Genomic DNA, 56,111 nt, shown 5'->3' on the forward strand with positions numbered 1-56,111 from the left:
CTGCGACGGGTCAACGACCTCGCCGTCGACGAGGAGTACCTGTCCGCACTCGTCGACACCATCGTCATCCCAGCCCTGAAGGCATCGTCCGGGCGGGCCCCCCTGCCCGCCGGGATCTTCTCCGGCCACCCGGCCCCCGCCGCCCATGAGACGGCTGCCCATGAGACCGCCGCGCCTGACGCGAAGGAGAACGCATGACCACCCGACTGACGATCAACGGCTTCGACTACCAGGCCATCCCCGGCACCGACGGCGTCAACCTCAACGTCGCCGTCGGCGGGAGCGGGCCGGCCGTGGTCCTCCTGCATGGGTTCCCGCAGACCCACTACATGTGGCGCCACGTCGCGGCGAGGCTCGCCGACGACCACACGGTTATCGTCCCCGACCTGCGCGGATACGGCGCCAGCGACAAGCCGGACGGGAGTGACCCCGCCACGTACTCCAAGCGCACGATGGCTCAGGACATCGTGACGGTCGCGTCCGCCCTGGGCGTGGACCACTTCGGGCTCGTCGGGCACGACCGCGGTGCGCTGGTCGCCGTCCGCGCAGGCTTGGACCACCCCGCCGTCGTGGACTACCTGGGGATCCTCGACGTCCTGCCCACCCTCGACACGTGGGCCGTTCTGCAGGGAGTCGACGCCAAGGTCGCCTGGCACCTGTACCTGATGGCTCAGCCCGTCGGGCTTCCCGAGAAGATGATCCGCGCAGTCGCTCCGGAGTTCTTCGGCTCCTTCCTGGACGCATGGGACCCCAGCGGCACGACTTTCACCCATGAGGAGCGCGCCTACTACATCGACAGCTCGGTCGCCGCGATCGACTCCATCGTGGCCGACTACCGGGCCACCGCGAGCATCGATCTCGAGATGGATCGAGCCGACCGTGAGCGTGGCGCGCAGCTCGCGATGCCGGTTGGCGTCATCTCACAGGACTGGGGCTCCCAGCTTGGCTTCGACGCCGCATCGCTGTGGCGGGCCTGGGCGCCGGACCTGACCTACCAGCCGACCGCGTCCGGGCACTTCATGGCCGAAGAGAACCCCGACGAGATCGCCACCTTCATCACCACCCTTGCGAGGCGCCCGAGCGCACGGAAGCACTGATCGCCCTTCTCACGGTTGATCAAGTCCCGATCAGTACAGCTAGAGTGCTCCATCCGTGGGGCATCGGGCCCGGCGGGCCGACGAAGGCGAGTGACCGTATGACCGATCCTCCTGTGGCTCCGACGCGGTTCCGGCTCGACGTGCGCCTGCCGCAGGACGTGCCGGCTCACGACTTCCGGCATCCGGGAGAGGCCGACATACCGGCCTTGGGGCGGCTGATGTGGGACGCGTACCGGGGGACGCCCGACGAGGAGGACGCCGGGGGCAGCGTCGCCGCGGCGACCCAGGAGATCCGTCTGACTCTCGGCGGCGAGCACGGGATCTTCCTGCCCACGGCGTCCTTCGTCGCCGACGACGGGGCCCGGCCGGTGGCCGCCGCGCTGGTGACGGAGTGGGAGGCGGTGCCGCTGCTGGCGTACGTCTTCACCGCGCCGTCACACACCGGCGAGGGGCTGGGACGGCGGCTGGTCGAAGCGGTGATGCGCGCGCTCGGCGAACAGGGCTATCCGCTGTTGTCACTGGCGGTGACGGAGGCCAACGTCAGGGCCCGGCGCCTCTACGCGTCCATGGGTTTCACCCCTCACCCGAGGTCGTGAGGGCGGACGCCGCGCGGACGTTGTCGAAGTCGACGGCCGCGCGGCCCGTCACGAGCTGGAGGGCGAGCGTGAGGACGTTCTCCATGACGCGCGCGTCGTCCGGTCCCTGGCCGGCGCGGCGGTGACGGCCACGGCGGTGACGCGCCGCGCGCCACGGGCCCCTGGGCCGTCGCCATCTCGTGTCGATTTCATGATCGTGCCTCCGGGAAGGGCATTCTCGCTCGGTGGCCGGTTCTCGTGAATCGATTCACGGCGAGGTGTGCGGGCGAGCGCAGTGGCGAGATCTCGACCATGTCAACGCCCCTCACGCGCGCTCGGCGAGCGGGGGGAGGCACGCCCGCGGACGCCCCGAGGGCCTGGACGGCGGGGAGCGCGGGAAGCGGGCGGGCCGTGCGGGCGGATTGTGCGGGCGGATTGTGCGGGGGCGGGTTATGCGGGGGCGGAGCTCGCGGCGGGCAGGGAGGTCGAGCGGATCACGAGTTCCGGCTCGAAACGCCCCTGCATGTCCTGCTCGTCCTCGATCCCGAGCAGGATGCGGACAGCGCTCGCGCCGAGCGCCGCCGACGGGTGCCGGACGCTGGTGAGCGGCACGATCGCGAAATCGGCGAACTCTATGTCGTCGTACCCCACGAGCGACACGTCCTGCGGCACCCGGACCCCGGCCACGATCAGCCCGTGCAGGAGCCCGAGCGCGAGCAGGTCGTTGCCCGCGACGATCCCGTCGGGGAAGCCGGTCTCCGGGCGTTCGAGCAGCGTCCGCGAGACCTCCTCCCCGACCTGCGCGGTCTGCACCCGCACGCGGACGATCTCCAGCGAGGCCGGCTCGGCGGACGCGGCGATCGCCCGCCTCACCCCGGCCAGCCGCAGGTCGATGTGGGGATGGGCGCCCCCCGCGAACAGCAGCCTCCTCCTGCCCTGGGCGAGCAGGTGGGAGGCGGCGAGGTAGCCGCCCCGCTCGTTGTCGCCGGAGATCGCCGGGTAGCTGTGCGGGCCCGGCGCGACGCCGACGAGGACGAACGGCGTCCCCCGCCTCCTCAGCCCGAGCAGCTCGGCGGGCACGTCCGCGACCGGCGCGGCGACGATGCCGCTCACCTGCTGGGACTCGAAGAAGTTGATGTAGGCGCGCTCGCGTTCGAGGCTCTCGTCGCTGTTGGCGACGAGGACGAAGCGGCCGTGCGCGGCGGCCTCGGCCTCGGCGCCCGCCGCGATCTCCGCGTAGACGGGGTTGCCCGCGCTGGAGACCAGCAGCCCGAGCGCCAGGCTGTGGCCGACGCGCAGCCGCCGCGCCGCGTCGTTGCCGACGTAGCCGAGCTCGTCGGCGGCGGCGAGCACGCGGCGCCGCAGATCCGGTGAGACCCGGTCAGGCTGGGTGAAGGTGTAGGAGACCGTGGCCCGGGAGACGCCCGCGCGGGCCGCCACGTCGCCCACGGTGGGGGCGGAGCTCACGACCTTCGATCGCCGTGGCGCCGATGGGGAGGTCATCGGGCTCCTCACTGTCGTGCGGGGTCGGGGTCGCCGTCAGCCTAGCGCATCGGTGAATGGATTCACGAAGTTCGGCGGCCGGGCCGTTGACATGGTTCGAGGACGGCGCGTAATCTGCCCGAAACGCTCGTGAATCGATTCACGACTCGTTCACGCGAGCCGGTTCCTCCCAACCCCGGCCGCCCAGGCGTCGCGAGGCGCGCCCGCCATGATCCATCCCCCGTGGCTCATCGAGCCCGGGCACCCATCTGCGAGAGGAGTCACACGTGGCCGTGCCGCATGCGACGACGTCACCGCCCGGAGCACGGGAGCCCGGAGCACAGGAGCCCGGAGCACGCGAACCCGCCGCGCAGGCGCCTCCCGGAAGGGCCCGTCGCAGGGTGGGCGTGCGCGCCCCGTGGTGGTTCGTGGTCCCGGCCATCTCGGTCTACCTTTTCATCGTCGTCGTGCCCAGCGCCGACGGGGCCCTGTTCTCCTTCACCGACTGGAACGGGCTGCGCCCCGACTGGTCGTTCGTCGGCCTGGGCAACTACGCCGAGGTGTTCGCGGACCGGACCGCCCGCGACGCCCTGGTCAACACCCTCCTGCTCGCCGCAGCGGCGACCGTGGCGCAGAACGTCGCCGGGCTGCTGCTGGCGCTCGGCGTGAACAGCATGGTCAAGAGCCGCTACGTGCTGCGCGTCGTCTTCTTCGCGCCCGTGGTGCTCACGCCACTGGTCGCCGGCTACGTGTGGAGCTTTCTGCTCTCGCCCAACGGCGCGGTCAACGACGCGCTGGAGGCCGTCGGCCTGGGCTCACTGACGCATGACTGGCTGGGCGATCCGGACACGGCGCTGTACGCGGTCGTCGCCGAGATCGTCTGGCAGTTCACCGGGTACTCGATGGTCATCTACCTGGCGGGCTTGCAGGCGATCCCGGCGGAGGTGCTGGAGGCCGCCACGATCGACGGGGCGGGCGCGTGGAGCAAGTTCCGCCGCGTGGTGCTGCCCCTGCTCAACGGCGCCGTCGTCATCAACGTGATGCTGTGCCTGATCGGCGGGCTCAAGCAGTTCGACCAGGTGATGGCCATGACCGGCGGCGGCCCCGGCACCGCCACCGAGACGATCTCCACGGCGATCTACAAGAGCGCCTTCTCCCTGGGCGACTTCCCGTTCTCGATCGCGCTGGCCGTCGTCATGACCGTGGTCATCGCGGTGCTGACCGGCGTCCAGTTCCGCCTGACGCAGAGGAAGAGCTCCTGATGCACGCCCGCTACACCTGGCGGACCCTCACCCGCGAGGCGACGCTGATCCTGCTCGCGCTGCTGTTCCTCGTCCCGCTGGCCGGGCTGCTCAACGTCTCGCTGAAGCCGCAGGACAGCCAGACCAGCGCGCTGGCCTTCGCCTGGCCGCCCACCCTCGACAACTACGCGCGGGCGTGGAACGAGGCAAGCATGGGCGCGGCGCTGGGCAACAGCTTCGTCATCACGATCGTCAGCGTGGTGCTGATCATCGCCTTCGCGGCGGCGGCCGCCTACCCGCTGGCCCGGGTGACCCGTGGCTGGTCGCGCTACACCTTCTCCTTCGTCATCGGCGGCCTGCTCGTCCCCGGCCAGCTCGCCCTGCTCCCGCTGTACGCGACCATGCGCGACATGGGCCTGCTCGGCACACTGTGGGCGGTCATCCTGATCAGCGTCGGGCAGCAGATGCCGTTCTCGGTCTTCCTCTACACGATGTTCCTGCGCGAACTGCCGCTCGACTACGAGGAGGCGGCGCTGCTCGACGGCTGCGGCCCGGTGCGCTCGTTCGTCACCGTCGTCTTCCCGCTGCTGCGGCCGGTCACCGGCACCGTGGTGATCCTCAACGCCGTGGGCATCTGGAACGAGTTCTTCACGCCGCTGCTCTATCTGGGCGGCAGCGACAACACCACGGCCCCGGTGGCGATCTACGGCTTCGTCAGCCAGTACGTCTCCCAGTGGCCCCTCATCTTCGCCGGCCTGGTGATCAGTGTCATCCCGATCCTGGTCGTCTACTTCGCGCTGCAGAAGCACATCATCAAGGGCTTCGCCGGCGGCCTCAAAGGCTAGCGCGCCACCCCCCGTCACCGATTCCGGAGTCTGTCATGAAGTCGTTCACCACCATCACGGCCGCCTGCTGCCTCGCGCTCGCGGCCGCCGCCTGCTCCACCTCGGGCGGCGGCTCCACCACCGCCGCCTCGCCCGGCCGGGTGCTGACGCTCGCCGCCGCGGGCCAGGGCCCGGCCAAGGCCGCGATCGCGGCGTTCGAGAAGGCCAACCCCGGCGTCACCGTGAAGGCCACCTTCACCGAGGACGACGCCTCCTACCAGCAGCAGGTCCGCACCCAGCTCGCCTCGGGGACCGCGCCCGACGTCTTCCGCATGTGGCCCGGCGGCGGCAACACCATGGCCGTGCGCGACCTCGGCAAGGACGGCATGCTGATGGACCTGTCCGGCGAGGGCTGGGCGGGCGGCCTGAGCACCGACCTCAAGGCCGTCACCACCGACCCGGCCGGCAAGGTGGTCGCCGCCCCGGTGACGATCGGCGCCATCGGCGCGGTCTGGAACGACCAGGCGCTCCAGGCCACCGGGCTGGCCAAGCCGACCACGTGGCCGGAGGTCCTGACGTTCTGCAAGGACGCCAAGGCCAAGGGCGTCGTGCCGTTCGCGCTGGGCCTGAAGTCCGCGTGGGTGACCCAGCTCGTGCCGTACGCGCTGACCGCCTCGCTCGTCTACGGCCCGAACCCCTCCTTCACCCAGCAGCAGAAGGAGGGCAAGGCCACCTTCGCCGCCTCGGAGTGGAAGCAGGCGCTGGAGAAGTACCTCAGGATGCGCGACGAGGGCTGCTTCAACGACAGCCCCAACGGCGTCGGCTACGACGAGCAGATGCAGATGTTCGGCCAGGGCAAGGCCCTCGGCGTGGTCCACGTGCTCTCGGCCGTGCAGTCGGCGCTCGAGTACGCGCCCAAGGGCACGACGTTCTCGATGACGCCGTTCCCCGCCACCGACAGCGCCGACGGCACGTACGTGCCGGTGTCGGTCGGCATCGTGTACGGCGTCAACGCCAAGGCGAAGAACCCGGAGCTGGCCCGGAAGTTCGTGCGGTTCCTCGCCTCCCCGGAGGGCCAGGCCGTCTACGCGACCGCCTCCGGCAGCAGCCCCGCCCTGGCGGCCCCCGGCTTCAAGGCCGACGCGCTGCAGCAGCCGGTGCTGGACGCCGTCGCGGCGAAGAAGTCCACGCTCTACCCCGACCAGGCGTGGCCGGGCCCGAAGGTTCAGCAGGAGCACCTGACCTCGATCCAGGAGCTGTTCAACGGGACGGTGGACGTGCCGGGCGTGCTCGGCCGCATGGACAAGGCGTTCACGGCCGCCCAGTGACGTCAGGTTTGTCTCCATCCCCCGACGACGCGACGAAGGAAAGCATGACGCTCAAGGAGGCGTGCCTGTGGATCACGCCCAAGATCTTCGACGATCTGCGCGACCCCGCCCCCGGCGTGGCGGCGTTCTTCGACCACCACGCCGGCTGGCTCGGCGACCGGCCCGTCACGATCGTGTTCTGCGCCGGCAACGGCGACCACGTCCTGAACTACGCCGGACGCGGCTCGTGGGCCGACGGCTTCGACTGGGCCCGCTACAACTGCTTCGCGCCGGGTCCCGGCGGGCCCGCCGCGATGGCCAGGAAGCACAACCGTGACTGGCTGGCCCGGGTGCGCGACGGCGGTGAGCGCTCGGCCAACCCGTACTCGGCCGGGCCGATGTTCACCCTGTCCGAGCAGCCGATGGACTACGGGGCGCTGGCCGGGATCTACGCGGCCGTGCGGGCGGAGGCGGAGCGGAGGGGGTTGCGGGTCAGTCTGCTGGAGTACCTGGAGCCGGGGCCGGAGTTCTGCCACAGCGAGTGGAAGACGGTCCTGCATCCCGAGGTGGCGGCGAGCGCCGCCGACGCCGGCGGGCACCTGGTGCCCGGCGTGATCGACGTGACCGCCCCGCTGGCCGGCGACGCCCGCCGGTACGCCGCCTTCCCCGGCGGCATCCCGGCCGGGCTGCCCGCCGGGGACTTCGTCGCCGCCCAGACGGCCGCGTTCGCGGACGACTTCGGCCTGGACGGCGTCATGCTCGGCAACCAGTTCGGGCTGGTCGGGTTCTGGCACCCCGACAACGCGCCGCCGCTCACTCCGGAGCGGTCGGCGGGGATCGAGCGGTTCTTCCTGCGGCTGCGCGGGGCCATGGGCGGGCGGCTCGTCTACTGGATGGACACGTACTGGCGGGCCGAGGTGGAGCGGGCGGCGTGGGGCATGACCGACGCCGCGTACCAGAGCCTCGACGCGATCCTGGTGAGCACGTTCGCCGTGCTGGTCGAGCGCACCGAGATCGTCCCGAACCTGCTGAGCAAGGCCGCGCTGGGCGGGCCGCGCCCGCTGCTCGGCCTGGACTTCGTCGACCCGTGGTACTGGTACCGGACGTACCTGGACGACCGGCGGACCTACGTCTACCAGCGGGAGGTGCTGGCCGGGCACGCCGCGTCGGTGGCCGGGGTCTCGTTCTTCGCCAACGACACCTTCGGCCACTTCGTGCCCGAGCCGGAGCTGGAGTCCACCCTGGAGGTCGTGCGGAAGGCGGAGATCGGCTGACGCCCAGGAGGCCGGGCCCGCTCCCGCCGGGCCGTCCGTACCGGGCAGCGCGGCGGGAGCGGCGGGCGGTCAGGCGTGGACCGGGCCCGTTCGGTGAGCTAGGCGCCCGCCTTGGCGGGCACGCATGCCGAGTCCAGCGTCTCCAGTCGACTGGGTTGTCGGGTGGGTTGACGCGCTGACGGGGTGGCGGTGGGCGTGCCGGCGGGTGACGGGGTGGCCGCCTCGGCGCGGACCGGCTTGCCGGTGCCGCGGGAGCGGGCGATGGCGGCTCTCACCGCCTTGCGGATGCGCGGATAATCGGGATAGGCCGGGTTGAACGCGGGCGGAACGAGGTTGAGCTTGGACACGCGAGCCCCCTTGACCCGCTGAGCGAGCGGGACCAGATCCTGCAGGAGATCACGCGGGATGTCGGTGAGGAAGGTCTGCTTGGCCGCCTTTGCCAGAGCGTTGAACTTCAGCAGCACGTTGCTCGGGTTGAGCTGCGTGAGCATGGCGCTCATCACGCACTGCTGGCGGCGCATCCGGGTGCTGTTGTCGGCGCCGGCGCAGGTGCTGCCCGGATGGTCGCGGGCCCTGCCGTACCAGAGAGCCTCGTTGCCGTCGAGGGTGCGGGTGCCGGCCTTGACCACGCCGCCGTCGGAGCGGCCCACGCCGTAGCAGACGTCCTGCTCGACGTGGATGGTGACGCCGCCGAGGGCGTCGATCAGGCGCGCCACGCCCCACATGTTGACAAGCATGTAGTAGTCGACCTTGATGCCCAGGATCTGACCGAGCGTGCTCTTGAGGGTCTCCGGGGCGCGGTTGGGAGAGTGGCCGGCGAGCTCGGGGTGCTGGTCGGCGTACGCCCAGACGCCGTTGAGCAGGTCGGCCGAGCCGCGGCCCTGACCCGGCGGCAGCCAGAAGTTCTTCGGCGGCGGGAACCGCCTGGCCAGCGCGGAGCCGGGTGCGAACGGCACGTTCTCCATCTCGCGCGGAAGGGCCAGGACGACCGACTGACCCGTGTGAACGTCGATGCTGACCACGTTGATGCTGTCGGTGCGGATGCCCACGCCCTTGCGCGAGCTCGCGCCGTCCCCACCGAGCAGCGCGATGTTGAGCCGGTCGCGTCCGCGCCACGGATCCTTGTGATCGACCTTCTGGGACGGCTTGAAGACGCTGCCGAGCGCGTCGTCAGAGGTGCGGGCGGTCGTGGCGACCAGCCCGAAGGGCAGCGCGACACTCACCGCCAGCACGCCCGCGACTGAGGCCGTACCGATCTGCCCCCACTTGTCGAGCTTCGCGGGGCGGAGCACGATGTAGGAGCTGATCACGTTCGCGGCCCAGGCGAGGCCGCCCACCACGCACAGGCCGGTGATCACGGCCAGCCAGGTGGGATCGAGGAGCAGGCCGGCCAGCGCCTTGGCGTTGATCAGCGCGATGACGGCGCCGATCAGCAGAACGCCGAAGATACCCACCATGATCAGCCCGATGCGCTTGTGCCCGGCACGCAGATGCGCGACGCCCGGCACGACTGCCGACGCGAGCGTCCAGCCGATCACAGATGGAGCCGTCCACCTGCGCATCCAACCTCCCCTGGGAAACACCTGCCTCATAGAGGCAAGCGATTCAGCAGAATACCCGGTTCATCGTGTTATTCCTGACGTTTGGGGTAAGGGTGCGAATTCGCGGCAGGCAGACCGACGAGGGTGGATGATGAAGGCCCATGATCCTTGCCGCTCACCAGCAGGGATCACAGCTCACGGGACCCAACCGACCCAGCGGCGATAGGCGTCCACGTCGACGTTGCCGCCGCACACGACGGTGACCACGTGCCGGCCGGCGAAGCGGTCACGGTCCTCGAGGATCGCCGCGATGCCGAGCGCGGCCGACGGTTCGACGACCAGGCCGGCGTGGTCGAGGAGCATCCGCATACCGGCGACGATCGACGCCTCCTGGACCAGGACGGCGTCGTCGGCGACCAGGAGGAGGTCGTCCAGGACGGCCGGGATCGGACACCGGCCGGCGACGCCGTCGGCGATGGTGTCGGTCGAGTCGGTGGTGACGACGCGCCGGCGGCGCCACGAGTGTGTCATCGCCGGTGCGCCCAGCGGCTGGACGCAGATCACCTCTACGTCGGGCGCCAACGCCTTCACCACGTGACCCACCCCGGTGGCCAGCGCCCCGCCGCCGAGAGCGATCAGGACGGCGTCGAACGACGGCACGGTGCCCACCAGCTCCGGGTCCACCAGTTCCAGGCCGATGGTCGCCGCGCCCTCGCAGGTCTCGATGTCCAGGCTGTCTTCGACCAGCCGGATGCCCTCGTGCCGCGCGACGGCCGCCGCCCGCTCGCGAGCCATGTCGAAGTCGCCGTCCACCAGCTCCAACCTGGCGTCGAACGCTCGGATGCGATCAAGCTTGACCGCGGGCGCGAAGCGGGATGCGACGACGGTGACGTCGAGCCCCCGGCCGCGGCCGGACCAGGCGAGGGCCTGGCCGAGGTTGCCCGCGCTGGCGCACACCACCGCTCGCGAGCCATTGCCGGCGAGCAGGCTCGCGACCACCTCGGTGCCGCGGGCCTTGAAGCTGCGGACCGGGTTCGCCGTCTCGAGCTTGATGCTCACCGCGCACCCGAGGTCGGGCTCCAGCGCCTCGCAGCGGTACAGCGGGGTGTCGAGGAAAACCGGGTCGATCACCCGGCGAGCCGCCCGGATCCGAGCAGTGTCGAGGCGCGTCTCCTGCACGGCACAACAGCGTAGCCCCGCCGGCGCGACTGCAGCGCGATCTGTCCTGCGCTCACCAGCCGCGCATGATCCACTCGTCGAGGTGCGGCAGCTCGGCGGCCACGGTGGTGCTGCGGCCGTGTCCGGGATGGATGCGGGTCGCGCCCGGATACGCCAGGAGCCTGCGTACGGACCGGATGATGACCGTGAAGTCCGACAGCGGCGGGCCGGTGAGCCCGGGCCCGCCGGGGAACAGGGTGTCCCCGGTCAGCAGGCGCCCGTCCACCGCCACCGTCAGCCCGCCGGGTGTGTGTCCGGGGGTGTGCAGAGCACGGACCGCCAGGGGACCGACGTGCAGGACCTCGCCGTCCAGGATCGGTACGGACACGCCATCCCACAGCCGGACATCAGTGGAGAAGGCCAACCGTGCGGGGTCGCGGGCAAGGAGATCGGCCGTCGCGGTGCCCGCGTCCCAGTGACCGGCGCGGCGAGCGGTCGCGATCTCGTGCGGCCATACGGGCCGGTCGGCGGGGTGCGCGAGAACCGGAACGCCCAGCGCCTCCACCACCTCGGGCACGGCCAGAACGTGGTCGAAGTGCGCGTGGGTGAGGAGCACGGCGACCACGTCCAGGTCGGCGACGGCGTCCAGGACGGGGCCCGGCTCGTCCCCGGGATCCACGACGAGCGCGCGGCGGTCGCCGTGGGCGTGCAGGATCCAGCAGTTGGTCCCGAGCACGCCGACGACGACCCGCCGCAGCACGGCCCTGGCTGTCACGCCTGAACGACCCGTTCGAGCAGGTCGTCGTACACGTCGGGGTCATGGGAGTCGACGACGGGGAATCCGGCGGCCCACGGGCCCTCCCAGTGCACCTGGACACCGGGGTTGTTGACGGCGGTCCCGTCCGCGAAGCGGAACGTCGGGCTGCCGGGGACGGCGTCGGTCCGGGAGACGGCGAAGTCCCGCATGACGTCGGCCCGGTGCCGGCCGCCGTCCAGCGCGGCGGCCAGCTCGGTCACGTCGACGACGCCGGCCGGCAGCTCTCCCGCGGCCTGCAGGATGACCTGCCGGTGGCTGATCGACCGGGAGTGGGTCCAGAACGCCCGTCGCAACGCGAGGTCGAGCTCCTCCCCGGCCGCCAGGCTCTGCGCGCTCGCGGCGTGCACGGCTTCGGCGGCGAGCAGCACGGTGTGCGGGTAGAGGTCGTCGGCGGCGGTCCAGACCCGGAACTCCGCGTCCGGCTCGATCTGTCCCAGCCCGACGGCCTCGGTGTCGGTGCCGCGGCGAGGATGCGGGCCGTTGAACAGCTCCAGAGGGAACGTCCGGTGCTCGAGCCGGACGATTCCATCCAGACCGAGCCGCTCACGTGCCCGGCGCAGCCGCAGCAGACCGACGTAGGCGAACGGGCACAGCAGGTCCGACCAGACCTGGACGGTGCCCGCCGCCACCGGCGGCGGCGCGGAAGGGTCTGTTGTCATCCGTGCTCCTGATGCTCGGTTCCGACGGGATTGGTGGTGAATCGGGCCGGCCGCAGCAGTACGGCGGTACGGCGCTCCGCGGCCATCACCCGGTCGTACTCGGCCAGATCAGAATGGTTCCCGCCGGCCGCGTGGTAGATGTCGCGCAGCAGCCCCGGCAGCCTGTCGGGGCCGGCTTCCGGCAGCGGATCGTCAGGCCCGGCGAGCTGGGCGGGGCCGTGGGCGGCGACCCATTCCCAGCCGGACCGGAAGACGAGCGTGGCGTGCGGGTTCCGGCGCAGATTCGCCAGCTTCGCGGTCCCCCCGCGGGCGACGAGAGCGAGGACCGGGGCCCCGGTCGCCGGATGCGGCAGGATCCCGGCGTTGACGACGCTGACCGACGGCTGACCGTCCGGGCGCAGGGTCACGAGCACCGCGAGCCACCGCTCCGTCTCGCCGTACTCCCGGACGAGCCGCAGCCCCTCCTCCTCGGAAGGAGCCATCAGAAGACCTTCGCGACGTCCCGGGCCCGCGCGTCGGCCGCGCGCCGCGCTTCGTCCCGGTCGCCGGTGAGGGTGGGGTGGAATCGGATCTCCTGGATGTCGGTCAGGCCGGTCCAGCGCAGCCAGTCCGCGAAGAACGTCGACTGGAAGTCGCTGCCGAACTCCGGACCGAGCGGCGGCCCCCATACCGCGCTGGTGTAGACGACGGCGACCTGCTTGCCGCGTCCCGCCAGCTGGTGGCCGTACCCGGTCACGGGGTCGACGGTGAAGATCCAGCCGGGCTGGCTGACGACGTCGATGAACTGCTTGAGCACGTACGGCACCGACGCGTTCCACATCGGCACGCTGAAGAGCAGCCGGTCCGCGGAGTCGAACCGCTCGAACGTCCTGCGGGCGGCGGCCCACGCCTCGGCCTCGGCTCCCTGCGGCTCGTCGCCGGCGAACACCGCCATCTTGGCGCGGGCCCCTACGGCGAAGTCGGGCAGCGATCCGTCCCAGAGGTCCCAGTGCTCGACCTCGTCACCGGGGTGGGCCTCCTGGTACGCCTCGGTGAACACCCGCGCGATCCGCAACGACTCCGACGCCTCGCCGCGCGGCGAGGCGGAGATGTGCAGCAGCTTGCCCATCGTGTCGACCTCCTCAGGCATAACGGACTACGGTCCGTATTGTTGGTGAGCGCCACAATACGGACTCCGGTCCGGTTAGGTCAACAGACGAAGTGTCAGGAGTCGTCATCCTCGGCGAGGCGAAGCCGACGCCGAGGCCGAGCCGAGTCGTGGTCGAAGTGGTGCGTCAGCTCCGGACGGATCTCCAGGACTCCACGGTCGCTTCGGCGATGATCTCGATACGGCGTCCGTAGGCCGGATGCCCATCAGAAACGAAGCTGCCGTCCCTGAACGGCAGCCCGGAGAACGCAGCGCGGAAGCGCGCGGGAGATCCGCCCGGCGGGAGCGGCGCGTACGCCGCCAAGGGCGCCATGTCGTAGCCCGACTGTGCCCGGTGCCCGTTCCGCGCCACCTGATGGGCCGCCACGCGAAGCAGCGCGTCAAGGCCCTTGTCCACATAGAGCTGCAGCTGGCGGAACTGGCCGTCAAGGTACTTCTCATGGGCCCTGGAAGGATGCTGCAGGAGATAGGCGCAGACCACAGGCGCGTGCCACCTGTACATCTGCGGGTCAGCCTGCTCTTCGGCGAGGATCGCGTGGTAGTAGTCCACGCACAGGCCCAGCGGGCCGGCATGTGCACCACAGTCGCACTGATCCACGATGGGGTTGTCTGTCATGACCCGGAACATAGGCGGGCGGCAACGGCCCTGTCGACGGCATTTCGGCGCGGTCCCCTGCTGCGGACCTGGAGCCGTCGGTGTGCGGGGAGGCGGTCAGGGGAGGTGGGTGCGGAAGCGGGTGCGGTAGGTGGTGGCGCTCAGGCCGTAGTAGCCCTTGAAGCGCCGCGCGAAGTAGCTCTGGTCCGGCCACCCCACCGCCTGGGCGATCGAGGTGACCGGCTCGTCCGTCCGCAGCAGCAGGTCGGCCGCCGTCTCCACCCGCAGCCGCCCCAGGTACGCCATCGGCGGCAGCCCCGTGGCCGTCCTGAACAGGCGCACCAGGTACGCGGGGCTGAGTCCGACACTTCCGGCCAGCTCGCGCAGCGTCCACTCCCGGGCCAGCTCGGCCTCCACCATCCGCACCACCCGCATGACGGTCGGATGCGTCAGCGCCGAGTCCGGGGCGACCTCGTCCTGCCGGGCGCTGACCGTGCGGGACAGCAGGCCGAGGAAGAGGGACAGCCAGCCGATCACGTCGGCCCGGTGGTCCTGGATGCGCCGCTCGCGCAGAAGGTCGAGCTGCTCCAGATAGGCGACGCCGGTGCGCAGATCAGGAGCGTCCAAGTGGGCCGTCAGGAGGCCGCGGCGCTGGAGGGAGTGGGGGCCGGTCCAGAGCAGGTAGCCGAGCCGGGCGTCCTCGCGGGTCCAGGCCAGCTCGCCGCGGAGCAGGTCGGTGCCGATGCAGCAGTTGTAGAGGTCGAGGCCGGCGCACCGCTCGTACCCGTGCCACACCCCGGGCCGCAGCAGCACGACGTCCCCGGCCCGCAGCTCCTGGCGTCCGGACAGGGAGTGGTGGACGGCGGTTCCGGCGACGACGACGGCGATCTCGACGAAGCTGTGCGTGTGGACCGGCTCATCGCCCTCGTGCGTGTAGCGGCTCGCGTAGGCGGGCGAGCCGTCGTCGAAGTAGAGCAACCCGCGGGACATCTTGAGCGGCGATCCCGTCACGGCAGCCACCCTAGCCGCACAGATCAGGTCAACTTTGTCCAAGTCTGATGTCTTTAGTGCTATCTGCCGGACCGCACCGCCTCGGATGATGCTTCGTGTCCGCTCCTTAACAGCCCGGACACGAGCCGGTCATACCCGCGGCCTCGGTGCGACGGACTTCCTTCCGCAGCGTCCTCGTCCCGCCCCCGCGATCCGGCCGGGCCGCCCCCGCGGCCCGGCCGGGCCGGCCCGTCACCCGGCGCGCCGGTCCGGGGAACACCTGGCACCCAGGCCGCACGAAATCCCGACGAAGAACTCCCCCGAACAGGCAGAGGAAGGACGATCGTGCCCAGCCTGACCCCATACGGCCTGACCTGCGAACTCCTGGAGGAACCCCTCGGACTGGACGAGCCCCGTCCCCGCCTGTCGTGGAGGCTCGCCTCGGACCGGCGGGGCGACACCCCGGCGGCCTACCGGCTGAGGGTGGCCGCGCGGCCCGAGGACCTCGACGAGCCCGGCAGGCTGCTGTGGGACACCGACCTGGCCGAGCCGCCCGAGACCCCGTACATCCGCTACGACGGGCCGCCACTGCAGTCCGGCACCCGCTACCACTGGCGGGTCTCGGTGTGGGACGCGGCCGGCTCGCCGGCGGGCGAGGCGACGTCCTGGTTCGAGACGGGCCTGCTGCACGCCGGCGACTGGACGGCCGCCTGGATCGGCGAGGACCCCGCCGTCGTCCCGGTCGCCGACCCGCCGGCCGACGACGACCGCACGGAGCGGACCCGGCCGCTCAGCCCCTCACCGCACCTGCGCCGCGCGTTCCGGCTCGACGCGACCGCCGTGCGGGCCCGGGTGTACGTGAGCGCGCGCGGCCTGTACGAGCTGTCGCTGAACGGCCGCCGGGTCGGCGACCACCAGCTCGCCCCCGGCTGGACCGACTACCGCGAGCGCATCCCGTACCAGGTGCACGACGTGACGGACCTGCTGCGCGAGGGCGAGAACGTCCTCGGCGCGATCCTGGCGGACGGCTGGTGGAGCGGCTACGTCGGCTTCGACGCCCGCCACCAGGCGCTGCACTACGGCACGGCGCCGCAGCTGCTCGCCCAGCTCGTCGTGGACTTCGCCGACGGCTCGCGCCGCGTCGTCGCCACCGACGGCACCTGGCGGACCCGGCAGGGGCCGATCGTCTACGGCGACCTGCTCATGGGCGAGCGGTTCGACGCGCGCCTGGCGCTGACCGGCTGGGACGCGCCCGGTTACGACGACCACGGCTGGACGCCCGCCGCCGTCCTCGACCGCGACCTGTCGGCGCTGACCGCCACGACCGACCGGCCGGTACGCGCGGTGGCGGAGCTGCCCGCCGTGTCGGTCACGCCGCGCGGCGACGGCCGCCACATCGCCGACCTCGGGCAGAACATGGTGGGCCGGGTCCGCCTGACCCTGCGCGGCCTGCCCCGCGGCGCCGCGATCCGGCTGCGGCACGCCGAGATGCTCGACGACGGCGAGCTGTACCTGGACAATCTGCGCACCGCGGAGGCCACCGACCACTACGTGGCGGCCGGGGAGCCCGTCGAGGTGTTCGAGCCGCGCTTCACCTTCCACGGATTCCGGTACGTGGAGGTCAGCGGCCTGCCCGGCCCGCTCCGCGCCGAGGACCTGACCGGCGTGGTGCTGATGAGCGACACGCCCGCGGCGGGCGAGTTCCACTGCTCGGACCCGGTGGTGACGCAGCTCCAGGCGAACATCGTGTGGGGGCAGCGGGGCAACTTCGTCTCGGTGCCGACCGACTGCCCGCAGCGCGACGAGCGGCTCGGCTGGCTGGCCGACGCCCAGGTGTTCCTGCCGACGGCCGCCCGCAACGCCGACGTGGCCGCGTTCTTCGCCCGCTGGATGCGGGACGTGGTCAGCGGGCAGGACGCCGACGGCGCGTTCCCCGACGTGGCCCCGAAGGTGTGCGTCACCCAGGAGGGCGCCCCGGCCTGGGGCGACGCGGGCGTCATCATCCCGTGGCACCTGTACAAGGCGTACGGGGACGTACACGTGCTCGAACGCTCGTATCCCGCGATGACGGCCTGGGTGGAGCACATCCGTCGGCACAACCCCGACCTGATCTGGCGCTCCCGCGTGGGCAAGCACTACGGTGACTGGCTGCAGATCGGCGTGGAGACGCCCAGGGAGGTGCTGGCCACCGCCTACTTCGCCCGCTCCGCCCAGCTCACCGCGCAGGCCGCCGCCGTCCTCGGCCGCAAGGACGACGCCGCCGCGTACGGCGAGCTGCACCGCTCGATCCGGGAGGCGTTCGCCGAGGCGTTCGTCGAGCCGGACGGGCGAGTGGCCGGCGGCACGCAGACCGCCTACCTGCTGGCGCTGGCCTTCGACCTGCTGCCCGGCCACCTCGTGCCGGCCGCCGCCGATCACCTGGCCGCCGACGTGGAGGCCCGCGGCCGGCACCTGACGACCGGCTTCCTCGGCGTCTCGCTGCTGTGCCCGGTGCTGACCGAGCACGGCCACGCCGACCTGGCGTACGCGCTGCTGCACCAGGACGAGTTCCCGTCCTGGTGCTACTCGATCCGGCACGGCGCCACCACCATCTGGGAGCGCTGGGACGGCTGGACCGAGGAGGGCGGCTTCCAGTCGGCGAACATGAACTCCTTCAACCACTACGCGCTCGGCTCCGTGGGCGACTGGCTGTACGGGCGGGTCGCCGGCATCGACCAGGACCCCGGCTCGGTCGCCTACCGGCGGCTGCTGCTGCGGCCCACGGTCGGCGGGCGGCTGAGCTGGGCCCGGGCGCACCAGGAGACCCCGTACGGCCGCGTGGCCTGCGGCTGGCGCCGGGAGGACGGCGCCGTCCGCGTCGAGGCGTCGGTGCCGCCGGGCGCGACGGCCGTCCTGCACGTCCCCACCTCCGACGCCGCGGCCGTGCGCGAGGGCGGCCTGCCGGTCGAGGCGGCCGAGGGCGTGCGGGTGGCCGGCGAGTGGCGCGGCGTGCTGGCCGTCGAGCTGGCCTCCGGCGACTACACCTTCACAGCCCCCCTCTGAGCCTCCATCCCCCGCGAACGATCGAGGAGGTGACCCGCGCCGCTCCCGCTCCACCCACCCCCCACGGAGAGGACACCCCCCTTTGTCCACGTCGATGGCGAGAATCGCCGCCCTTCTCCTGCTCCTGATCACCCCGCTCGGCGCGGCCACCGCCGCGTACGCCGACCCGGTCGACGACTCCAAATACGGCACCCCGCTCGTCGCCGTCCCCGGCGCCGGCGTCATCTGGCATCCCACGACCGGCCTCGACACGCTCAAGGCGCAGCCCGGCCTGACGCCGGTGGAGTTCGCCGACGTCATGGGCAGCGTCAACCACCCCATGCGCGCCTGTGACACCACCGAGGCGGCGGGCCTGCCGATCCTGCCCGCCGCCACGGTGAGCTGGTGCTGGGACGCCGGGGACGCCGACACCGAGACCTGGATCCCGCAGAGCGTGACCACCTCCGGCGACGCCGACGACGACGGCGCCTGGGGACCGTACAAGGTCGTCCTCGGCGGCTGGAACCACTGCAACGCCACCGAATGCGGCAGCAGCCCCCGCAACAACGACGCCAGGGTCGCGTTCATCGACTACACGAACCCGTCCGCGCCGAAGTACCGCTGGGTCTACCTGGTCGCCCCCACCGACGGCACCACCAACGCGAACGTCACCAGCTACTCCAACAACACCTTCGGCCCCGCCAAGGCGCACATCGGCGGCATGGCGTGGTACGGCGACAAGCTCTACGTCAGCGCCACGGGCGCCAACTCGACGGGCATCCGGGTCTTCAGCATGAACGAGATCCTCCAGGTCAGCGACGGCAGCTCGACCATCGGCAAGACCGCCTCGGGATACGCGGCCTACGGCTACCAGTACGTGCTGCCGGAGGTCGGCTTCTACAGCTACGCCAGCGGCACCTGCACGATGAGCAGCGACTCGGGAGTGCCCTGCTTCGCGTCGCTCTCGCTGGACCGCAGCACCACCCCGGACAGCCTGACCGCCGTGGAGTACTTCAGCGACCCGGCCCTGCACGGCCGCCTCTACCGCTACAACCTGGGCGGCGCGAACTTCCTGCTCAGCGGCGACTCCCGCGGCTACACCCCGGCCGCCCAGGCGTACCGCACCCAGGTGGGCAACATGCAGGGCGCCCTGTCCTTGAACGGCACCTGGTACGTCTCGCACAGCTGGCCGGACGAGCGGGGCGAGCTGTGGGCCCTGAACACCTCCACCGGCAGGTCCCACACCTGCTCCAACCCGTACAGCTCGCCACGCGAGTGCTGGTCCCTGCATCCCGAGTCGCTGTCGTACAACTACGCCACCGGCATGGTCTGGTCGCTCACGGAGTGGACCAAGAACCAGTGCGCCACCGAGACGGCCACCCCGCTGAGCTGCGGCCGGGCCATCTTCGCCTTCCCCCGCACCGCCCTGCCCTAGCCCGCCCCGGGTCCACCCCGGACCCGCCCGGCCCGGACCCGGGTGGAGAGTGCCCCCCTGCTCTCCACCCGGGCCGCACCCGTCCCGGGGACCCGCGTCAGCGGGCGGGGGCGAGGGTGCGTTTGCGGGAGGCGAGGACGTCGTCCACCAGCCCGTACGTGCGCGCCTGCTCGGCCGTGAAGATGCGGTCGCGCTCCAGGTCGCGCCGGATCTCCAGCTCCGGGCGGCCGGTGTGCCGGGCGAGGATCGCCTCCTGCTGGTCGCGCATGCGCAGGATCTCGCGGGCGTGGATCTCCAGGTCGCTCGACTGCCCGCGCCCGCCCTCGGCGGACGGCTGGTGGAGCAGCACCCGGGCGTGCGGCAGCGCGGCCCGCTTGCCGGGCGTGCCCGCCGCCAGCAGCACCGCCGCCGCCGAGGCGGCCTCGCCGATGCACACCGTCTGGATCTCCGGCCGGACGAACTGCATCGTGTCGTAGATGGCCGCCATCGAGGTGAACGACCCGCCCGGCGAGTTGATGTAGAGGCTGATGTCGCGGTCGGGGTCGAGCGACTCCAGCGTCAGCAGCTGCGCCATGACGTCGTTGGCGCACGTGTCGTCGATCGGGGTGCCCAGGAAGATGATCCGGTCCTCGAACAGCTTGGCGTACGGGTTGGTCTCCTGCACGCCGTAGGAGGTGCGCTCGGTGAAGGAGGGCAGCACGTAGCGTCCGCTCATGTCAGTTCATTCCTTCGGCGATGTGGTCGACGAACCCGTACTCCAGGGCCTCCTGGGCGGTGAACCAGCGGTCGCGGTCGGAGTCGGCCTGGATGCGCTCCAGCGGCTGGCCCGTGTGGTGGGCGATCATCTCGGCCATGCGGCGCTTGGTGTAGAGCAGGTTCTCGGCCTGGATCTGGATGTCGGACGCCGAGCCGCCGATGCCGCCGAGCGGCTGGTGCATGACGACGCGGGCGTTGGGCAGTGCGTAGCGCTTGCCCTTGGCGCCGGCGCACAGCAGGAACTGGCCCATGGACGCGGCGAAGCCCATGGCCACCGTCGCCACGTCGCACGGAACGAACTGCATCATGTCGTACAAGGCCATGCCGGCGTGCACGGAACCGCCCGGCGAATTGATGTAAAGAGTGATGTCGCGCTTCGGGTCCTCGGCCGCCAGCAAAAGCATCTCGCCGCAAAGCCGATTGCAAATGTCGTCGTCGACCTCCTGGCCGAGAACCAGGATGCGTTCCTTCAGCAGGCGCTGGCTGAGCTGGTCAGGCCATTGCGCGCGCGGGGTCTCCGTCATGGATCGCCTTTCTCTCAGACTATTGCCAAACGCTAGACCCGGCTTCGCGCCATTCATCGCTCTTTTCGCTGGGGGCGCATTTCTCTCAGGGCGCATTACTCCGTCAGCGAATAATCGTCGACATATACTCTCGGATGTGAGAAAGAACCTCCCCCGGCACTGGGCCTGCCTGATCCTCGGCGGGGCGCTGCTGATGCCGTACATGATGGCGGGGGCCCTCGCGGCCGGGCTGGTGCGCGGCGAGGACACCGGCCTGATGATGCCGGTGCAGGTGGGCGTGTTCGTCGCGGTGCTGCCGGTGGTCGCGGTCACCGGGCTGTTCCTGCCGGTGCGGGGGCTGGAGGTGAGCGCCGCGCAGGGGCTGCTGGGCGCGCGGGTGGAGACGCCGCCGCGCGAGGCGCGCCGGTCGTGGCAGGAGCGCCGCCGCACGGCCGTGTGGTTCACGCTGCACCTGGCCGTCGGGGGCGTCGTCAGCGGCTGCACGCTGGCGATCGTGCCGTTCACGGTGTTCACGCTCGCGCTGCCGGTGGTCGGCCGGCCGACGCGGGGTCCGGGCGTCGAGGTGCTGGGCGTGGAGGTACGGTCCGGCTGGCAGGCGCTCACGTGGACGCTGGCCGGGATCGCGGCGCTCGTGGCGCTGGTGCTGATGGTGGCGGGGGCGGGCGCGCTGCTGGCCCGGCTGGCGCCCGTGCTGCTCGGCCCCACCCCCGGTGAGCGGCTGGCGGCGGCCGAGGAGCGGGCCCGCGTGCTGGCCGAGCGCAACCGGCTGGCCCGCGAGCTGCACGACTCGGTGGGTCACGCGTTGAGCGTGGTCATCCTGCAGGCCGCCGCCGCGGGACGGGTGCTCGACCGCGACCCGGGGACGGCGCGGACGGCGCTGGAGGCCATCGAGCGGTCGGCGCGCACCGCGCTGGAGGAACTGGACCACGCGCTCGGCGTCCTGCGCGCGGGCGACCCGCCGGGCGCCGCCCGCGCGCCCGCCCCCCGCGTCCGGCAGGAGTGGGCGACGCTGGAGGACCTGGACGCGCTCGTCGCCGCCTCGGGAGCCTCCGTCGAGCGCGAGGTGGGCGACGTGTCCGCCGTCCCCGCGCCGGTCTCCAGGGAGGCGTACCGGATCGTGCAGGAGGCCCTGACCAACGCCATCAGGCACGGACACGGCCCGGTACGGCTGGCGGTGACCGTACGCGACGGCGACCTGCGCCTGGAGGTGGCCAACCGGACCGCCGCGCCGTCCGGGGGGACCGGAGCCGCGGTGGGCGGAGGCCGGGGGCTGGCGGGCATGCGCGAGCGCGTACGGCTCCTGAGCGGCGAGCTGGAGGCGGGCCCGGCCGGCGCCCGCGACGGCGCCCCGGAGGGCTGGTGGCGGGTGACCGCGCGGCTGCCGCTACGGTCTGCTCCATGACGGTGAGAGTCGTGATCGCCGACGACGAGGACCTGGTGCGCGCCGGCCTGCGGATCATCCTCGGCTCCGAGCCGGGCCTGGAGGTGGTCGGCGAGGCCGCCGACGGCGCCGAGGTCCTGCCCGTGGTGCGCCGCGAGCGCCCCGACGTGGTGCTCATGGACGTGCGGATGCCGGCCGTCGACGGCATCCAGGCCACCCGCCGGCTGGTGTCGCTGGACGCCCCGCCGAAGGTGATCGTCGTCACGACGTTCGAGAACGACGACTACATCTACGACGCGCTGCGCGCCGGGGCCGACGGATTCCTGCTCAAGCGCACCCGGCCCGACGAGCTGGTGCGGGCGGTCAAGCTGGTCGCCGCCGGGGACTCGCTGCTGTTCCCGGCGGCGATCCGGGCACTGGCCGGCCGCCGGCCCGTGACGGCCGTGCCGGGCGTCGACCGGCTGACCGGCCGCGAGGGCGACGTGCTGCGGCTGATGGCCCGGGGGCTGTCCAACGGCGAGATCGCGGCCGAGCTGGTCGTCGGCCAGGAGACGGTCAAGACCCATGTCGGCAACGTGCTGGCCAAGCTCGGCGCGCGCGACCGCACCCAGGCCGTCATCGCCGCGTACGAGTCCGGCTTCGTGTCCCCCGCCGACCCTCGCTGACCCCCGCCGAGCCGGAGCCCTGTCAGGGGCGGGAGCTCTCCAGGATGCGGGAGGCGGGCAGCAGGCTGCTCTCCGCCGCCGTCATGCCGGTCGCCTCCAGGTGCGCCTCCACCAGCCGCAGCCCCACCGCGTACCCCGCCATGTCGGGGATGCCGCGCGCCTCGGAGCCGAAGCGGCGCGCCGCGGTGTCGCCCAGCACGTACGCGGGCGTGTTCCACATCCCCTCCAGGTCGATGTCCGCCATGATCCGCTCGTACGCCAGATCCAGCGGGGCCCCTGTCACCTTCGACGACCACGGCCCCATGGCCTCCGGCCCCGACAGCTCCCGCACGAACGCCTCGGCCAGCCCTTCGGCCACGATGTGCTCGCCGACGGTCACGGTGGCCGGGTTCCACTCCACGGTGGTGTAGCGGACGCTGTGGTGGAACTCGTGGACCGCGCAGTGCGCGATGCGCCCGATGTTCTCGTCGGTGGGCCAGGCCAGCAGGTACAGCCAGCCGGGCGCGCCGCCCATGCCGTAGTAGCCGCCGGTGACGCTCATGAGGTAGTCGTCATCGGGGTTGCCGAGGACGAGCATGACCTGCAGCGAGTCGGGCTGCCGGGCGTCCTTGAGCCGCTCGGAGGCGCGGTGCAGCTCCCGCTCGACCTGGCCGAGCACGTCGGCGTCGATCATCCGGCGGACGGCCGGCAGGTAGCGGGGGTCGTCGGCGTCGACGCGGAAGCCGGAGCCCTGGTGGTGGATGTCGACGATGTCGCCGGGCATCGGGACGACGGACCGCACGGGCTCCATCAGCTCGCGCAGGGCGTCGGGACGGCGCTCCAGCGGCTGCTCCAGCAGGTCCGCCATGACGGTGAGGGTGTCGTGAACGATGAACTCCATGTCGCGGGACGCTAAAGCCTCCCGCGACAGGAGGCTCAACCCGTTTTCACGGCGGCCTGCGCTTCCACGGCGGCCCGGCCCTCACGGCGGCCCGGCCCTCGCGGCGGCCCGGCCCTCGCGGCGGCCGAGTGAGCGGGCGGCTCAGAGCTGCTGGTCCTGGCCCTGGTCGTCGCCGGGTGAGCGGTCCGGCGTGCCCTGGCCGCTCTGGCTCGGCGACGGCGACGGGGAGGGCGTGGGCTGCTGCGGCTCGGGCGTGGCGGGGGTGGGCGGCGGCGTCGGCTCGAAGTTGGTGGGCGGCAGCGGCCTGGGCATCGGCTCGCTCTCCGACCGGCCGAACAGCAGCAGCATCGCGATCACCGTGAGCAGCAGCACCAGCACGGCCAGGGCCAGCGCCGCCAGCAGCACCCGCTTGCGCGTCTCGGTGAGGGGTGCGGGCCGGGGCGGCGGGCCGGGCAGCGCGGGCGCGCGGTCGGTCAGCCAGTACGGCACGAAATCGGGGCCGTGCGCCGGCCCGATGAAGGTGCCCCCGACCATCACCGGCCCGAGGAACCACTCGGCTCCCGGCCGGCCCGGCACGTACGGCACGGCCACCCACGGCGCCTTGCCGGTCTCCATGGCCAGCACCTCGGGCGTGCCCTCCAGCACGGCGGCCCGCGACCGGGAGGCCCGGCCGAGCCAGCCGCGCACGCCGCCACGCGCCGACGCCTCGCGCATCGCGGTGACGAACCGCTCCCGCGCCGCCGCGTCGAAGGCGGCGCCCCGGGTCAGCACGGCCAGCGACACGGCACGCCCGTCGGCGCCCTGCCCGAGGTACACGAAACCAGCCGGTGCCTGGTTCAGGCGCGCCTGAACCACGAACGGCCCGAGCCGCGGAGGATCGCCGTACTGCAGCGGACTTGCCACGTTTGCCATGAAAGCACAGACGTGGCGTGATGCACGTTCGCGGGACCTTTGGTGGAATGGGCGTCATGAGCGTCGCCGAAGAGTTGCCAGGCGGAACCGATGCGGCTGTGCTGCGTCAGGCCCTCGACGAGGTCCGGCGGGTCATCGTCGGGCAGGAGCACATGGTCGAGAGGCTGGTCGTGGCCCTGCTCGCGCGCGGGCACTGCCTGCTGGAAGGGGTCCCCGGCGTCGCCAAGACCCTTGCCGCGTCCACCCTGGCCACCGTGGTGGGCGGCACGTTCGCCCGCATCCAGTTCACCCCGGACCTGGTGCCGAGCGACATCGTCGGCACCCGGGTGTTCCATCCGTCCAACGAGAAGTTCGACGTCGAGCTCGGCCCGGTGTTCGTGAACTTCCTGCTGGCCGACGAGATCAACCGGGCCCCGGCCAAGGTGCAGTCGGCGCTGCTGGAGGTCATGGCGGAGCGGCAGGTCACGCTGGCCGGCGTCACGCATCCGCTGCCCCGGCCGTTCATCGTGCTGGCCACCCAGAACCCGATCGAGTCCGAGGGCGTCTACCCGCTGCCGGAGGTGCAGCGCGACCGGTTCCTGTTCCGGGTGCGGGTGCCGCATCCCAGCGCCCACGAGGAGCTGGAGATCCTGCATCGCATGAGTGTCACCCCGCCGACGCCGTCGCGGGTGCTCGAACCCGACCGGCTGCTGGCGCTGCAGGCCACCGCCGAGTCGGTCTCGGTCCACCAGCTCGTCGCCGATTACGTGGTGCGGCTGGTCATGGCCACCCGCTCGCCCGCCGAGTACGGCCTGGCCGACCTGACCGACACCATCGAGATCGGGGTCAGCCCGCGCGCCACCCTGGGCCTGGTGTCCGCCGGGCGGGCCCTGGCCCTGCTGCGGGGCCGCGACTACCTGCTGCCCGACGACGTGCGCGACGTGGCGGTGGACGTGATGGCGCACCGGCTGATGCTGACGTTCGACGCGCTGGCCGACGGCGTCGACCCCGAGCAGGTGGTCAGGCAGATCCTGCACGCCGTACCCCCACCCCTCGTCGTCTGGAACCAGAACCGGTGAGCGACCGGTGAACACGGCGGAGCAGGCGCTGCGGCGGCTGGAGCTGGTGGTGACCCGCAGGCTCGACGGCCTGCTGCACGGCGCCCACCTGGGGCTGCTGCCCGGCACGGGCAGCGAGGCCGGTGACAGCCGGGTCTACGTGCCCGGCGAGGACGACGTGCGGCGCATGGACTGGGCCGTGACGGCGCGCACGACGGTGCCGCACGTGCGCGACCTGATCGCCGACCGCGAGCTGGAGACGTGGGCGCTGGCCGACCTGTCGCCGAGCATGGACTTCGGCACGGCCGACACCGACAAGCGCGACCTGGTGGTGGCGGCGATCGGCGCGATCGGGTTCCTGTCCAGCCGCATGGGCGACCGGTTCGGCGCGCTTGTGCTGCACGACGAGTACATTCACCGGATGCCCGCCCGCACCGGCCGCCCCGCCCTGTACGGGCTGCTGCACTCGCTGATGGACGCCCCGCGCGGCCGGCCCGTGCCCGACGCGCCGGACCTGGCGGAGGGCATCGACGTGCTGGCGGCGACCCGCAGGCGGCGCGGCATGCGCGTGGTGGTGTCCGACTTCCTCGACGCCCGTCCCGAGCTGGACCCGGACGCCGAGCGGCCCTGGGAGCGGCCGATCCGCCGGCTGGCGGCCCGGCACCAGGTGCTCGCGGTCGAGGTGATCGACCCCCGCGAGCTGGAGCTGCCCGATGTGGGCCGGGTCGCGTTCGCCGACCCCGAGACCGGGAACGTACGCGAAGTGCACCTTTCACCCAAAGTCCGGCATGCGTACGCCGAGGCGGCGGCCGCGCAACGCGAGGGCACCCGGGCGGCGCTGCGCCGCGCCGGCGTGGCCCACCTCGTGCTGCGCACCGACCGCGACTGGGTGTTCGACGTGGCGCAGTTCGTGCTGCGCCAGCGCCGCATGAGCCACCTCGCGCACCGGAGAACCTCATGACCTTCCTCTCCCCCGCGTGGCTGTGGCTGTTCGCGCTGCTCGTGCTGCTCGCCGGCGGCTACGTCGCCGCGCAGTTCGCCCGCCGGCGCTACACCGTGCGCTTCACGAACCTGGCGCTGCTCGACCTCGTCGCCCCGGCCGGGCCCGGCTGGCGGCGGCACGTCGCGCCGCTGCTGTTCCTGCTGATGATGGGGCTGCTGGTGATCGGCGCGGCCAAGCCGGCCGACCAGGTGCGCGTGCCGCGCGACCGCGCCACCATCATGATCGCCCTCGACGTGTCGCTGTCGATGGACGCCGGCGACGTCCGGCCCAACCGGATCAGCGCGGCCAAGACCGCGGCGCAGGCGTTCGTCAAGGAGCTGCCCGACCGGTTCAACGTGGGCGTCGTGTCGTTCGCCCGCTCGGCGAACGTCGTCATCTCCCCCACCACCGACCACCAGGCCGTGGTCACCGCCATCGGCAACCTGTCCACCCGGCCGGGCACGGCCATCGGGGAGGCGGTCTTCAACGCGCTGGACTCGGTCAAGTCGTTCGACCAGGACGCCGTCACCGACCCGCCGCCCTCCGCGATCGTGCTGCTGTCCGACGGCGACAACACCTCCGGCCGCTCGGTCACCGAGGCCATCGACGCCGCCAAGCAGGCCCGCGTCCCGGTCTCCACGATCGCGTACGGCACGCAGGAGGGCACGGTCTCGATCGACGGCAGGCCGGTCAACGTGCCGGTCAACAAGCAGACCCTGCAGTCGCTGTCCGACGGCACCAGCGGCCGGGCCTACACGGCCGAGTCCGGCAGCGAGCTGCGCGACGTCTACGAGCAGATCGGCACCTCGCTCGGGTTCAAGCTGGTGAACCAGGAGATCACGCAGTGGTTCATCGTGGCGGCGATCCTCGCCGGGGTGCTGGTGGCGGGCGCCGCCGTGCTGTTCGGAGCGCGGATCCCGTAACGTTCAGGCACGTGGCCCACTACTTCTCCGAACAGCCGGGAGCCGCCAGCAGGCCGGGCACCGTCGATCTGGTGCTGCCCGACCTGCACCTGCGGCTGGAGACCGACCGGGGCGTCTTCTCGCCCGAGCGGATCGACCTCGGCACGCGCGTCCTGCTGGAGACCGTCCCGGCGCCCCCTGCGCGGGGGGACCTGCTCGACCTGGGATGCGGGTACGGGCCGATCGCGCTGACCATGGCCTCGCGCGCCCCGGAGGCGACGGTGTGGGCCGTCGACGTGAACCGCCGTAGTGTGGAGCTCACGGAGCGCAACGCCCGGGCCGCGGGCCTCGGCACAGTAAGATCCGTGCACGCCGACGAGATGCCGGACGAGGTGACCTTCCAGGCCATCTGGTCAAACCCGGCCATCCGCATCGGCAAGCCGGCCCTGCACGCGATGCTCACCAGGTGGCTGTCGCGCCTCGCGCCCGGCGGCGTCGCCTACCTGGTCGTCCAGAAACACCTCGGCTCCGACTCCCTGCAGCGCTGGCTCGGCGAGCAGGGCTGGCAGGCCTCCCGCGAGGCCTCCCGGGCCGCCTACCGAATCCTGAAAGTGGAAGCATGAGAAGGCAGCTCCGCCCCACCGACGTCAAACGGCTCAACCGCGCCTGGCGGCGGCAGACGGGCAACCGGCTCTCCCTGATCCTCGAGTCGGTCACCGGCCCGTTCAACGTGGGCTCGATCTTCCGGACGGCCGCCGCGTTCGGCGCCGACCAGATCTGGCTGGCCGGCAACGCGACGCCGCCGACCAACCCCAAGGCCGGCAAGACCGCGCTCGGCACCGAACGGCTGGTCACCTGGCACGAGCCGATGCCGGCCCTCGACGCCGTCAAGGCCGCCCGCGACGACGGCTACACCGTGCTCGCGATCGAGCTGACCGCCGGGGCCGTGCCGCTGCACCAGGCCGACCTGGCCCGCGACGTGTGCCTGGTGGTCGGCAGCGAGGACCACGGCTGCTCCCCCGCCCTGCTCGACGCCGTGGACGGCGCCTGCTACATCCCGCAGGTCGGCCGCGTCGGGTCGGTCAACGTCGCGGTGGCCGCCGCGATCGCACTGTCCGAGTCCCGCCGCCAGGAGTGGCAGAATCTGGCGGAGTCACCGGTATCACCCTGATTTTTGGTGACGATCGCTGATTCGTAACCGTCGTCCGCATCCACATCCGCATTCACGGAAGGCATACTTCAGGACGTGCTCAGCCGTCGTTTCCCCTTTCTCGACCATCCGGGCCCGCTCGCCTTCGCCCACCGCGGGGGCGCCGCCGAGGGCGCGGAGAACTCCGCCGCGGCCTTCGAGCGGGCGATACGACTCGGCTACACGTACCTGGAGACCGACGCGCGGGCCACGGCCGACGGCGTGCTGCTCGCCTTCCACGACCCCACGCTCGACCGGGTCACCGACCGGCGCGGGCGGCTGTCCGAGCTGCCGTACCGGGAGGTCGGCCGGGCCCGCGTCGACGGCGAGCACGAGATCCCGCTGTTGGAGGACCTGCTCGGCAGCTGGCCGGAGGCCCGCTTCAACATCGACGTGAAGGAGGCCGGCGCCATCGCCCCACTGGCCGAGGCGCTCAGGCGCACCGGCGCCTACGACCGGGTCTGCCTGACCTCCTTCTCCGACGAGCGGCTGCTGATGGCCAGGGCCGCGATCGGGCGGGCGGTCTGCTCGTCGCTCGGCCCGCGCGGCGTGGCCGCGCTGCGCGCCGCGGCCTCGACCTCCGGCTACGGCCGCCTGCTGGCCCGCCTGTCGCGCGCGGGGGTCCCGTGCGCGCAGGTGCCTGTGGGCTTCCGCGGGCTGCGCGTCACCACCGGCCGCCTCGTCCGCACCGCCCACGCCATCGGCATGCAGGTGCACGTGTGGACGGTCAACGACACCGCCCGCATGGACCACCTGCTCGACCTCGGGGTGGACGGCATCATGACCGACAACATCACCGGCCTGCGCGACGTGCTGGACCGCCGCGGCCAGTGGCATCCCGGCCGCATGGCGGCCTGACCCGTGGCCTCTTCTGCGGCCTCTTCCGTGGCCTCTTCCGTGGCCTCTTCCGTGGCCTCTTCTGTGGCCTCATCCGTGGTCTAGGAGCGACTCGACACCATGCCCGTACCCGCACCCCCCGCGGTTCCCGACGACCCCACCGCCGACTCCCCGGCCGCGCGCAGGCGCGAACAGCGCGGCTGGTACCTCTACGACTGGGCCAACTCCGCCTTCTACACCACGATCATCTCGGTGTTCCTCGGCCCGTACCTGATCCCCGTGGCCCGCACCGCGGCCTGTGGCCAGGACTTCCCCACGGTCGCGGCCGAGACGTGCGCGCGCGACTTCGACAAGCTCGCCGCCGCCCACCCCGGACTCGGGTACGTGGACGTGCTCGGCGCCGACGTGCGGCCCGCGGCGTTCTTCGGGCTGACGCTGACCGTCTCGGTGTTCCTGCAGATCGTGTTCCTGCCGATCGTGGGGGCGCTCGCCGACCACACCGGCCGCAAGCGGGAGCTGCTCGGCGGCTTCGCCTACGCCGGCGCGCTGGCCACCATGTGCCTGTACTTCGTCGAGGGCGACCGCTACCTGCTCGGCGGCGCGCTGTTCATCCTCGCCAACCTCGCCTACGGCTCCTCCGTCGTCGTGTACGACTCGTTCCTGCCGCAGATCTCGACCCCCGACGAGCGCGACGGGGTGTCCTCGCGCGGCTGGGCCATCGGCTACCTCGGCGGCGGCCTGTTGCTGGCCCTCAACCTGGTGCTCTACCTCCAGCACGAGAGCCTGGGCCTCAGCGAGGGCATGTCGGTGCGGATCAGCATGATGTCGGCCGGGCTGTGGTGGGCGACGTTCACCATCGTGCCGCTGCTGCGGCTGCGCAACCGGCCGGTCCCGGTGCACGAGGGCACGGCGCTGCGCTCGGTCGCGGGCAGCTTCCGCCAGCTCGGCCGCACCCTGGCCGAGCTGCGCCGCTACCCGCTGACCCTGCTGTTCCTCGTGGCGTACCTCGTCTACAACGACGGCATCCAGACGGTCATCGGCAACAGCGCGGCCTTCGCCTCCGAGGCGCTGAAGCTGGACAAGACCGTGCAGATCAGCGCCATCCTCATGGTGCAGTTCGTGGCGTTCTTCGGCGCGCTGCTCATGGGCCTGCTGGCGCGCCGCTACGGCACCAAGCGGACCGTGCTGGGCAGTCTGGTGATCTGGACGGTGATCGTGGTCGCCGCCATGTACGTCCAGGAGGGCCAGGCGCTGCAGTTCTACCTCATGGCGCTGGCCATCGCGATCGTGCTGGGCGGCACCCAGGCGCTGTCGCGGTCGCTGTTCTCCCAGGTGATCCCGAAGGGGCGGGAGGCGGAGTACTTCAGCCTCCTGCAGATCAGCGACAAGGGCTCGGCCTTCATCGGCGCGCTCACGGTGACGATCGCGCTCCAGCTGACCAACAGCTACCGGATCGCCATCGTCTCGATGATCGTCTTCTTCGTGATCGGGTTCGTGCTGCTGGCCCTGGTCAACCTGCCCAAGGCCATCCGCGCCGCGGGCAACGAGGTGCCGCACCAGATCTGACGCCCGCCCTGCTCGCCGCAGTTCCCGTCGCAGTCCCGCCCAAGTGCTCAGGGGGACGGCTCAGGGGCCGGCGAGCACCATCGTGCCGGGGCCCTGCGCCGCGCCGGGACCCGCGACCGCGACGACGGAGTCCGCGCCGGCCTCGCCGCCGCAATGGGGGCATGTCACGACGGGTGTGAACCGCTCGCCGCAGGAGTGGACGAGCAGCGCGGGCGGCCCGCCGGGCGGCGTGGCCCAGCGGTCGCCCCAGGCCATCAGCGTGAATAGCGCGGGCACGACGTCGCGGCCCGCCTCGGTCAGCACGTACTCGTAGCGGACCGGCCGTTCCTGGTACGGCCGGCGCTCGACCACGCCCGCCGCCGTCAGGTGCTCCAGCCGCCGGGTCAGCAGGTTGCGCGAGATGCCCAGGTCCCCGGCCAGCTCGTCGAACCGGCGCAGTCCCAGGAACAGGTCGCGCAGGATCAGCGGCGTCCACGGCTCGCCGAGTACGCCGACGGCCTGGGCGATGGAGCAGTGCATCTCACCGAACCTGTTCACGGCACCAGCATAGTCGGTTGATAAAGTGAACTCATGACAGTTCACATTCAGGACTCACCACTGACGGCGTACCGCGAGGCGGGCGAGGCCAAGGACGTCGGCGCGATCATGGCGACTCTGTCGCCCCGGGTCTCCTTCCACTCCCCGCTCACCGCCGCGACTGCCATCCAGGGCCACGACCGGGTGCGGGAGCTGTTCACCGCCGTCCTGGGGGCGCTCACCGACCTGCGCTACCACACCGACGTGGGCGACGGACGGACCCGCATGCTCGCGTCCACCGCCCGCGTGGGACGTCAGCGGATCGAGGAGTCGGCACTGGTCCGGCTGGACGACGACGGCCTGATCGAGGACATCACGATGTGGATCCGGCCGCTGCCCGGCCTCACCGCACTGATGGCCGCCCTGGGACCACGCATGGCCGCGGACAGCGGGAGGCCCGGCCTGGCCCTGCTGGTCGGGGCCGCCACCCGGCCGCTGGCGGCGATGACCCGCCTCGGCGACCGCACGCTGGTGCCCCTGCTGAACCGCCCCTGAGGACGGGAGAGGGAGCGGGATCCCAGGAGCGCCGCGGCCAGGCTCCCCGCCTGCGTCACGTCCAGCGTCGCAGACGTGGCGAGCGGCCCGGGCCGCGGAGACACCCTCCGCTCCGGTCGCCGATCCGTCGAAGACATCCCCACCCCTCGTACGCGTACACACCGTGATCATACGGACACGCTAGCGTACGAGTACACCCACGGAAAGGCGGCGGCCATGACCGCGCAGACCTCAGACCGCGACCAGAACTCCAAGGTCGTCCTCATCACCGGCGCCGGCAGCGGCATCGGCCGGGCTGCCGCGCGGAGGCTGGCCCGCGACGGGCACCACGTCGTCATCGGCGCCCGCCGCGAGGACCGCCTGGCCGAGACCGCGGCGGCGATCCGCGAAGCCGGCGGCAGCGTGGACGCGCGCCGCCTCGACGTCATCGACCGGGCGGACGTCGCCGCGTTCGCCGACGCCGCCGCCCGGGAGCACGGCCGCGTCGATGTGATCGTCAACAACGCCGGAGTCATGCCGCTGTCCCGGCTGGACGCACTCCTCGTCGAGGAGTGGAACCGGATGATCGACGTCAACGTGCGCGGCCTGCTCCACGGGATCGCCGCGACGCTGCCGCACTTCCAGCGGCAGGGTGGCGGCCACGTGATCACCGTCGCCTCCATCGGCGCCCACGAGGTGGTGCCGACGGGCGCCGTCTACTGCGCCACGAAGTACGCCGCCTGGGCCATCACCGAGGGCCTGCGACTGGAGTCGGACCCGGGCATCCGGGTCACCACCGTCTCCCCCGGCGTCGTCGAGTCGGAGCTGGCCGATTCCATCTCCGACCCGGACGCCAGGGAGGCGATGAAGGCATACCGGGCGGACTCCATCCCGCCGGACGCCATCGCCGACGCCATCGCGTACGCGATCGGGCAGCCCGACGGCGTGGACGTGAACGAGATCATCGTCCGGCCGACCCGGCAGCGCTGACGGCGTGCCGGGGCCACGCCGGGCGGTCGAGCGAGACCGGGGAACCATAAAGAGAGCACCGCTCTTGACGATCACCACACCCATGAGAGAGCATTGCTCTCGTTCGAGAGCAATGCTGTCACATGGGAGTGGTCATGAGTCCTCGCCTCACCTCGGCGGCCCTGGCGGCCGCCGGCGTCCTGTTCCTCGTCTACCCGGTCGTGCGGCCCTCCGGTGACGACGCGGCGGCCATGGCCGCTCCCGCCTGGGTGACCGGGCACCTGGCCGCCATGATCGGCTTCATCCTGCTGGGGCTCGGCGTGCTCGGGCTGCGCGAGCTGCTGGGCAGCCGGCTCTCGACCCGGGCCGCCGCGGTGACCTGGGTGGGGGCGGGCCTGACGCTCCCCTACTACGGCGCCGAGGACTTCGGGCTGCACGTGATCGCCCGCAGGTCCCTGCGCGACGGCGCGCCCGCGCTCATGGAGCTCGCCGGGGAGTTCCGCTACCACCCGGTGGCGGTCACCATGTTCGCCGCAGGGCTGGCGCTGCTCGGCGTCGGGACCGTGATGGCTGCCGTCGCGGTGCGCCGCTCCGGCGTCCTTTCCGCGTGGAGTGCCGCGCCGCTGGCCCTCGGGTTCGCGCTGTTCATCCCGCAGTTCTTCGGCCCGTACCCGCTGCGGATCGCGCACGGCGCGCTCATCGCGGCGGGTGGCCTGTGGCTGGCGGCCGAGACGTGGCGGTCAGGCCGGCCAGCAGCCGCATCGCCGACTCCGACGGCGAGCCGGGCTCGGAGTTGAACACCGCGACCCGCTGCCCCTCGTCCTCGGTCAGGGCCATGAACTCCGCCGCGAGCTCCAGGGTCCCGACCAGGGGATGCCGGTACACGCGGGCGGCGGTGCCGCAGTCGCCGACGGTGTGGGCCGCCCACAGCCGCGCGAACTCGGCGCTGCGCACGGTCAGCTCGCCGACCAGCCCGGTGAGTCCGGGGTCGCCCGGCCACCGGCCCGCGATCAGCCGCAGGTCGGCGAGGGTGGAGCGGGCCTTGCGCGGCCAGTCCGCGTACAGCTCCCGCGTGTGCGGGTCGAGGAACATCATGCGGGCGATGTTGGGCCGGTCGTCCGGCCGGTCCGGCGCGCCGAGGTCGAGGTGCCCGGCCAGCAGGGCGTGCGCCATGGGATTCCAGGCGAGGATGTCCAGGAAGCGGCCCAGGACCAGGGCCGGCACGTCGCCGAACGACTCGATCATGACCCGGACGCCGGGCCGTGCGCGCTCCGGCCTGGCCGGGCGGCGGCACGCGGCGGGCCGGGGCCTGGCCAGGGAGTACAGGTGGACGCGCTCGGCCTCGTCGAGCCGCAGCGCGCGGGCCACCGCGTCGAGCACGGCGTCCGAGGCGCCGGGGCTCTGGCCCTGCTCCAGCCGCGTGTAATAACCGGCGCTCACGCCGGCGAGCTGCGCCAGCTCCTCACGGCGCAGGCCCGGCACCCGGCGGCGTCCCCCGTACGCGGGCAGGCCGGCGTCCTCGGGCCGCAGCCGCGCCCGCCTGGACCGCAGGAACTCGCCCAGCTCCCCGCCGGGCCCTCGTCCGGTCGCCGCCTGTTCGTCCTGTACGCGCATGCCTCCCAGTCTGGCCGATGCCCGGTCGCGGAGCCTGCACCTGTCAGGTGTACCTCCGGCGGAGGGCTGGCACCGCCCGGCGGCACGCCACAGCCTGGACGCCTGAACACCTGGATGTCGAGGAGTGGCAATGAGGATCATCGTGATCGGCGCGACGGGGACCATCGGGACGGCGGTCGCCGACGAGCTGGAACGGCGGCACGAGGTGGTGCGCGTCTCACGGCGGGGCTCCATGGGCGGGTCCATGGGCGGCTCGGTGGAGGGCTCGCTGGAGGGCCCGGTGGAGGGCTCGCTGGAGGGCTCGCTGGGGGCCGACCTGTGCGACACCGCCTCCATCGACGCGCTGCTCGACCGCGTCGGCCGGGTGGGCGGGGTGGACGCAGTGGTGTGCTGCGCCGCGAGCGGGACGCTCACACCGCTGGACGACCCTTCGGACGCCGCGTTCTGGACCGGACTCGACGGCAAGCTGGTCGGCCAGGTGAACCTGGTCCGCCACGCGCTCGCCCGGCTACGGGACGGCGGGTCGGTCACGCTGACCAGCGGGAGGTTCGCCGAGCCGGTGCCGGGGTCCTCGATGGGCCATCTGGTCAACGCGGGACTGGAGGCGTTCGTGCGGGCCGCCGCAGTCGAGCTGCCGCGCGGCCTGCGCCTGAACGCCGTCAGCCCGGGCTGGGTGCGGGAGACGCTCGTGTCGCTCGGGATGGACCCGGCGGGCGGGGTGCCGGCGGCCGAGGTGGCGCGCGTCTACGCGCAGGCGGTGGAGGGCTCGTTCACCGGTCGCACGCTCGCCGTGCAGGCCGTTACGCGAGGGGAATCCACGGCCTCATAGGGATTGCCGCGCCTCTGGAGGGAACTCCTGAGTGCCGGGGCGATTGGATCACGCCATGGGTGGGAATCCCATCACGGTATCAAGCGTTAGACACCGTGGGAGACAGACCCCCCGCGCAATGGGGGCCCTGTAGGAGGCATTCAGACATGGGCGAGCGAGCACTTCGTGGCACCCGGCTCGGGGCAACCAGCTACGAGAACGACCGTAACACGGATCTGGCCCCACGCCAGGAGGTGTCCTACACCTGTCCGAAGGGCCATCTCTTCGAGGTTCCGCTCGCCGCCGAGGCTGAGATCCCCGCGACGTGGGAGTGCCGCATGTGCGGCGCCACCGCGGTGCGGGTGGACGGCGAGCAGCCCGAGTCGAAGAAGACCAAGCCCCCGCGGACACACTGGGACATGCTGCTGGAGCGGCGATCCATCGAGGACCTGGAGGAGGTGCTCAACGAGAGGCTGGCCGTACTTCGCGCCCAGCGTCGCAGGAGCGCCTGAACCCATCTCACGGTGTGAAGCCCCCGGGCACGTCCCCGGGGGCAGTTTTTTGAACGCCGGTCTCCGTCCGACGACGGGGGCCGGCGTTCGGCTTTCCGGCGACCCCCGGCGGTCGGAACGCGCAGCGGCCGGAACGCGCAGCGGCCGGGCCGCTGGGTGCCGCGCCGCGGGGCTCCTCAGTCGCAGGAGCAGTCGCAGCACTGGCACGAGGAGTCGCAGCAGTCGCAGCAGTCGCAGGAGCACTGGCAGCAGTCACCGCAGCCGTCACAGCCGTCGCAGCCGTCCTTGATGTAGCAGCGCTCCTCGCACGAGGAGCCCTTGAGCTCGCTCCACTCCGGCCGCCACAGTCCGCACGTGAGCAGCGTGCCCACGCCGGCCGTCGTCCGCAGCGGCCAGGCGGGCCTGCGGCGGGAGGCCGCCGGGTGCGTGCCGAAGGCGCGTGTCACCGCCCGCCGCACCTCCGCGCCGAGGAGCACCTCCACCAGGTGCCGCTCCTCCAGCTCCAGGTCCCGTACGGCCAGGGCGATGCCGTGCGCGGCGTCGTCGCACAGCCGCCGCGCCTCCTCGCGGCCGGTGCCGGTGGCGGTGAGCGGGTTGAACGCGCCCCGCGCCGCGTCGTCCTGCTGGTCCTCGACCGCGTCGAGCAGGTGGGCCAGCCGCCCGAACAGCGTGCCGATCTCGGCCAGCGCCACCGCGTTCCCGGCCCGGTCGGCCCGCTCGTCCGGCGCGGCGCGGCCGGCGATGAGCGCCGTGTGGGCGAACGCCGCCGCGACCGCCTCCTCGGTGGGCCTGGTCAGCTCCAGCAGCCCCGCTGTCCCGGCGATGGCGGATGCGGCCGTGGACGGCCCGGCGGTGGCCAGGCGTTCCAGGGCGATCTGCCGGTCCGCCGTCGCCGCCAGCGTCGCCGTGTCGAAGCCCACCTCCGCCCCGAGCCGCGCCCCGGCCGCCTCCCAGCGGGCCGCCAGCCGGCGGCCGGCGACAGCGGTGCCCGGGGCGGCGTCGCCGTCCGCGGCGTGGTCGCGGAGCCGGCCGGCGGCCAGCACGAGCGACACCGAGGCGGCCAGCCGCGCCCCCTGGGCCCGGTGGTCCACCACGTCGGCCCGCCGGAACCCGCGCAGCGCGCACGGGCCCGCGGTGCGGTGCGGGGAGGCGGAGGGGAGCTGGGCCTCGGTGAGGACCGAGATGATCAGGGTGTCGTAGTTGGTGGCCAGCCGGGCCGCCTGTCCCTGCCCGTCTCTCAGCGTGAGACAGAGGCCGCACAGGTGGGCACGCCACGCGTCGCGCACGCTCGCGCAGACGTGCGCGGAGCACGGGCGAATGATTCCGAACACACGACCTCGCCGGTATTGGACCGATCTATACGGTTGATCGCAGGATCGTACTCCGAATCCGGCTCCCCATGGCATGCCCGGCCACCGGGGCGTGAGGTCCGCACGGGCGTCCTAAGCGGCGCCGCACGGGCGTCCCGAGCGGTGCCGCACGGGACGTCCCGAGCGGGACCGCCCGTGCGGCGGTGCGGCGCCTCAGAAGCCGAGTTTGCCGACCCCCACGCCCGCCTCGACGATCGACGGGATCTTCGCGGGGTCGTCCAGCGTGTACGGGTAGTACGTGGACGGCTCCACGACCGTGCCGGCCGTCTCCGGCGCGCCCGAGCCGGCGTACACGTTGCGGCGCTCGACCACCCGTCCCGGAGCGCTCTTGTCGTACCCGACGTGGATGGGATGGGCGACGTTCTGGAAGTAGTTGCCCTCCACCAGGACGCCCGCGTTCTCCGTCGAGGCCACGCCGTACAGGGCGTTGTTCCGGTAGTAGTTGTTGAACACGTGGACCGGCTCGGCGAAGCGCACCCGGGGGTGGCGCTGGTCGGTGCCGTCGAAGAAGTTGTGGTGGTAGGTGACCCGCAGCTTGCCGATGTCGGCGGTGTAGGTGTCGGAGTGGCCGAGCAGCATCGTCTTGCTGTGGTCGTGGAACCTGTTCCATGAGACCGTGACGAAGTCCGACTCCCGCTTGATGTCGAGCAGGCCGTCGTAGCCGTCCGACAGGTCGTTGTGGTCGATCCACACGTGGTGGGCCTTGTTGGTGACGCTGATGGAGTCGTCGTCCGCGGCGGTGAACCGGAGGTTGCGGATGATCACGTTGTTGCCGGGGCGGGTCGTGGAGCCGAGTTGGAGGCCGCCGCCGGTGATCTCCGCCGTCGCGCCGACGCCGAGGATGCTCTTGTTCGCGACGACGGTGATCATGCCGCTGGTCCGGACGCGGCCGGAGATCCACAACGTGTACGGGCCCGCGCGGCCGGCGTAGTCCTTGAGCTGCGCGGCCGTGGTGATGGTGACGGAGGGGCCGCCGGCGCCGCCGGTGGTGCCGTTCTGGCCGAGGGCGTTGACGGAGGCGAACCCGATCGGCGCGTCGGCCGCCCGAGCCGCCGCGGCGGAGACGACGGCGGGGAAGGCCGCGGCGGATTCGGCGGGCAGGGGCGCGGAGGTCAGCGCGACGGCCAGGGTCGCCGCGGCGAGCAGCCGCCCCCACGGCCTGGCGCCCGTACCGTGGGGCCTTGTAGCAGGGGGTCTCGTAGCGGGGGGCCTCGTAGCGGGGGGCCTCGTGGCGAGGCCGTGCAGGGCGGACACGACGGACATGGCACTCCTCAGATCTTGCCGACGCCGGCGCCGGCCGGTACGACGGTGGGCACGCTGACGGCCGGGTCGGCGGTGTAGGGGTAATAGGTGCGCGGCTCGGTCACGGTGCCGCGCGTCTCGATGGGGTGGTGGCAGGCGACGAGGATGTTGTCCCGCTCGACGAGCCGCCCGAGGTCGCCGCTGAACTCCACCCGGCCGGGGTTGTTGACCTGGGTGAAGTAGTTGCCCTCGGCCAGGACGGCGGCGTCGTAGGTGGAGGCGATCCCGTAGCTGTTGCCCCGGTAGTAGTTGTTGTAGACGTGGACCAGCGCGGAGAAGCGCACCCTGGGATGGCGCTGGTCGGAGCCGTCGAAGTAGTTGTGGTGGTAGGTGACCCGCAGCCGGCCGATGTCCTGCGGCCCGGCGGTCTCGTCGTGGCCGAGCAGCAGGGTCTTGTCGTGGTCGTGGAACCTGTTCCACGACACGGTGACGAAGTCGGAGCCGCGCTTGATGTCGACGGCCCCGTCGTCGCCGTCGGACAGGTCGTTGTGGTCGATCCAGATGTGGTGGCTGAACATCTGGACGTTGATCAGGTCGTCGGTGGCGCCGGTGATCGTCAGGTTACGGATGATGATGTTGTGGACGGCGTTCGCGGGCGGGGCCGTCACGCGGTCGTCGACCGGCAGGCCGATGGTCAGGCCGCCTCCGACGAGGGCGGCGTCGGCGCCGAGGCCGATGATGGTCTTGTCCGAGGTGACGGCGTGCATGCCGTCGGTCGTGCCGGTGGGCAGGGTGATGCGGCCGCGTACCTGGATCACGTATGGGCCGGGGCGGGCGATGGCGTCGAGGAAGTCCTGGGTCGTGCCGACGGTGAGGGTGGGGCCGCCGGCGCCACCGGTCGTGCCGTTCCGGCCCAGGGCGTCGACGGAGGCGAACCCGTTCGCGGGCTCGGCGGCCCGGGCGGGGGCCGCCGCCACGGCGGGCGGTGCGGTGGTGGCGGAGACGAGGACGGTGGCGGTGAGCAGGGCCATGAAGGCGATGAGCGGGACGGCCGCCTCGGGCCGGAGGCGGCGCCTTCTCGTGCCGGGAGCGGGCTCGGCGGTGCCGGGCGGTGTGGGGCGAGCGGTTCCGGGGGGCATGATCGCTCTGCTTTCTGACGGAGGGTGCCGGTGTGCCGGAGCGCCCGGGGCGTGGGGGTGCGGGCGCGCCGGGGCTCGCGGCCGGGCGCCCTGGAGGGGTGCGGGACGCCCGGACTGCGCGGCCGGGCGCCGTGGAGAGGTGTGAGGCGCCCGGACTGTGCGGTCAGGTGCCGATCTTGCCGACGCCCGCCCCGGCGGTGACGATCGCCTTCACCGAGGCGGGGTCGTCGAGGGTGTAGGCGTAGTACGACCTGGCCTCCTGCACGGTCCCGCCGCAGTCGGGCGCGCCGGAGTCGACGAACACGTTGTCGCGGGCGACGCACCTGCCCGACGGACCGGCGTAGCTGTTGCTGACCGGCTCCTCGACCCGCTCGAAGGAGTTGCCCTCGACCAGGCATCCGGCGTTCGCCTGGCAGGCCACGCCGACGTCGGTGTTGTAGAAGTAGTAGTTGTTGTAGACGTGCACCGGCTCGCCGAAGCGGACCCGCGGGTTGCGCTGCGGCGTCCGGTCGAACCAGTTGTGGTGGTAGGTGACCTTCAGCCGGCCGGCGTCCTGCGCGCCGTTGGAGTCGTCGTGGCCGAGCAGCATGGTCTTGGTGTGCTGGTGGACGTGGTTCCAGGACACGGTGACGTACGAAGAGCCGCGCTTGATGTCGATCAGGCCGTCGTAGCCGCAGCACAGGTCGTTGTGGTCGAGCCACACGTGGTGGGAGAACATCTGCACGTTGATCGAGTCGTCGCTGGCGCCGCGGAAGGTCAGGTTGCGGACGATCACGTTGTGCACGGCGTTCGCGGGCGGTGAGGTGACGGCGTCGTCGACGGGCAGGCCGATGTTGAGGCCGCCGCCGCTGATGCCCGACGCCGAGCCGACGCCCACGATCGTCTTGTCCGAGGCGACGTCGTACATGCCGGCCGGCACCGTGATCACGCCGCGCACGCACACCGTAAGGGGCCCGCTCCGCCCGATGGCGGCGATCAGCTCGCTCGCGGTGTCGACCTCGACGGTCGGGCCGCCCGCGCCTCCGCTGGTGCCGCTCTGGCCCCATGCGTCCACCGAGGCGAACCCGGCGGGCGAGCCGGGACTGGTGCAGGTGCCGGAGGGCGGCGGCGTGACGGTCGGGGTGACCGGCGGCTCGGTCGGGCCGCCCACGTCGGTCACGAGCACGTCGTCGAACGAGGCGCTCGCGTACGAGCCGGCCAGGCCGGCCCGGCCGGAGGCGTAGGTGGCGTCAGTCGCGGAGACGACCTCCGCCCCGTCGAGGAAGCCGCGCAGCGTCGTGCCGAACGCCTCCAGCCGGAGTGTGTGCCAGGTGCCCGTCACGATCCCGGCCGGGGCCGAGGCGAGGGTCACCGGTGTGCCGCCGCTGCGCCTGCCGAGGATCACCGCGCCGGTCTCGCCGATCCCGAGGAAGTAGTACGCGCTGGTGCTCTGCGCCCTGGCCAGCACCGCGACGTGCCGGCCGGATCCGTTGAACGTGAGGGGCCGCACCCGCGCCTGCACCGACTGGCCCGTCCACGAGGACCCGGCGATGGCCCGGGCGTCCGCGCCGGTGCCGGACTGCCGGTAGGCGCGCGAGCCGTCGGCCACCACCGACCAGCTCCCGCCGGACTTCGTCCAGCCGGCCGCGTCGCCGTCCTCGAAGTCGTCGGCGAACAGGGTGGCGGCCGACGCGCTGGTGATCGCGGGGAGCCCCAGGGCCGCCAGCAGCGTGGCGGCGACGGCCGCCACGAGGACGGCGAGCAGTGAACGGGCCGTGCGAGCTCTCCTGTCGCGTCCTGTGCCGTCGCGTTCCGCGTTCGTCCGTTCCGCGTTCGTCCGTGCTGCGTTCAGTCGGGCTGCGTTCAGTCGCGCTGCGTTCATCCGCACTGTGGGCCTCCGCTGGCAAGCCGTGACCTAGGAGCCCGCTTCCATGAACGGGCTCCTTACCAGGTGTGGTGCTCGTGCGTCAGCTCGGCCGGCCTTGATGCCTTTATGCAACCGTTTGCGGGCCGCGTCAATGCGGAAGGCTGTGCAGTTTTGTTGCAGGCCCCAGGTGGATCTCATGGATGGCGCCGTACCGGCCTGCCCGGCCACCGATTCTGTGCAATCGCTTGCAGCCGGGACGGGCTACGGCTCGCGGTCCTCGCGCAGCACCTCGCCGTGGACGACCTTGCCGCCCGCGGGGGCCCGGCCCGTTCCGGCGTCGGGCCCGTCCGGGAACGTCTGCGAGAACAGCTGCGCGTACGGCGACGCGGCGGCCATCCGCTTGACCCGGCGGTCGAAGAACCACGCCCCCAGGCGGCGCATCAACGGCCGGGTGAACGGCAGCACGCACAGGAACCCGGCGATGTCGGTGAAGAAGCCCGGCGTCAGCAGCAGCACGCCACCGGCCAGGATCAGCGCGCCGTCGGCCAGCTCGTGCTCGGGCATGCGCCCGGCCTGCAGCGCCTCCTGCAGGGCCCGCCAGGCGCGCCTGCCCTCACGGCGCACCAGCCAGGCCCCGAGCAGGCTGTCGGCGATGAGCAGGGCCACGGTCGGCCAGCCGCCGATGACGGAGCCGACCTGGATGAGCAGCCAGATCTCCAGCACGGGGACGAGCAGGAAGGCCAGGAACAGCAGGAGGCGCATCGTTTCCTCGATTCAGCGCGCGCGTACATCACGAACAACGACCGGCGGAGCCGGTGCGTTCCGCGATCAGCCACGTCTCCTGCCGAAACGCGAAGGCAGGCCGGCGAACCCCCACACGGCGATGCGCCAGAACGACTCGGTCATGACGCGCCGGCTCATCTTGCTGGTGCCGACGGTCCGCTCGACGAAGGTGATCGGCACCTCGACCACCCGCAGCCCGTGGCGGGCGGTGCGCAGGGTGAGGTCCACCTGGAAGCAGTAGCCCTGCGACTCGACGTCGGCCAGGCCCACCTTCTCCAGGGTCTCGGCCCGGTACGCCCGGAAGCCCGCGGTCGCGTCGCGGACCGCCAGGCCCAGCATGATCCGGGTGTAGATGTTGGCGCCGCGGGACAGCAGCTGGCGGGAGGCGGGCCAGTTGACGACCCTGCCGCCGGGCACATAGCGCGAGCCGATGGCCAGGTCGGCGCCGTCGGCCAGCGCCTCCAGCAGCTTGGGCAGCTCCTCGGGCTGGTGGGAGCCGTCGGCGTCCATCTCGACCAGCACGTTGAAGCCCTCGTCGAGGCCCCAGCGGAACGCCTCGATGTAGGCGGCGCCGAGCCCTTCCTTGCCGGGGCGGTGCAGGACGTGGATGTGGTCGTCGCCGGCGGCGAGCTCGTCGGCCACCTCGCCGGTGCCGTCGGGGCTGTTGTCGTCGGCCACCAGCAGGTGGGCCTCCGGCAGCGCCGCCCGCACCCGCTCGACGATCGTCGGGAGGTTGCCGCGCTCGTTGTAGGTCGGCACGATGATGAGCACTCGGCCAAGAGTCTCCATGATCAGCCTCTCCCCGTCCGGTCGCCTTGCCGCCTGCCGCGCCACACGGCCACGCCGGCGGCCGCCACGCCCATCAGCGCCAGCGCCCACTCGGGCAGCGCGCCGACCCGGGTGGCGATCGTCTCCTGGGTGCGCACGGGCACCCTCACCACGGTCATGTCCGCGACGAGCTCGCGGGTCCGCCACGAGACCTTACCGTCAGGCGTGACGTACGCGGAGATCCCCGTGGTGGCGGCCGTGACGACCGCCCGGTTGTGCTCCACCGCCCGGATCTGGGACATGGCGAGCTGCTGCGGCGGCAGGTTGGACAGGGCGTAGGTGGCGTTGTTGGTCTGCACCACGATCGGGCTCGCCCCGGTGCGCACGGTGCCGCGGACGGTGCCGTCGTAGGCCACCTCGTAGCAGTTGACCGCGCCGATCGTCACGGGCCCCATCTTCAGGTCGCCCGGCTTGGCGCCCGCCACGGACTGCCGGCCGACCAGGCTCGCCCGCTCCCACAGCGCGAGCACGATGTCCTTGAACGGGGTGTACTCCCCGAAGGGCACCAGGTGTTGCTTGTCGTAGTAGGCGCCGGGCCCGGTGACCGGGTCCCACACGAGGCTGCGGGTGGCGCGGCGGTCGTCGCCGATCGCGACGACCGCGCCGACCAGGGTGGGCACGCCGACGGCCTTGACGGAGGCGTCGATGGTCTCGCGGGCGAACGTGTCACGGTACGGGTCGATGTCGGTGGAGTTCTCCGGCAGGACGACCAGGTCGGGGCGGGGCAGCGTGCCCGCTTCCACCGCGGCGGCCAGGCGCTCGGTCTCGGCGGAGTGGTTCTTCAGCACGACGGCCGGCTCGTCGCCCAGGGCGTACATGCCGCGGCCGGGCACGTTGCCCTGCACGATGCCGATGTTGACCGTGCGGCCCTCGTCGCCGGGGCGCGGGACGGCGAAGGTGAGCGCGGGCACCGCCACGGCGAGCAGGACGGGCGCCAGCCGCCGGGCCGCGCCGGCCGCGCCGCGCACCCGCCCGCCGGCACCCGCGAGACGAGCTCCCGCGAGACGAGCTCCCGCGAGACGAGCTCCCGCGAGACGAACTCCCCCGAGATGGGCGGGGGACGGGACCCGGGCGAGCGGCAGGAAGGCGAGCAGGGCGTGGGCGAGCAGGGCGCCGGACAGGGTGACGGCGAACGACACGAGCGGGGCGCCGCCGAGCGCCGCGTACTCGGTGTAGAGCGACTCACCCTGGCTGAAGGCCAGGCGAGCCCACGGGAAGCCGCCGATGGGCACCAGGCCCCGGGCCCACTCCATGGCCACCCACAGCCCGGCGAACCACAGCGGCCACAGCCGCAGCCGGAACACCGGCGAGGCCAGGGCCGCCATCGCGGCGTAGAAGAGGCTCTCGACGGCCACCAGCATGACCCACACGTCGTCGCCGATGGTCCGCACCCAGGCGAGGGCGGGCACCAGGAAGACGACGGCGGCCAGGTAGCCGAGCCAGGCGGCGCGGCGGGGGCGGGTGCCGTACAGGGAGGCGACGACGAGGGCGATGCCGAGCGGCGCGGCGGGCCACCAGCCGAGCGGCGGGAAGGCCAGGAACAGCAGCGCCCCGCCGGCCGCGGCGGCGATCGCCCGGGCCGACACCAGAAGCGCCGGCTCACGGCCCTTCAGGCCACCCGCCGCAGCGCCCTCAGCGGCCTTCGCCGCAGCGCTCTCGGGGGCCTTCGCCGCGGTACCCCCGGCGGCCTTCACGACGCTCTGCGCGGCCTGCGCGGCGCCCTCCGGCTGTGGAGGGCCTTCGCCGTCGGCGGGCGGGCGTGAGAGCCCTTCGGGGGCCGGGGCCGGGGCCGTGGCGGCGGGGCGGAGGCGTGCGGACTCGCCGCCGGTGGGCGGTAGGCCCGTCCTGTCCTGCACCACTGCGCCTGCTCCCCTTCCCCCGCGGGAGGTCCCCCGCGGAGCCGCCCGTGTGCCCGCGGGCGAAAACGCGTTCCTGCCGAAACGGTACCGCTCCCGGGCGGCCCTGCGGTCGCGAGGCGCGACCTCCTCCGAGAATAGGGGTCCCGGGCAGGGGGAACGTCCCGGGGACACCCCAGGCACGGCGACGGGCGGGCGGGGGGCGGATCGCGGTGGTGAGGCTGGGAGCGGCTGGGTGATCCCCGGTCAGACGGAGCCGTGGGACCACCCGGCGCTGATGGCGATCCTGCGCACGAGAGCGGGAAGAGGGCCCGGAAACCCTTCGGACCGGACCCGTCTCGTCGGCGGCGAGCGCGGAATTCCGTTGTCTACTGGGCTACCGGGCCCGTCCCGGGTCCAACCCCCCGCCCGGCTGGGGTGCCCCGACTCGACGGACCGACGGCCCTGCACCTGGCTGTGTGGACGGAGTCACGCTCCGTCACGGACGCAGGATCCGACGATGTCAGAGACGGCCAACCGGCCAAGTCCCGTGCTGGACTGCGCAGCAAACTACCGACTCCACCTCAGATGTCAACCGTGTCCCGATCAGCGGGAACATCAAGTTTTCGCAGGTAGGACATGCTTGGCCTGCCGCCCCCAACCACCCTAAAGACCGTTTGTCGGTAGATGTCCCCTGGGTGGGAGGCCGGTCAGCGGCTCCGGCAGCGGGTCCCCGTGGACGACCCCGAGCCGCCGCGTGGCGCGGGTCAGGGCGACGTACAGGTCGTTCATCCCACGCGGCGACTGGGAGACGATCCGGCCGGGCTCGGCCACGATCACCGCGTCGAACTCCAGGCCCTTGGCCTCGGCGACGCCCATGACCGCCACGGGGGCGTCGAGGGCCGCCGCTCCCCCGCTCCGCCCGGACCCGGGCGGCACCACCACGGTGCCGTCCACGACCCGGGAGACCGCCTCCCCGAGCTCGTCGAGCAGCGCGTCCGGCGCCACGACGGCGACCTTGCCGCCCTCGCCGGCCTCCGCCTTGACCAGCTCGGGCAGCGCCGTCAGCGGCTCCGCCCACGGCCGCGCCCCGGTCTCCCGCACCGAGGCGGGCGGCTCCAGCGACGGGTCGATGGCGGCGAGCACGCGGGCGGCGACCGCCATGAGCTCCACGGGGGTGCGGTAGTTGACGGTGAGCCGCTCCTGCCGCCACCGCCCCGCCACGTACGGGTCGAGCATCTCGCCCCAGGCACGGGCGCCGGCCGCGGAGCCGGTCTGCGCCACATCGCCGACGATGGTCATCGAGCGGGTGGGGACGCGCCGCATGACGGCCCGCCAGGCCATCGGCGACAGCTCCTGCGCCTCGTCCACGATGACGTGGCCGTAGGCCCAGGTGCGGTCGGCGGCGGCGCGCTCGGCGGTGGTGAGGTATGGGCCCTGGCCGCGCTGCCGCTCGGCGAGCCGTTCGGCCTCCATGACGTCGGACAGGCCGGTCAGCTCCAGCACCTCGCGCGCGTAGGCCAGCTCGGCCTCGCGCTCGTGCTCCTCCGCCTGGCGGGCCGCGGCCAGCTCCTCCTCGGCCTGGAGCGCGGTGGCGCGCAGCACCTGCTCGTCGATCTCGCCGAGCAGCTCGGCGGCCTCGTCCAGCAGCGGCACGTCCGACTCGGTCCAGGGCGCGCCGGCGTCGCGGCGCAGCAGCGCCCGCTCGGCGGGGGTGAGCGACGCGCCGGCGTGCCCGAGCCGCTCCGGGGAGCCGTACAGGCCGAGCAGCAGGCGCTGCGGGGTGAGGTACGGCCAGAGCCGGTTGAGCGCGGACTTGACCGCGGGCTCGGTGCGCAGCTCCTCACGCAGGTCGGCCAGCTCGTCCTCCTCGATGAGGCCCCGGCCGAGCTTGCGGGCGGCCTGCCGGGCCAGGGCGTTGAGCAGCGAGCGGACGAAGACGGTGCGGGCCTGGTTGTGGGGGCGGCGCGAGCGGGTGGCCTTGTTGCGCGCCGCCTCCAGCATGGCCCGGTCGATCGTGAGGGTGTGGCGGCCGAGGTCCAGCTCGACCGGCTTGCGCGGCACCCGCTGCCGGTCGCGCACGGCGCGCGCGACGACGTCGGCCATCCGCGCGTCGCCCTTGAGCGCGGCGACCTCGGGCCGGTCGCGGGCGGTGGCGGTCAGGCCGGGGTAGAGCTCGCCGACAGTGGACAGCAGCACGTCGTTCTCGCCCAGGGAGGGCAGGACCTGCTCGATGTAGCGCAGGAACGTCGGGTTGGGGCCGAGGACGAGGACGCCCCGGCGCTCCAGCCGCTCGCGGTGGGTGTAGAGGAGGTAGGCGGCGCGGTGCAGGGCGACGACGGTCTTGCCGGTCCCGGGACCGCCCTGCACGACGAGGACGCCGTTGAGGTCGGAGCGGATGACGCGGTCCTGCTCGGCCTGGATGGTGGCGACGATGTCGCGCATGCGGCCGGTGCGCTGCTCGTCGAGGGCGGCCAGCAGCGCGGCCTCGCCGTTGAGCGTGGCGCGGTCGTCGTCGCTGAGCGCGTCGAGGTCGAGCAGGTCGTCGTCGACGCCGACCACGACGCGACCCCGGGTCTGCAGGTGCCGGCGGCGGGTGACGCCCATGGGCGCGGCCGGCGTGGCGCGGTAGAACGGCTGGGCGACGGGGGCGCGCCAGTCGATGAGCAGGCGCTCCTGCTCGTCGTCGGTCATGCCGAGCTTGCCGATGTAGAGGCGGCCCTCCTCGGTGTGGTCGAGGCGGCCGAAGACCAGGCCCCGCTCGACCGCCCACAGCCGGGCCAGCCTGGAGGCGTACATCTCGGCGAAGGTGTCGCGTTCGGAGCGGTTCTGCATCGTTCCCACGGCACCCGTGGCCAGCACCTCCTTCAACTGGCGCTGGGTGCGGTCGCGCAGCGTGTCGAGCCGCTCGTAGAGGCGGGCGACGTACTCCTGCTCCCTGGCGAGCTCCGTTTGACGAGTTGTCGCCAGACCATTATTGTTGTTAATGGGACACTCCGGGCCATTCTGCTTGTTGTTACGACAAACGACGACACTAGCACGCCTGTTGAGGCACTCCCATCCTTCCGCGTCATCCCCTCGCTCAGGTACGGTCACGGCTTGGTTTCGGCTCTTGACCACGGCCCCACCGACTCCTTACGTTCGCATCAAGTTAGGAAAGTTTCCTAACTCCGCGTGAAGGAGCACATGTGAGCGGACCGGTGCCCGGGACCCCGAGCCTGCTGCGGGCGATCAACGACCGCGCCGCCCTGCTGGCCCTGCTGGACCGCGGGCCGCTCACCCGCCCCGAGATCGGCACCCTGACCGGGCTGTCCAAGCCGACCGCCTCCCAGCTCCTGGCCCGCCTCCAGGAGGCCGGCCTGGTGGTGCTGGACGGCGTACGGGAGGGCCTGCCCGGCCGTACGGCGGAGCTCTACCGGATCAACCCGGCGGCCGCCTACGTCGGCGCGCTGGACGTCACCCCGGACCGGATCGAGGCCCGCGTGGCCGACATCACCGGCGACGTCGTCGGCGAGCACACGCTGCCCACGCCGCGCCGCCCCGGCGGGGAGCTGGTCGAGCGGCTCAACGCCGCGCTGGAGGGCGCTTGCCCGCCGGACCGGCTGCGCCAGGTCGTGATCGGTGTGCAGGCGGCCCTCGACCCGTCCACCGGCGGCCTGGGGTACGCCACGGCCAAGGACATGCCGGGCTGGCAGATCCCCGGCCTGGTGCCGGCGCTGTCGCAGGGGCTCGGCGTGCCCGTCGCCGTGGAGAACAACGTCAACCTCGCCGCCCTGGCCGAGCAGGCGCACGGCGCCGCGCGGGGCCACTCCGACTTCGTGCTGCTGTGGGCCGACGAGGGCATCGGCGCGGCCGTGGTGCTCGGCGGGCGGATGCACCGGGGCGCCACGGGCGGCGCGGGCGAGGTCGGCTACATGCCCGCCCCCGGCGCGCCGACGGCCCGCGAGGCCGGGCGCTACGCCAACCACGGCTACCAGGCGCTCACCGGCGGCCCCGCCGTACTGCGGCTGCTGCGCTCGTACGGCGTGCGCGGCGCCGACTTCCGGCAGGCCGTCGCCAACGCGGTGCACACCGTGGAGAGCGCCACGGAGAGCACCGGGGAGGCGGCGGCCCGGCGGGCGGAGGACGCGCGGGCCGGGCTGCGTGACATCGCCGCCCGCCTCGCGGTGGGCCTGGCCGCGATCACCTCCGTCATCGACCCCGGGCTGATCGTGCTCACCGGCGGCATGGTGCTGGCCGGCGGCGAGACGCTGCGCGAGCTGGTCGAGCACGAGCTGCACGCCCTCACCATCCCCCGGCCGCGGCTGCGGCTGTCGTCCGTCGAGGGCAACCCGGTCCTGGCCGGCGCCCTCGACCTCGCCCTCGACATGGCCCGTGACGAGGTCTTCGGCTCCACGGTGACCGCGTCCGGCGGCGCACCGCGATAGCGGCGGCCGCATCCACCGTCCCCTCACGATCAGGAGGCACCCCCCGTGCGCTTCTCCCCCCTGGTGGTCGCCGGGCTCACGGCCCTGGCGCTGACCGCCTGCACCGCGGGCAAGGAGGCGGCCCCGTCGCTCGGCGCCCGTCCCCGGCCCTCGGGATCGGCCTCGCAGGCCCTCCCGGCGGCCACGCTCACCCTGTGGCACGGCTTCTCCACCGGCCCCGAGGTCAAGGCGTTCGAGGACGCCATCGCCGGGTTCAACAAGAAGTTCCCCCAGATCACCGTCAAGACCGTCAAGAACGTCCAGGACGACCAGATCACGCAGGCCATCCGGGGCGGCAAGGCCCCCGACGTGGCTGCCTCGTTCACCACCGACAACGTCGCCCAATGGTGCCGCTCGGGATCGTTCCAGGACCTGACGCCCGTCATCGAGCAGGACGGCATCGACCTGACCGTGCTGCCCGAGGTGGCGCGGGCCTACACCGAGTTCGCCGGGAAGCGGTGCACGATGCCCCTGCTCGCCGACGCCTACGGCCTCTACTACAACAAGGCCCTGATGAAGGGCAGCGCGCCGCCCAAGACCCTGTCGGAGCTGACCGCGCTGGCCAAGAAGCTCACGGTCCGCGACGCGAACGGCGACATCAAGGTGGCCGGTTTCATCCCGAGCTTCCAGTACTACGAGAACACCCCCGCGCACCTGGGCCCGATGGTCGGCGCCAAGTGGCTCAACGAGGACGGCACCTCGGCCATCGGCTCCGACCCGGCGTGGAAGGAGCTGCTGCGCTGGCAGAAGGAGCTCGTCGACTGGTACGGCTACGACAAGCTGGAGAAGTTCCGCAAGGGCCTGGGCGACGAGTGGGGCGCCGAGCACCCCTTCTCCACCGGCAAGGTGGCCATGGTCGTCGACGGCGAGTGGCGCAACGCGATGATCGCCAACGATCCCAAGGCCAGGGCCATGGACTACGGCACCGCCCCGGTGCCGGTCGCCGACGCCAAGCCCGACCTGTACGGCGGCGGCTTCACCGCGGGCACCGTGATCGGCGTGCCGAAGGGCGCCCAGCACCCGCAGCAGGCGTGGGAGCTGGTCAAGTACCTGACGACCGACACCGACTCGCTGGTGACGCTGTCCAACGCGCTGCGCAACGTGCCGACGACCAAGGCCGCCATGGAGTCGCCGAAGCTGGCCAAGGACGCCAACTTCCAGACGTTCCTCGACATCTTCGCCCACCCGAAGACCTCGACGCTGCCGAGCGCCGTCAACAGCGTCTTCAACCAGGAGGCGTTCGCCACGTTCCTCACCAGGTGGGAGAAGGGCGCGGTGCCCGACCTGGACGCCGGGCTGAAGGCCGTGGACAAGCAGATCGACGACAAGCTGAAGCTGTCGGGGAGCTGAGCGTGGCGTCCCTCACCTCTCCGGCCACCCCACCGGGGCCGGCCCCCTGGCGGCGCCGCGAGGGCCTGCGCGCGCTCGTGTGGCTGTCGCCGTGGCTGGCCGGCGTGTCGATCTTCTTCGTGTACCCGCTGCTGGCGACGGCGTACTTCTCCTTCCAGCACTACGACCTGTTCACGCTGGAGTGGGCCGGGCTGGACAACTACCGCTACCTGCTGCGCGACCCCCGGGTGCTGACCTCGGCCCGGAACACGCTGTGGCTGGTGGCCGTGATGGTGCCCGTGCAGACGCTGTTCTCGCTGGGGCTGGCGCAGCTCGTGGTCCGGCTCAAGGCCGGCATCGGGATCTTCCGCACCATCTTCTACCTGCCGTCACTGGTGCCGGTGGCCGCCGGGACGATCACGTTCGTGTTCCTCATGAACCCTTCGACCGGACCGTGGAACCAGTTCCTCGCCCTGTTCGGGATCGCCGGGCCCGACTGGTTCGGCGACCCCGCCTGGGCGAAGCCGAGCCTCACGCTGCTGTCGGTGTGGGGGTGCGGCCAGATCGCGGTGATCTTCATGGCGGCGCTGCTGGACGTGCCCAGGCACCTGTACGAGGCGGCCGCGATCGACGGGGCGGGCCCGTGGCGGCAGTTCCGCAGCGTGACGCTGCCGTCGATCGCGCCGGTGCTCATGTTCTCGGTGGTGACGGGCGTCATCTACGCCGTCCAGTACTTCGCGCAGGCGATGATCGCCTCCCGGGTGGCGTCGGGCGCCACCGACTCGCCGGGCAGCACGTTCACGCCCGGCTATCCCGACGAGTCGCTGCTGACGCTGCCACAATGGCTGTTCCAGGCCGGCTTCCGCGACTACCAGATGGGATACGCCTGCGTGCTGGCGCTGGTCCTGTTCGCCACGTCGATGGTGTTCACGCTGATCCTGCTGTGGCAGTTCCGGCGGACGGAGGGAGCCGCGTGAGCGCCGCCGTCACCGTCCCGCCCCGTCCCGCCGCCGCGCCCCGCTCGCGCAAGGCCGCGAACGGGGCCCGCCGGAGGCGCACGCTGCTCTGGATCGCCCAGCACGCGCTGGCGATCGTGCTCGCGCTGATGTTCCTGGCGCCGGTGGTCTTCCTCGCGCTGACCGCCGTCATGACCGACGAGCAGGCGCTGACCAGTGACCTGTGGCCCCGGTCGTGGAACTGGGACAACTTCGCGATCGTGTTCGCCAAGTCGCAGCTGCTGCGCTGGACGCTCAACACGCTGCTCTACGCCGGCCTGGGCACGCTGTTCACGGTCGTGTCGTCCGTGCCCGTCGCCTACGCGCTGGCCCGCTTCCGCTTCCGGGGGCGGCAGGCGGCGTTCCTGCTGGTGATCGTCGCGATGATGCTGCCGCCGCAGGTCGTCGCGGTGCCGCTCTACCTGGTGTGGGCCCGGCTCGGGCTGACGGACACCCTGTGGCCGCTCATCCTGCCGATGCTGCTGGGCGACGCGTTCTCCATCTTCCTGCTGCGCCAGTTCCTCGTGACGATCCCGCGCGAGTACACCGACGCTGCCAGGGTCGACGGCTGCTCCGACCTGCGCACGCTGCTCAGGGTCATCCTGCCGATGGCCCGCACGGCCGTCGCCGCCGTCGCGCTGTTCCAGTTCTTCTACTGCTGGAACGACTACTACGGGCCCCTGCTGTACGCGGGCGTCGAGCAGCAGGGCTGGACCCTGTCGCTGGGCCTGGCCACCTTCAAGGCGTTCCACAGCGTGCAGTGGAACCTCACCATGGCCGCCACCCTCCTGGTGACGGCGCCGATCATCATCGTGTTCTTCTTCGCCCAGAGGGTCTTCATCGAGGGCGTGACGCTGACGGGAGTCAAGGGTTGAAACTCGCCGTGATCGGGGGCGGCTCGACGTACACGCCGGAGCTGATCGACGGGTTCGCGCGGCTGCGCGACGTGCTGCCCATCACCGAGATCGCGCTCATCGACCCCGATGAGAGGCGGCTGGAGCTGGTGTCGGGGGTGTCGCGGCGGATGCTGGCCCACGCCGGGCACCCGGCGCGGGTGCTCGCCACCTCCTCGGTGGAGGAGGGCGTCGCGGGGGCGAGCGCCGTGCTCTTCCAGCTCCGGGTCGGCGGCCAGGCCGCCCGCGAGGTGGACGAGACGCTGCCGCTGCGCTGCGGCTGCGTCGGCCAGGAGACGACCGGCGCGGGCGGCCTGGCCAAGGCGCTGCGCACGGTCCCGCTCGTCCTGGACATCGCCGGGAAGGTGCGCGAGCACGCGCCGGGGGCGTGGATCGTCGACTTCACCAACCCCGTCGGCATCGTCACCCGGGCGCTGCTCGACGCCGGGCACCGGGCCATCGGCCTGTGCAACGTGGCGATCGGCCTCCAGCGGCGCGCCGCCGCGACGCTCGGCGTGCCGCCGTCGCGCATCACGCTCGACCACGTCGGGCTCAACCACCTCACCTGGCTGCGCGGCGTCCACCTCGACGGGGCCGACGTGCTGCCGTCGCTGATCGAGGGCCACGCCGAGGAGATCGCCGCTGGGGCGGGGCTGCGGCCGGAGCTGATCCGGCGGCTGGGCGCCGTCCCGTCGTACTACCTGCGCTACTACTACGCGCACGACGAGGTGGTGGCGGAGCAGCGGACCGCGCCGCCACGCGCGGCGGAGGTCGCCGCCGTGGAGGCGCGGCTGCTGGAGCTGTACGCCGACCCGTCGGTGGTCACCAAGCCGGAGGAGCTGGCCAAGCGCGGCGGCGCCTTCTACTCGGAGGCGGCCGTGGACCTGCTCACCGCCCTCCTCGGCGGCCGGGACGACGGGCCCGCCCAGATTGTTAACGTTCGCAACGGCGGGACGCTGCCGTTCCTGCCCGAGGAGGCGGTCATCGAGGTGCCCGCGGCCGTGACCGCCGCCGGGGCCGTGCCGCTGCCGGTGCGGCCCGTGGAGCCGCTGTACGCGGGGCTGATCGCGCACGTGTCGGCGTACGAGACGCTGGCGCTGGAGGCGGCGCTGCACGGCGGGGCGGACCGGGTGCGCGACGCCCTGCTCGCCCATCCGCTGGTGGGGCAGGACGCGATCGCCGAGGAGCTGACCGGGCTGCTGCTCGAGGCCAACCGCGCCCACCTGCCGTGGACGGTGGGGCGGTGACCCGCCGCAGGCTTCTCCTGGCCGTCGACGGCGGCAACAGCAAGACCGACGTGGCGGTGGTGGCGGAGGACGGCGAGGTGCTGGCGACGGCGCGCTCGGGGCCGTTCGTGCCGCACAGCGCCGGGGTGGCGGCGGCCGTCGACGAGATAGAACGGGCCGTCCGGCGGGCGGTGGCGCAACTGCCGCCCGCTCCGGGTGGGCCGGGCGTCGCGTCCGGCGATCTGTTCGACCATGTGGCGGCCTACCTGGCGGGCGCGGACCTGCCGGTGGAGGAGGAGGCGCTGGCCCGCGAGCTCGCCGCCCGCGGGTTCGGGCCGGACGTCGTGGTGCGCAACGACACGTTCGCGCTGCTGCGGGCCGGGACGTCGGCGCCGTGGGGCGTGGCGGTGGTGTGCGGCGCCGGCATCAACGCGGTCGGCGTCTCCCCCACCGGCGAGGTGGCGCGCTTCCCGGCGCTCGGCCGGATCAGCGGCGACTGGGGCGGCGGCCTGGGCCTGGGAGAGGAGGCGCTGTGGCACGCCGTCCGCGCGGAGGACGGCCGCGGCCCGGCGACGGCGCTGGTGGAGGTGGTCCGGGACGGGTTCGGCGCGCGCACGGTCGGTGAGCTGGTGCTGGAGATCCACTTCGGCCGGGTGGACGCGGCCCGGCTGCACGAGCTGGCCCCCGGGGTCCTGGCCGCCGCCTCGGCCGGCGACGCCGTGGCCACGGCGCTGGTGGAGCGGCAGGCCGAGGAGGTGGTGGTGATGGCGGAGGTGTGCCTGCGCCGTCTCGGCATGCTGGAGACGCCGGCGGAGGTGGTGCTGGGCGGCGGGGTCCTGCGGGCGCGCGACCCGCTGCTGACGGCGCTGCTCGACGGGGGGTTCGCGGCGAGGACACCGCACGCCAAGGCCGTCGTCTCCGGGGTGCCGCCGATCGTGGGCGCGGCCCTGAACGGTCTGGAGCGTCTCGGCGCGCCGGAGGCCGCCCGGTTTCGCCTGCGCGCCCACTACGAGCCCCGGGGCGTCTCTGAGCGCCTCGCGGGTGTCATCGGCCCGGCATGACCCGTGTCATGCGGAACCGATGACACAGCGGACTGCCCCGGCCGGGCCGGGACAATCATGATGACGGCATGACTTCTCCCTCATCTCCCCTTCGATCTCCTCGGCGGGCCGGATCCCTCCGGCGGGTCAGCGGCGCCACAGGGGCGCGCCGCGCCGGGCGGGCGATCCTCTCCGCGGTCGTGGGCACGCTGCTCGCCACAGCCGCGCTGACGGCCCCCGCCCCCGCCTCGGCGGGCACGACCGCCTCGCCCGAAGGTCTCGACCGGGCGGCGTTACGGCGGACCCTCGACGCCGTCCACGAGGCCGGGATGTACGGCCTGTACTCGGAGGCGGCCGACGGAGGCCGGACGTGGCGGGGCGCCTCGGGCGTCGCCGACATGGTCACCCGCCGCCCCGCGCTTCCCGGCATGCGCCACCGGGTGGGCAGCATCACCAAGTCGTTCACCTCGGTGGCGATCCTCCAGCAGGTCGAGCGGGGCGCCGTCGAGCTGGACGCGCCGGTGGACCGCTACCTGCCGGGCCTCGTCCCGGGCGAGCGAGGCACGAAGATCACCGTGCGGATGCTGCTCAACCACACCAGCCACATCGGCGACTACATCGTCGGCGCGTTCCCCTCGCTGGCGCAGGGGTCACCTGCGAGTCTCGACGACAACCGGTTCCGCCGGTTCACGCCCCAGGAGCTCGTCGGTCTCGGCCTGGCCGCCCGGCCGACCGGCGAGCCGGGGGCCCTGCCGGGCTCCTACTCCAACACCAACTACGTCATCGCCGGTCTGCTGCTGGAGAAGGTGACCGGCGTCGACGCCGAGCGGTACATCACCCGGAACGTGATCCGCCGCGCGGGGCTGCGCGACACCTCCTTCCCGGCCACGCCGCGGCTCCCGTGGCCGTCCTCCAAGGCGTACGAGTCCCTGTACGGGCTGATCGACCCGCCGCGCGACTACAGCACGTACGACATGTCGTGGGCGAGCACCGCGGGGGCGCTGGTGTCGACCATGGACGACCTCAACCGCTTCTACCGGGCGCTGCTGGGCGGCGAGCTGATCGGCGCCGGGGCGCTCGCGGAGATGCGGACGACCGTGCCGGTGCTGGCGGGCGGCGGGCGCATCGACTACGGGCTCGGCCTGTACGCCCTGGACCTGCCGTGCGGGCGCTTCTGGGGGCACGACGGGGGCGTCTTCGGCATGGCGACCCAGTCGCTGATCCGCGAGGACGGCGCCCGCCGGCTCTCGTTCGGCGTGAACCGCACGAAGTACCAGCGGGTCAACGACGACGGCACGCTGGAGCCGAGCCCCATCGACTACGCGCTCGCCGAGCACATCATCGTGGCCTTGTGCGGACAGACCTCCGGTGC

At 72.5% G+C, this 56,111-nt stretch carries 53 protein-coding genes (1 of these 53 running past the window's edge); 30 read left to right on the top strand and 23 right to left on the bottom strand.

What is annotated here, in order from left to right; translation table 11 throughout:
- The 3 genes from AB0H64_RS39235 to AB0H64_RS39245 form a co-directional block, all read left to right on the top strand.
- The coding region (locus AB0H64_RS39235; RefSeq protein WP_357635342.1) for a hypothetical protein at positions 1–198 on the top strand (198 nt) is incomplete at its 5' end.
- Positions 195–1,097, top strand: coding sequence for an alpha/beta hydrolase (locus tag AB0H64_RS39240; protein ID WP_357635344.1), 903 nt, complete (start codon positions 195–197; stop codon positions 1,095–1,097). The genes AB0H64_RS39235 and AB0H64_RS39240, both read left to right, overlap by 4 nt.
- Positions 1,098–1,195: 98 nt before the next feature.
- A complete protein-coding gene (locus tag AB0H64_RS39245) occupies positions 1,196–1,693 on the top strand; it encodes a GNAT family N-acetyltransferase (protein ID WP_357635346.1) in 498 nt (165 codons plus the stop codon).
- Between the two features lie 429 nt (positions 1,694–2,122).
- On the opposite strand, the gene AB0H64_RS39250 is transcribed toward AB0H64_RS39245, so the two are convergent.
- Complete coding sequence (locus AB0H64_RS39250) at positions 2,123–3,139, bottom strand: LacI family DNA-binding transcriptional regulator (protein WP_357635348.1); 1,017 nt, start codon at positions 3,137–3,139, stop codon at positions 2,123–2,125.
- Positions 3,140–3,561: 422 nt separating this feature from the next.
- Between AB0H64_RS39250 and AB0H64_RS39255 the strand changes: the two genes are divergently transcribed.
- Genes AB0H64_RS39255 through AB0H64_RS39270 form a run of 4 tightly spaced genes read left to right on the top strand, consistent with a single transcriptional unit; the run spans position 3,562 to position 7,800 of the window.
- Positions 3,562–4,416, top strand: coding sequence for a sugar ABC transporter permease (locus AB0H64_RS39255; protein WP_357635350.1), 855 nt, complete (start codon positions 3,562–3,564; stop codon positions 4,414–4,416).
- A complete protein-coding gene (locus tag AB0H64_RS39260; protein WP_357635354.1) occupies positions 4,416–5,240 on the top strand; it encodes a carbohydrate ABC transporter permease in 825 nt (274 codons plus the stop codon). Before AB0H64_RS39255 ends, AB0H64_RS39260 begins: the two co-directional genes overlap by 1 nt.
- A 35-nt stretch (positions 5,241–5,275) precedes the next feature.
- Positions 5,276–6,547, top strand: a complete 1,272-nt coding sequence (locus tag AB0H64_RS39265; protein WP_357635356.1) for an extracellular solute-binding protein — start codon at positions 5,276–5,278, stop codon at positions 6,545–6,547.
- Positions 6,548–6,591: 44 nt separating this feature from the next.
- Positions 6,592–7,800, top strand: coding sequence for a hypothetical protein (locus AB0H64_RS39270; RefSeq protein ID WP_357635359.1), 1,209 nt, complete (start codon positions 6,592–6,594; stop codon positions 7,798–7,800).
- Positions 7,801–7,898: 98 nt separating this feature from the next.
- Here the strand turns inward: AB0H64_RS39270 and AB0H64_RS39275 are convergent, their stop codons facing one another.
- The 8 genes from AB0H64_RS39275 to AB0H64_RS39310 form a co-directional block, all read right to left on the bottom strand.
- Positions 7,899–9,362, bottom strand: coding sequence for an LCP family protein (locus AB0H64_RS39275; RefSeq protein ID WP_357635362.1), 1,464 nt, complete (start codon positions 9,360–9,362; stop codon positions 7,899–7,901).
- Between the two features lie 174 nt (positions 9,363–9,536).
- Positions 9,537–10,520, bottom strand: a complete 984-nt coding sequence (locus AB0H64_RS39280; RefSeq protein ID WP_357635364.1) for a pyridoxal-phosphate dependent enzyme — start codon at positions 10,518–10,520, stop codon at positions 9,537–9,539.
- Positions 10,521–10,572: 52 nt separating this feature from the next.
- Positions 10,573–11,274 carry an MBL fold metallo-hydrolase gene (locus AB0H64_RS39285; protein ID WP_357635367.1) on the bottom strand — a complete coding sequence of 234 codons (702 nt, stop codon included), beginning with the start codon at positions 11,272–11,274 and terminating at the stop codon, positions 10,573–10,575.
- Complete coding sequence (locus tag AB0H64_RS39290; protein ID WP_357635369.1) at positions 11,271–11,975, bottom strand: DsbA family protein; 705 nt, start codon at positions 11,973–11,975, stop codon at positions 11,271–11,273. Before AB0H64_RS39290 ends, AB0H64_RS39285 begins: the two co-directional genes overlap by 4 nt.
- Positions 11,972–12,457, bottom strand: coding sequence for a TIGR03618 family F420-dependent PPOX class oxidoreductase (locus AB0H64_RS39295; protein ID WP_357635372.1), 486 nt, complete (start codon positions 12,455–12,457; stop codon positions 11,972–11,974). Before AB0H64_RS39295 ends, AB0H64_RS39290 begins: the two co-directional genes overlap by 4 nt.
- Complete coding sequence (locus AB0H64_RS39300; protein ID WP_357635374.1) at positions 12,457–13,104, bottom strand: NAD(P)H-dependent oxidoreductase; 648 nt, start codon at positions 13,102–13,104, stop codon at positions 12,457–12,459. The genes AB0H64_RS39295 and AB0H64_RS39300 overlap by 1 nt, the downstream gene beginning before the upstream one ends.
- Positions 13,105–13,249: 145 nt before the next feature.
- A complete protein-coding gene (locus AB0H64_RS39305; protein WP_357635378.1) occupies positions 13,250–13,738 on the bottom strand; it encodes a DUF5946 family protein in 489 nt (162 codons plus the stop codon).
- 96 nt (positions 13,739–13,834) lie between these two features.
- Positions 13,835–14,728 carry an AraC family transcriptional regulator gene (locus AB0H64_RS39310; protein ID WP_357635382.1) on the bottom strand — a complete coding sequence of 298 codons (894 nt, stop codon included), beginning with the start codon at positions 14,726–14,728 and terminating at the stop codon, positions 13,835–13,837.
- Positions 14,729–15,052: 324 nt separating this feature from the next.
- Here AB0H64_RS39310 and AB0H64_RS39315 point away from each other — a divergent pair, with 324 nt between their 5' ends.
- Together AB0H64_RS39315 and AB0H64_RS39320 are read left to right on the top strand one after the other, a co-directional pair.
- The gene (locus AB0H64_RS39315) at positions 15,053–17,749 is read left to right on the top strand and encodes a family 78 glycoside hydrolase catalytic domain (protein ID WP_357635385.1); all 2,697 of its coding nucleotides are present in this window, start codon (positions 15,053–15,055) and stop codon (positions 17,747–17,749) included.
- A gap of 94 nt (positions 17,750–17,843) precedes the next feature.
- On the top strand, positions 17,844–19,163 hold the full coding sequence (locus tag AB0H64_RS39320) for a hypothetical protein (RefSeq protein ID WP_357635387.1): 1,320 nt from the start codon (positions 17,844–17,846) through the stop codon (positions 19,161–19,163).
- Positions 19,164–19,260: 97 nt separating this feature from the next.
- Here the strand turns inward: AB0H64_RS39320 and AB0H64_RS39325 are convergent, their stop codons facing one another.
- Together AB0H64_RS39325 and AB0H64_RS39330 are read right to left on the bottom strand one after the other, a co-directional pair.
- Complete coding sequence (locus AB0H64_RS39325) at positions 19,261–19,878, bottom strand: ATP-dependent Clp protease proteolytic subunit (RefSeq protein ID WP_357635390.1); 618 nt, start codon at positions 19,876–19,878, stop codon at positions 19,261–19,263.
- Position 19,879: 1 nt separating this feature from the next.
- Positions 19,880–20,443 (bottom strand): ATP-dependent Clp protease proteolytic subunit, encoded by a 564-nt coding sequence (locus AB0H64_RS39330; protein WP_357635393.1) that lies wholly within the window; start codon positions 20,441–20,443, stop codon positions 19,880–19,882.
- 136 nt (positions 20,444–20,579) lie between these two features.
- On the opposite strand from AB0H64_RS39330, the gene AB0H64_RS39335 reads away from it, so the two are divergent.
- Together AB0H64_RS39335 and AB0H64_RS39340 are read left to right on the top strand one after the other, a co-directional pair.
- The gene (locus tag AB0H64_RS39335) at positions 20,580–21,845 is read left to right on the top strand and encodes a histidine kinase (protein WP_357635396.1); all 1,266 of its coding nucleotides are present in this window, start codon (positions 20,580–20,582) and stop codon (positions 21,843–21,845) included.
- Positions 21,842–22,489 carry a response regulator transcription factor gene (locus tag AB0H64_RS39340; protein WP_357635398.1) on the top strand — a complete coding sequence of 216 codons (648 nt, stop codon included), beginning with the start codon at positions 21,842–21,844 and terminating at the stop codon, positions 22,487–22,489. The genes AB0H64_RS39335 and AB0H64_RS39340 overlap by 4 nt, the downstream gene beginning before the upstream one ends.
- Positions 22,490–22,511: 22 nt before the next feature.
- Here the strand turns inward: AB0H64_RS39340 and AB0H64_RS39345 are convergent, their stop codons facing one another.
- Complete coding sequence (locus AB0H64_RS39345; RefSeq protein WP_357635401.1) at positions 22,512–23,369, bottom strand: DUF2268 domain-containing putative Zn-dependent protease; 858 nt, start codon at positions 23,367–23,369, stop codon at positions 22,512–22,514.
- Between the two features lie 141 nt (positions 23,370–23,510).
- Positions 23,511–24,281 (bottom strand): hypothetical protein, encoded by a 771-nt coding sequence (locus AB0H64_RS39350; RefSeq protein WP_357635404.1) that lies wholly within the window; start codon positions 24,279–24,281, stop codon positions 23,511–23,513.
- A 56-nt stretch (positions 24,282–24,337) separates the two neighbouring features.
- On the opposite strand from AB0H64_RS39350, the gene AB0H64_RS39355 reads away from it, so the two are divergent.
- From AB0H64_RS39355 to AB0H64_RS39385, 7 genes are all read left to right on the top strand, one after another.
- On the top strand, positions 24,338–25,339 hold the full coding sequence (locus tag AB0H64_RS39355; RefSeq protein WP_357635407.1) for an AAA family ATPase: 1,002 nt from the start codon (positions 24,338–24,340) through the stop codon (positions 25,337–25,339).
- A 7-nt stretch (positions 25,340–25,346) separates the two neighbouring features.
- The gene (locus AB0H64_RS39360; protein ID WP_357635409.1) at positions 25,347–26,279 is read left to right on the top strand and encodes a DUF58 domain-containing protein; all 933 of its coding nucleotides are present in this window, start codon (positions 25,347–25,349) and stop codon (positions 26,277–26,279) included.
- On the top strand, positions 26,276–27,223 hold the full coding sequence (locus tag AB0H64_RS39365) for a VWA domain-containing protein (RefSeq protein ID WP_357635412.1): 948 nt from the start codon (positions 26,276–26,278) through the stop codon (positions 27,221–27,223). The genes AB0H64_RS39360 and AB0H64_RS39365 overlap by 4 nt, the downstream gene beginning before the upstream one ends.
- A gap of 11 nt (positions 27,224–27,234) precedes the next feature.
- Complete coding sequence (locus AB0H64_RS39370; protein WP_357635415.1) at positions 27,235–27,825, top strand: methyltransferase; 591 nt, start codon at positions 27,235–27,237, stop codon at positions 27,823–27,825.
- The gene (locus AB0H64_RS39375) at positions 27,822–28,373 is read left to right on the top strand and encodes a TrmH family RNA methyltransferase (protein ID WP_310709110.1); all 552 of its coding nucleotides are present in this window, start codon (positions 27,822–27,824) and stop codon (positions 28,371–28,373) included. Before AB0H64_RS39370 ends, AB0H64_RS39375 begins: the two co-directional genes overlap by 4 nt.
- A gap of 75 nt (positions 28,374–28,448) precedes the next feature.
- A complete protein-coding gene (locus tag AB0H64_RS39380; protein ID WP_357635419.1) occupies positions 28,449–29,249 on the top strand; it encodes a glycerophosphodiester phosphodiesterase in 801 nt (266 codons plus the stop codon).
- 99 nt (positions 29,250–29,348) lie between these two features.
- Positions 29,349–30,794: an MFS transporter gene (locus AB0H64_RS39385; RefSeq protein WP_357635423.1), complete on the top strand. Its 1,446-nt coding sequence runs from the start codon at positions 29,349–29,351 to the stop codon at positions 30,792–30,794.
- A gap of 60 nt (positions 30,795–30,854) precedes the next feature.
- On the opposite strand, the gene AB0H64_RS39390 is transcribed toward AB0H64_RS39385, so the two are convergent.
- A complete protein-coding gene (locus tag AB0H64_RS39390) occupies positions 30,855–31,331 on the bottom strand; it encodes a helix-turn-helix domain-containing protein (protein WP_357635425.1) in 477 nt (158 codons plus the stop codon).
- Between the two features lie 33 nt (positions 31,332–31,364).
- Between AB0H64_RS39390 and AB0H64_RS39395 the strand changes: the two genes are divergently transcribed.
- The 3 genes from AB0H64_RS39395 to AB0H64_RS39405 all read left to right on the top strand — a co-directional run bounded on the left by AB0H64_RS39395 (position 31,365) and on the right by AB0H64_RS39405 (position 33,610).
- A complete protein-coding gene (locus AB0H64_RS39395; RefSeq protein ID WP_357635427.1) occupies positions 31,365–31,865 on the top strand; it encodes a nuclear transport factor 2 family protein in 501 nt (166 codons plus the stop codon).
- Positions 31,866–32,081: 216 nt separating this feature from the next.
- Positions 32,082–32,834, top strand: a complete 753-nt coding sequence (locus AB0H64_RS39400; protein WP_357635430.1) for an SDR family oxidoreductase — start codon at positions 32,082–32,084, stop codon at positions 32,832–32,834.
- 134 nt (positions 32,835–32,968) lie between these two features.
- Entirely contained in the window at positions 32,969–33,610 is a 642-nt protein-coding gene (locus AB0H64_RS39405; RefSeq protein ID WP_357635433.1) for a hypothetical protein, read from the top strand.
- On the opposite strand, the gene AB0H64_RS39410 is transcribed toward AB0H64_RS39405, so the two are convergent.
- Positions 33,510–34,427 carry a helix-turn-helix transcriptional regulator gene (locus AB0H64_RS39410; RefSeq protein ID WP_357635436.1) on the bottom strand — a complete coding sequence of 306 codons (918 nt, stop codon included), beginning with the start codon at positions 34,425–34,427 and terminating at the stop codon, positions 33,510–33,512. The two genes, AB0H64_RS39405 and AB0H64_RS39410, sit on opposite strands and share 101 nt — an antisense overlap.
- A 130-nt stretch (positions 34,428–34,557) precedes the next feature.
- Here AB0H64_RS39410 and AB0H64_RS39415 point away from each other — a divergent pair, with 130 nt between their 5' ends.
- A complete protein-coding gene (locus tag AB0H64_RS39415; protein ID WP_357635439.1) occupies positions 34,558–35,256 on the top strand; it encodes an SDR family oxidoreductase in 699 nt (232 codons plus the stop codon).
- Positions 35,257–35,402: 146 nt separating this feature from the next.
- On the top strand, positions 35,403–35,747 hold the full coding sequence (locus tag AB0H64_RS39420; protein WP_310709104.1) for an RNA polymerase-binding protein RbpA: 345 nt from the start codon (positions 35,403–35,405) through the stop codon (positions 35,745–35,747).
- Between the two features lie 176 nt (positions 35,748–35,923).
- On the opposite strand, the gene AB0H64_RS39425 is transcribed toward AB0H64_RS39420, so the two are convergent.
- The 8 genes from AB0H64_RS39425 to AB0H64_RS39460 all read right to left on the bottom strand — a co-directional run bounded on the left by AB0H64_RS39425 (position 35,924) and on the right by AB0H64_RS39460 (position 47,652).
- The gene (locus AB0H64_RS39425) at positions 35,924–37,078 is read right to left on the bottom strand and encodes a DUF5685 family protein (RefSeq protein ID WP_357635441.1); all 1,155 of its coding nucleotides are present in this window, start codon (positions 37,076–37,078) and stop codon (positions 35,924–35,926) included.
- Between the two features lie 192 nt (positions 37,079–37,270).
- The gene (locus tag AB0H64_RS39430) at positions 37,271–38,380 is read right to left on the bottom strand and encodes a pectate lyase (RefSeq protein ID WP_357635444.1); all 1,110 of its coding nucleotides are present in this window, start codon (positions 38,378–38,380) and stop codon (positions 37,271–37,273) included.
- An 8-nt stretch (positions 38,381–38,388) separates the two neighbouring features.
- Positions 38,389–39,498, bottom strand: coding sequence for a pectate lyase (locus AB0H64_RS39435; RefSeq protein ID WP_357635447.1), 1,110 nt, complete (start codon positions 39,496–39,498; stop codon positions 38,389–38,391).
- Positions 39,499–39,661: 163 nt separating this feature from the next.
- On the bottom strand, positions 39,662–41,227 hold the full coding sequence (locus tag AB0H64_RS39440) for a pectate lyase (protein ID WP_357635450.1): 1,566 nt from the start codon (positions 41,225–41,227) through the stop codon (positions 39,662–39,664).
- A 378-nt stretch (positions 41,228–41,605) separates the two neighbouring features.
- Positions 41,606–42,106: an FxsA family protein gene (locus tag AB0H64_RS39445; RefSeq protein WP_357635452.1), complete on the bottom strand. Its 501-nt coding sequence runs from the start codon at positions 42,104–42,106 to the stop codon at positions 41,606–41,608.
- 66 nt (positions 42,107–42,172) lie between these two features.
- Positions 42,173–42,916 (bottom strand): polyprenol monophosphomannose synthase, encoded by a 744-nt coding sequence (locus AB0H64_RS39450; RefSeq protein WP_357635455.1) that lies wholly within the window; start codon positions 42,914–42,916, stop codon positions 42,173–42,175.
- A gap of 2 nt (positions 42,917–42,918) precedes the next feature.
- Positions 42,919–44,811, bottom strand: a complete 1,893-nt coding sequence (lnt, locus tag AB0H64_RS39455) for an apolipoprotein N-acyltransferase (protein ID WP_357635458.1) — start codon at positions 44,809–44,811, stop codon at positions 42,919–42,921.
- 645 nt (positions 44,812–45,456) lie between these two features.
- Positions 45,457–47,652, bottom strand: a complete 2,196-nt coding sequence (locus tag AB0H64_RS39460; protein ID WP_357635490.1) for an ATP-binding domain-containing protein — start codon at positions 47,650–47,652, stop codon at positions 45,457–45,459.
- Between the two features lie 326 nt (positions 47,653–47,978).
- Between AB0H64_RS39460 and AB0H64_RS39465 the strand changes: the two genes are divergently transcribed.
- The 7 genes from AB0H64_RS39465 to AB0H64_RS39495 all read left to right on the top strand — a co-directional run.
- Positions 47,979–49,217 (top strand): ROK family transcriptional regulator, encoded by a 1,239-nt coding sequence (locus AB0H64_RS39465; protein WP_357635461.1) that lies wholly within the window; start codon positions 47,979–47,981, stop codon positions 49,215–49,217.
- A 45-nt stretch (positions 49,218–49,262) separates the two neighbouring features.
- Positions 49,263–50,606: an ABC transporter substrate-binding protein gene (locus AB0H64_RS39470; RefSeq protein WP_357635464.1), complete on the top strand. Its 1,344-nt coding sequence runs from the start codon at positions 49,263–49,265 to the stop codon at positions 50,604–50,606.
- 2 nt (positions 50,607–50,608) lie between these two features.
- Positions 50,609–51,562, top strand: a complete 954-nt coding sequence (locus AB0H64_RS39475; protein WP_357635467.1) for a sugar ABC transporter permease — start codon at positions 50,609–50,611, stop codon at positions 51,560–51,562.
- Entirely contained in the window at positions 51,559–52,455 is an 897-nt protein-coding gene (locus AB0H64_RS39480; protein ID WP_357635470.1) for a carbohydrate ABC transporter permease, read from the top strand. Before AB0H64_RS39475 ends, AB0H64_RS39480 begins: the two co-directional genes overlap by 4 nt.
- A complete protein-coding gene (locus tag AB0H64_RS39485; RefSeq protein WP_357635473.1) occupies positions 52,452–53,720 on the top strand; it encodes a 6-phospho-beta-glucosidase in 1,269 nt (422 codons plus the stop codon). Before AB0H64_RS39480 ends, AB0H64_RS39485 begins: the two co-directional genes overlap by 4 nt.
- The gene (locus AB0H64_RS39490; RefSeq protein ID WP_357635477.1) at positions 53,717–54,760 is read left to right on the top strand and encodes a BadF/BadG/BcrA/BcrD ATPase family protein; all 1,044 of its coding nucleotides are present in this window, start codon (positions 53,717–53,719) and stop codon (positions 54,758–54,760) included. The genes AB0H64_RS39485 and AB0H64_RS39490 overlap by 4 nt, the downstream gene beginning before the upstream one ends.
- A gap of 68 nt (positions 54,761–54,828) precedes the next feature.
- Positions 54,829–56,111, top strand: partial view of a serine hydrolase domain-containing protein gene (locus AB0H64_RS39495; RefSeq protein WP_357635479.1) — the 5' portion only. 70 nt of this gene lie beyond the right edge of the window; the window shows 1,283 of its 1,353 coding nt (coding positions 1–1,283); it begins with the start codon at positions 54,829–54,831; its stop codon lies beyond the right edge, outside the window.

Source organism: Nonomuraea sp. NPDC050733, from assembly GCF_040654215.1.
Taxonomy (GTDB): domain Bacteria; phylum Actinomycetota; class Actinomycetes; order Streptosporangiales; family Streptosporangiaceae; genus Nonomuraea.

Excerpts from the sequence above, each read along its gene's own strand:
- AB0H64_RS39420 (WP_310709104.1), top strand. The coding sequence starts at position 35,403 with ATGGGCGAGCGAGCACTTCGTGGCACCCGGCTCGGGGCAACCAGCTAC.
- AB0H64_RS39430 (WP_357635444.1), bottom strand. The coding sequence starts at position 38,380 with ATGTCCGTCGTGTCCGCCCTGCACGGCCTCGCCACGAGGCCCCCCGCT.
- AB0H64_RS39375 (WP_310709110.1), top strand. The coding sequence starts at position 27,822 with ATGAGAAGGCAGCTCCGCCCCACCGACGTCAAACGGCTCAACCGCGCC.
- AB0H64_RS39340 (WP_357635398.1), top strand. The coding sequence starts at position 21,842 with ATGACGGTGAGAGTCGTGATCGCCGACGACGAGGACCTGGTGCGCGCC.
- AB0H64_RS39295 (WP_357635372.1), bottom strand. The coding sequence starts at position 12,457 with ATGGCTCCTTCCGAGGAGGAGGGGCTGCGGCTCGTCCGGGAGTACGGC.
- AB0H64_RS39415 (WP_357635439.1), top strand. The coding sequence starts at position 34,558 with ATGAGGATCATCGTGATCGGCGCGACGGGGACCATCGGGACGGCGGTC.
- AB0H64_RS39400 (WP_357635430.1), top strand. The coding sequence starts at position 32,082 with ATGACCGCGCAGACCTCAGACCGCGACCAGAACTCCAAGGTCGTCCTC.
- AB0H64_RS39275 (WP_357635362.1), bottom strand. The coding sequence starts at position 9,362 with ATGCGCAGGTGGACGGCTCCATCTGTGATCGGCTGGACGCTCGCGTCG.
- AB0H64_RS39270 (WP_357635359.1), top strand. The coding sequence starts at position 6,592 with ATGACGCTCAAGGAGGCGTGCCTGTGGATCACGCCCAAGATCTTCGAC.
- AB0H64_RS39240 (WP_357635344.1), top strand. The coding sequence starts at position 195 with ATGACCACCCGACTGACGATCAACGGCTTCGACTACCAGGCCATCCCC.
- AB0H64_RS39410 (WP_357635436.1), bottom strand. The coding sequence starts at position 34,427 with ATGCGCGTACAGGACGAACAGGCGGCGACCGGACGAGGGCCCGGCGGG.
- AB0H64_RS39265 (WP_357635356.1), top strand. The coding sequence starts at position 5,276 with ATGAAGTCGTTCACCACCATCACGGCCGCCTGCTGCCTCGCGCTCGCG.
- AB0H64_RS39305 (WP_357635378.1), bottom strand. The coding sequence starts at position 13,738 with ATGACAGACAACCCCATCGTGGATCAGTGCGACTGTGGTGCACATGCC.
- AB0H64_RS39300 (WP_357635374.1), bottom strand. The coding sequence starts at position 13,104 with ATGCCTGAGGAGGTCGACACGATGGGCAAGCTGCTGCACATCTCCGCC.
- AB0H64_RS39445 (WP_357635452.1), bottom strand. The coding sequence starts at position 42,106 with ATGCGCCTCCTGCTGTTCCTGGCCTTCCTGCTCGTCCCCGTGCTGGAG.
- AB0H64_RS39355 (WP_357635407.1), top strand. The coding sequence starts at position 24,338 with ATGAGCGTCGCCGAAGAGTTGCCAGGCGGAACCGATGCGGCTGTGCTG.
- AB0H64_RS39345 (WP_357635401.1), bottom strand. The coding sequence starts at position 23,369 with ATGGAGTTCATCGTTCACGACACCCTCACCGTCATGGCGGACCTGCTG.
- AB0H64_RS39385 (WP_357635423.1), top strand. The coding sequence starts at position 29,349 with ATGCCCGTACCCGCACCCCCCGCGGTTCCCGACGACCCCACCGCCGAC.
- AB0H64_RS39450 (WP_357635455.1), bottom strand. The coding sequence starts at position 42,916 with ATGGAGACTCTTGGCCGAGTGCTCATCATCGTGCCGACCTACAACGAG.
- AB0H64_RS39395 (WP_357635427.1), top strand. The coding sequence starts at position 31,365 with ATGACAGTTCACATTCAGGACTCACCACTGACGGCGTACCGCGAGGCG.
- AB0H64_RS39325 (WP_357635390.1), bottom strand. The coding sequence starts at position 19,878 with ATGAGCGGACGCTACGTGCTGCCCTCCTTCACCGAGCGCACCTCCTAC.
- AB0H64_RS39290 (WP_357635369.1), bottom strand. The coding sequence starts at position 11,975 with ATGACAACAGACCCTTCCGCGCCGCCGCCGGTGGCGGCGGGCACCGTC.
- AB0H64_RS39330 (WP_357635393.1), bottom strand. The coding sequence starts at position 20,443 with ATGACGGAGACCCCGCGCGCGCAATGGCCTGACCAGCTCAGCCAGCGC.
- AB0H64_RS39365 (WP_357635412.1), top strand. The coding sequence starts at position 26,276 with ATGACCTTCCTCTCCCCCGCGTGGCTGTGGCTGTTCGCGCTGCTCGTG.
- AB0H64_RS39320 (WP_357635387.1), top strand. The coding sequence starts at position 17,844 with ATGGCGAGAATCGCCGCCCTTCTCCTGCTCCTGATCACCCCGCTCGGC.
- AB0H64_RS39245 (WP_357635346.1), top strand. The coding sequence starts at position 1,196 with ATGACCGATCCTCCTGTGGCTCCGACGCGGTTCCGGCTCGACGTGCGC.
- AB0H64_RS39350 (WP_357635404.1), bottom strand. The coding sequence starts at position 24,281 with ATGGCAAACGTGGCAAGTCCGCTGCAGTACGGCGATCCTCCGCGGCTC.
- AB0H64_RS39260 (WP_357635354.1), top strand. The coding sequence starts at position 4,416 with ATGCACGCCCGCTACACCTGGCGGACCCTCACCCGCGAGGCGACGCTG.
- AB0H64_RS39435 (WP_357635447.1), bottom strand. The coding sequence starts at position 39,498 with ATGCCCCCCGGAACCGCTCGCCCCACACCGCCCGGCACCGCCGAGCCC.
- AB0H64_RS39405 (WP_357635433.1), top strand. The coding sequence starts at position 32,969 with ATGAGTCCTCGCCTCACCTCGGCGGCCCTGGCGGCCGCCGGCGTCCTG.